The following is a 53,065-nucleotide window of genomic DNA, read 5'->3' as shown; positions in this document are numbered from 1 at the left end:
ACGACGATCGCCAGACCGAGGACGGTGAAGCCGACTCCGTCGCGACGCTGCTCCTTCTCGAGGTCGCCGGCGGAGTGGCCGATGCTGCGCGCGACGGCGCCCACGGCCCCGGCCAGGCCGAGCCAGATGGCTCCGAGCAGGCTGAAGAACCCGATGACGACCGTGGTGATCGGATTGGGTCCGGAACGGGCCTGTCGACGCTTCTGCGCCGATCTGCGCTTCTGGGCAGGTCGTCGTTGGGCAGGACGTTTGCGGGCTGCAGGCTTCTTCTTGCGGGCCTGGCTGCCGGACGGCCGCTTGCGCGGCGGGGAAGACGTTCGGGTCGCCATGGCGAAAGCCTAAAGGAGAACTCGAGGCTTCGACCGCTCCCACGCCGCGATACGAGGTCAGAACGCAGGCGCGACCGCGCCGAGGGCCTGGTGGAAGCGGGTGAGGACCAGCGACACCAGTCGCTGGTCGGGCGCTCCTCCGTCGAGCAACGGTGCCGTTGCGAGGTCAGCGCCGCAGTGTCGCAGCTTGTCGGCGAACCGGCCGTGCGTCAGGAGGTACGACGCGACGACGACGCGGCGGCTGTGGGCGCGAGCGATGTCGACCGCGTCGGTCAACGGCGTGTCGCGACCGCCGACCGAACCGATGTGCACCGGTCCGCCCCAGACGGCGCTGACGAGCCGGGCGGCACGCGAGAAGCCGTCGATGGCGGTCTGGTCGTGCGAACCGGCGACACCCAGCACGATCGTGTCGTCCTTGCGTGCGCCCGCCTCGATCAGTCGTTGGACGCAGATCTCCGCGAGGGCCCAGTCCGGACCGAGCGATCGCGCGATGCGAAGCGCCGGATCGTGACGCCCGGCGACGGCCAGGGCGGCCGACACGTCCGTGCCGTCGGTCAGTGCGAGCGGGACGGCCACGCGGACCGGCGGCCACGAGCTGTCAGGGTGGAGCTGGTCGACAAGGACGTCGTGGACATCGACGCTGGGTGCGTCGCGCCGCACGGCATTGACGAGTGCACCCATCGCGGCACGTTCGGCCGGGTCGGCATGTCCGGACGAGCAGACCAGCAGCGTCTCGTCCGCGCGCCTTCTGGTCACCGGTCATCCTCTCCGGACGGGCGGCGCGGCCGGCCTGGGACGTGCGTGACGTCCCGCCAGCCGGCCGCACCTCTGTTCCGTGTGCTCCGACCCCGTCGTCGGACGTCTCCGACGCTAGGTGTGACGTGTTTCACCCCGGCAGACTCCAGGTTTCGGGCAGGTAACCATCACGAGGCCCGCCTCAGCTGCCACTTGGCGGCCGCTTCCGAGTAGCGGTCGACCACGAGCTGGACGAGCCGATCGTCAGGCGACCCGCCTCCGAGCACCGGACGTGTGACCGCGTCGGCGCCGCATCTGTTCATCAGGTCGGTGAAATGCCCGGGGGCCAGGAGGTAGGTCGCGGCGACGACGCGCCGACCGGCCGCCGCGGCCTCGGCGGCCACGGAACCGATGGGCCGCCCGATTCCGCCGAGGTGACCGACGCGCACCTCGCGGCCGAGTGCCATCGCGAGGCGCGTGGCCGCACGGTCGGTGCTGTGACGCGCCCGTACGTCACTCGACCCGGCCACGCCGAGCACCACGGCATCGTCGTCGCGGAGGCCGACGGCGTCGAGCCGGTCGAGAAGGATCGCGGTGATGGCCGCATCAGGTCCGAGGACCGGCGCGGCCGTCGCCTGCCGGGTCGCGATGGCCCGGGCGACATCGACGCGCACATGAAAGCCCGGTGTCAGCAGCAGAGGTATGACGACGCTCGGACCGGGCGACCCCTCGAGAACCGACGCGAGCGCCGGCTCCTGGACGTCGACGAACGCGTCGAGCACGTCGACGTCAACGAGGCGGCGTCGCACTGCCCCGACGAGCTCGGCCACGGCGACCTGGCCGTCCGACGAGGCGGTGCCGTGACTGACGGCGACCAGCGCCGGCCTCATGCGAGCGCGAGCGCGTAGCCACGCTTGACCACGGTGCGCACGACGTCGCGTCCGACGACGTCGCGCAGGCGAGCCACGGCGACCTCGGCGGCATGAGGATCGTCGGACTCCCCCGGCATCACGGTGAGCAGCTGCTCGCGTGACCGCACCCGGCCAGGCTCACGCGTCAGCTCACGCAGGATCGCCAGGCTGCCCCGCGAGAGAGCCAGCTCCTGGTGATCGAGGGTCGCGGCGGTGGCCCGCACACGGAGCCCCCCGACCGGGGTCGGGACGCTCGCCGCGTCGTCGCCGAGGTGCACGACGATCAGACGTACCAGTGCCCCGAGGCGCGCCCGCTCCGGCACCAACGGCTCGAACCCGGCGACGCGGAGCGGCTCGGCCGTCACCGGGCCGACCGACAGCAAGGACAGGCGGCCGTTCTTGGTCAGCCGGAGGATCTCGTCCTCGACGCCGGCCGCCCGCATCGCGGTGATCCAAGCGGCGGCGCCGGGTGCAGACGTGAACGTGACCGCGTCGAAGCCGCCGTCGGCGGTGTCCTGGATCGAGTTGACGAGGTCGTCCGGATCGGGCGGTGGGCCCCAGCGGCACACGACGAGGCCGACCGTCCGCGCCCCGGCACCGGAGAGTCGCGATTCGAGGCCGTCGTCACCGGCGCCGTGGTGCTGGACCGCGATGGTCTGTCCCCGGACACCCTCGGCCACGAGGAAGTCGGCGATCTCGGCCGACGTCTCGGACTCCGCGACCCAGTCGGGCACCAGGCCGGCGGCCTGCAAGGCACCGCGTGCCTTGGGCCCGCGGGCGATGAGCCTCGTGTCCTCGAGCGTGGCCAGGAGCTCGTGACTGAGGCCCGCGACCTCGGCCGTCTCGAGCCAGCCGCGGAACCCGATGCCAGTGGTGATCACGACGACGTCGGCGTGCAGGTCGATGATGCGCCGAGTCTGCGCGAGCAGCGTCTCCTCGTCGATGTGCGACTCCATGCCGAGCGAGGGGGCGACGACGACATCACATCCGCGCCGCTCGAGGGCGACCGAGAAGTCGCCCGCGCGGCGCTGGGCCGTGACCAGCACGCGCGCGCCGGACAGCACAGGCCCCAGGGTGGTCACGGTTGTCGGACCTCCACGACGCCGCCGACCACCCGGGTCTCCCAGACACCGAGCGATGCCGACTCGTCGTCGAGGCACGCGCCGGTGCGAAGGTCGAAGGTCTGCTTGTACACCGGTGAAGCGACGGTCACCGCGTCACCGCGGGACCCCACCAATCCACGCGCGATGACGTTGGCGCCGCTGAACGGGTCGCGATGGTCGACGGCGAGCACCTCGTCGGTCCCGAGCAGCCGGAACAGGGCGACCTGATGTCCGTCGACGAGCGCCGCGGCTCCACGGTCGGGATCCAAGGACGCGAGCCTGCACACGGACGACCAACTCATGCCGGCGCTCCTTCCCGTCTGATCGGCAACGTTCCACCGGCGATGAGCACGGCGGACTCCTCCTCGGACGCGGGCCGTCGCTGGCCGCGTTCCTCCACATACACAAGATCGGGGTCGGCTGTTTCCGGGGCGTTAACGAAGGAGGCGAACTTGCGTAACTTCTCGTCGTCGGCGAGTGTCGCGGCCCACTCGTCCTCGTAGGCGTCGGCATGGGCAGCCATCGCGACGTCCAGATCGGCGCCGATGCCGAGGCCGTCCTCGAGCACCACACGTCGCACCTCCTCGATGCCACCCTCGACGGACTCGAGCCAGGGCGCGGTGCGCTGCAGCCGGTCCGCGGTGCGGACGTAGTACATGAGGAACCGGTCGATGGCGCGGACGAGCTCGTCGGTGGACAGGTCCTCGGCGAACAGCTGCGCGTGCCGCGGGGTGAAACCGCCGTTGCCGCCGACGTAGAGGTTCCAGCCCTCTTCAGTGGCGATGATGCCGACGTCCTTGCTCCTCGCCTCGGCGCACTCCCGCGCACATCCGGAGACGCCGAGCTTGATCTTGTGCGGCGAGCGCAGTCCGCGGTAGCGCAGCTCCAGGGCGACCGCGAGGCCGACGGAATCCTGCACGCCGTAGCGGCACCACGTCTGACCCACGCACGACTTCACGGTCCGTACCGCCTTGCCGTAGGCATGGCCGGACTCGAAGCCGGCGTCGACCAGCCGGGCCCAGATGGACGGAAGCTGCTCGATGCGGGCGCCGAACAGGTCGATGCGCTGGCCGCCGGTGATCTTCGTGTAGAGCCCGAAGTCGGACGCCACCTGACCGATCGCGATGAGGCCGTCGGGGGTCACCTCGCCACCCGGGATGCGCGGCACGACCGAGTAGGTGCCGTCCTTCTGCAGGTTCGCCATCACGTGGTCGTTGGTGTCCTGGAGGGCCGAGTTCTCGCCGTCGAGCACGTGCCCCTGACCGAGCGAGGCCAGGATCGACGCCACCACCGGTCGGCAGATGTCGCATCCGCGCCCCGATCCGTGCTTGTCGATCAGCTCGGTGAACGTGGTGATGCCACTGACGCGCACGATGTCGAACAGCTGGGCGCGGCTGTGCTCGAAGTGCTCGCACAGGGCGCTGCTGACCTCGATGCCCGCCTCGACGAGCTGTGTCTCGACCAGGCGCTTGACCAGCGGGACGCACGAGCCGCAGCCCGTGCCGGCCTTCGTGCACGTCTTCACCGCGCCCACGTCGGTGCAACCCTCCTCGTCGACGGCGCAGCGGATCCCGCCGGCGGTGACGTTGTGGCAGGAGCACACGTTGGCCTCGTCGGGCAGGCTGCTCCCGCTCGGCGGCTCGACACCCTCGGGCAGCAGCCACGCGGTGGGGTCGGCTCCGAGTGGTCTCCCAACCAGAGGTCGCAGGCTCGCGTACGACGAGGCGTCACCGACGAGCATCCCGCCGAGCAGGGTGGACGCGTCATCGCTCATGACGAGCTTCTTGTAGACGCCGGCGACCGGGTCGGCGTAGACGACTTCGAGGCTGCCCTGGGTGGCTGCGAACGCGTCGCCGAAACTGGAGACGTCGACGCCCAGCAGCTTGAGCTTGGTGCTCCGGTCGGTGCCCTCGAAGGTGGCCTCGCCGCCGAGCAGGCGGTCGACGACCACCTCGGCCATGTCGTAGCCGGGTCCGACGAGACCCCATACCCGGCCGGCGACATGGGCCACTTCTCCGATGGCGTACACGTCGGGATCGCTCGTCCGGCAGGCCTCGTCGGCGAAGACGCCGCCGCGTTCGTGGACGTCGAGACCGGCCTCGCGGGCCAGCTCGTCGCGCGGCCGGACGCCGGTGGCGAACACCACGACGTCGACCGGCATCTTCTCGCCGTCGGCGAACTGCATGCGCGTGACACGTCCGTCCCGGCCCGGTCTGAGCCCGGATGTCGCGGTGGACGTACGGACGGTCACATCGAGCTGTTCGATGAGCCGTCGCAGCGACTCCCCTCCGGCCCGGTCGACCTGCAGCGGCATCAGCCAGTCGGCGAACTCGACGACGGTCGTCTGGGCACCGAGTGCGGTGAGCGCGCCGGCGGCCTCCAAGCCGAGCAGCCCACCCCCGATCACGGCACCGCGAACAGTGCGGCCGAGGCGACGACGACGCTCCTCGACCCAGGCCCGCAGCTCGGCGACGTCATCGACCGTGCGGTAGACGAACGCGCCGGGAACGTCGGCACCGTCGACAGGAGGCACGGTGGCGTACGAGCCCGTCGCGAGCACGAGCGCGTCGTACCCGAACGTGCGGCCCTTCGCCTCGACCGTGCGTGCCCCGCGATCGATGGCCGTGACCGGTACGTGGCGGTGCAGGCGGATGCCCGGTCGGTGCCACAGACCGGGGTCGCCGAGGAGCAGGTCGTCCGGGTCGCGGTCGCTGAAGAACGACGTCAGCGCGACACGGTCGTAGGGCGGCCGGGACTCTTCGCCGAACACATCGATGTCCCACCCGTCCGTAGCCCCGCGGGCGTCCAGCGCCTCCACCAGACGCTGCGCAACCATGCCGGCGCCGATGACGACGAGCCTCTTCTTCTCAGCCATGGACCGACGGTAAGGAGGCGACGTTTCCTGCCCACCAGCCACGTGTTTCGGCGCTGGAACGGTTCGCTCACGGGCCTCGGAACCCCGGCGTGAGCACCGCTGCATGTAGCCTTCGGCCGTGTGACCCGCACCGCGGTGACCCCGATCTAGTGGCTCAGTGGCGCGGACGACAGCCGGAGAGGAAACTACGGGCATGGCAGACGTCGAAGCAGCACTGGACGAAGCAGGTCTGAAGAACCCCCACGTGCGCGAGTACGTCCGCCACTGGGCCGAGCACACCGGAGCAGAACGCGTCGAGGTCGTGAGCGCGAGCGACGACGCCCGGCTGATCGAGGAGTCGCTCGCGGCCGGCGAGATCTTCCCCGCCGGCGAGGGCCGCTACTACTCGCGCAGCTACCACAAGGACACGGCGCGCTCGGAGGAACGCACCATCGTCGCCACCAGCAACCCCGACGACGCCGGCGTCTACAACAACTGGCGCCACTCCGACGAGATGAAGCCCCTGCTCACCGAGCGCATGCGCGGCAAGTCGGCCGGCAAGACGATGTACGTCATTCCCTACCTCATGGCTCCCCCCGGCTCCCCGTTGGAGAAGTACGCGGCCGGCGTCGAGCTCACCGACCACCGCACAGTGGTGCTGCACATGATCCGCATGGCCCGGGTCGGCGTCGAACACATCGACAACCTGGCCGAGCCGGAAAGCTTCGTGCGCGCCGTGCACGTCACCGGCGACCTCGAGCACCTCGGCCAGGGCACCCCCGACGACCAGCGCTACTTCGTCACGGTCGCCGACGAGCGGTTGATCCTGCACTTCGGCTCGTCCTACGGCGGCAACGCGCTGCTCGGCAAGATCGCGCACGGCCTGCGCCAGGCCTGTTACGACGGGTGGGCGTCGGGCGAGTTCCTCGCCGAACAGTTCATGCTCATCGGCATCGAGGACCGCGAGACCGGCAAGACCCACCACATCTGCGGAGGCTTCCCGAGCGCGTCCGGCAAGACCAACCTGGCGATGATGCTGGCCCCCGACGTGCTCGGCGAGCGGTACCACGTCACGTTCTACGGCGACGACATCGCGTGGCTGTGGGTCGACCCCGACGACGGCAGGCTCTACGGGCTGAACCCCGAGTACGGTGTGTTCGGCGTCGCCAAGGACACCAATGCGTCCACCAATCCGGTCGCCCTCGATTCGATCGAGGAGGGCACCGGCACGCTGTTCACGAACGTCGCCTACAACACCGAGACGCAGGAGGTCTGGTGGGAGGGCAAGACACCCCACCCGCCGGCCGACGTCACCGGGTGGCACGACTGGATGGGCAACGAGATCGCCGATCGCTCCTCACGCGACGACTCGCCGTGGGCGCACCCGAACAGCCGCTTCACCACCACGCTCGCCAACGTCCCGAACGTCGCCGGCGACTTCGAGGACCCCAAGGGTGTGCCGATCGACGCCGTCATCTTCGGCGGACGCACGCGCGACCGTGAGCCGCTGATCCGCGCCATCCACGACGTCGCCGAAGGCGTCTACGACGGCCTCACCCTGGGCGCCGAGGCGACGTTCGCCACCGAGGGCATCGAAGGCCAGCTGCGCTACGACCCGATGTCGATGCGTCCCTTCATGGCCTACCCGGAAGGCGCCTACGCGGCCCACTGGCTCAAGATCATCGGCCAGGCCACCGAGCAGCCGATCTTCGCGCACGTCAACTGGTTCCAGCGTGACCCCGATGACGGGCACTTCCTGTGGCCGGGCTACCGCGACAACCTGCGCCCGCTGCTGTGGCTGCTGCAGCTCAAGAACGGCGAGGTCGAGGGGCGTGAGACGTCCGTCGGCATCCTGCCCACCGAGGACGAGCTCAACCTCGACGACGTCCAGGTCAGCGCCGGCGACCTCGAGAAGATCCTGAGCATCGACGCGGACCGCTGGCGCCAGGAGATCGCCAATCGCGAGGAGCACCTCGACCTGTTCGACGGCATGCCCGAGGAGATCCGCGAGGCTCACCGACGGGTGGCCACCGCAGTCGAGGACGAGTAGGGCCCGGGCACGACGACGTCCGCTGGCTTCTCCTCAGGCGGGTCGACCTCGGTCAGCCAGTCGGCGAGGCCGCACACGAGGCTGCTGCATCCGCCGCACCCGGTCGTCACGAGCGTCGCCCGGGCGAGCTCCTCCACACTCGTGGCCCCGGTCTCCCACGCGTCGACGAGGTCACCCTTCGACACGCCGTTGCAGCGGCACACCGTGGTGCTCGACGGCATCGTGGTCGGTGACGGCGCTTCGGCCACCGCACCGGCCGCGGCTCCCATCAACAGGTGCAGCGGGTCGGTCGGGATCATGCCGGGACGGTCGAACTGGGTGCTGAGGTGAGCGGCGACGTCCGGGTCGCCGACACAGGTGAGGCCGACGAGGGTGTCGTCGCGCACGACGACCTCGAGATGCCGTCGGGCCTGCCGGTCGTGGAGGGCGACGACACGGTCGTGGGAGTCGGACGTCGACCCGCGACGGCCCATCGTCACGACGTCGAGCCCGACCGCCTTGAGCCGCATGGCCGAGCCGGTGATCTCGACGGGCTCGACGAGCGATCCGGTCACCAGGTTCCGGGCCAGCTCGCGCGCCTGGGTCCAGCCGGGAGCGACGAGACCGCTCGTACCGGCGGGCGTCTGGGCGCAGTCGCCGATGGCCGACACGGCCGGGTCGAGTGTCGTGCGCAGGTCGTGCCCGACGACGACGCCGACGTCGGTCTCGAGTCCGGCCTCGGCCGCAAGGGTCGTGTTCGGGACGGTGCCGCAGGCGAGCAGCACGAGATCGGCGTCGACGGTCGTGCCGTCGGCGAGATGAACCCCGGCCACGTGTCCCTCCCGCACGACCACCGACTCAATCCGGGCGTTGCCGACGAAATCGACGCCGAGGTCGCCCGCTGCCGCCTCGAGGACGTCGGCCACGGTCCCGTCGAGGTCACGCGCCAGGAGCGTCGGGGCGGCGTCGACGACCGTCACGCGGACGCCGCGGTGGCGCAGCCCGCAGGCAACCTCGAGGCCGAGCGGCCCACCACCGATCACGACGGCGTGGCGTGCGTTGAGGCTGGCCGCCTTCACGTCCCGCGCATCGTCGAGGCTGCGCAGCAGGTGCGCTCCGCGCGGCAGCCCGTCTCTAAGGCCAGGCACGGGGATGACCATCGCCCGCGCCCCGGTCGCGAGCACGAGGTGGTCGTAGTGGACGTCGCCCTCGACGGTGCGAACCACACGCGCTGCGCGGTCGATCTCCAGCGCAGGCCGTCCAGTGTGCACCCGGGCACCCGCCGGGGTCGACAGCGTGAGGCCGGCGAGGTCGGCTCGTCCGGCGAGCAGCTCGGTGAGCAGCACCCGGTTGTACGGCTCGTACGGCTCGTCGCCCAGGACATCGATCTCGACGGACGGGTCGAGCCGATGCAGCTCCTCGGCGATACGGTTGCCGACCATGCCGGCTCCGACGACGGCCACCCTCATGACTCGCCCCGCCGGATCGAGACGGCGCACACCTTGAACTCGGGCATGCCGGAGACGGGGTCGGTCGCGGCGTTCGTCACCGCGTTGACCATGCCCTCGTCGGCGAAGTGGAACGGCACGAACACCGTGTCCGGCCGGATGTCCTTGCTGATCCGCGCCTGCGCACGCATCGTCCCGCGACGCGAGGTGACGCTGATGTCGTCGAGTCCCTCGACGCCGATGCGCTGGGCGAGCGAGGGATGGATCTCGACGTAGGCGCGCGACTGGTACGCGTTGAGCGCAGGGACGCGGCGCGTCTGGGCGCCGGACTGGTAGTGCTCGAGCACCCGGCCGGTGACGAGCCACACCGGTGCATCGCGACGCAGGGTGTCGTCAGGACCGGTGGGGCTGACGGCGATCATGCGGGCGCGCCCGTCCGGCGTGGGGAAGTCGTCGGCGAAGAGCCGTGGCGTGCCGGGATGGCCCTCGCCGGGGCACGGCCAGTACAGAACCTCGTCAGCGTCGAGCCGGTCGTAGGTGATGCCGGAGTAGTCGGCGCGACCGCCGGCGCTCGCGCGCGCCAGCTCGTCGAAGACCTCGCTGGGGTCGACCGGCCAGACGCTCGGCGCGTCCAACCGGGACGCCAGCGCTGCCATGATCTGGAGCTCACTCCAGACGCCGTCAGGCGCCTCGAGCGCGCGACGACGACGCAGCACGCGCCCTTCGAGGCCGGTCATCGTGCCCTCCTCCTCGGCCCACTGCGTGACCGGGAGGACATAGTCGGCGAGCAGCGCGGTCTCCGACGGCACGAAGTCGCAGACGACCACGAGGTCGAGCTCGCGGATGCGACGCCGCACGTCGTCGGCGTCGGGTGCGCTGACGACCACGTTGCTGCCGTGGACGAAGAGAGCCCGCGGGCCGTCGGCCGTCCCGAGGCTGCGCAGCAGCGGCACGGCCGGGACGCCGGCGCCAGGGATGTCGGTCGGGTCGACGCCCCACACCGCTGCCACGTGCTCGCGCGCTGCCGGGTCGTCGATCATCCGGTAGCCGGGCAGCTGGTCGGCCTTCTGGCCGTGCTCGCGACCGCCTTGCCCGTTGCCCTGTCCGGTGATCGCGCCGTATCCGCCACGTTCGGCACCGACGAGGCCGAGGGCCAGGGCGAGGTTGATGGCGGCGGTCACCGTGTCGGTGCCGTCGACGTGCTGCTCGGCGCCGCGGCCGGTGAGCACGAAGGCGCCGCGTCCGCCGCGGTTCGGAGATGCGTCGGCGAGCAGGTACGCAATGCGGCGCAGCTGCGTCTCGGACACCCCGGTCGTCGCGGCAACCCGCTGGGGCCACCACTCGGCCACGCTGCGCCGGACGTCGTCCAGCCCGGTGACTCTCGACTCGAGGTACGCCACGTCGGCGAGCCCGTCGGCGAGCACCACGTGCAGCAGGCCGAGCAGGAGGATGAGATCAGTGCCCGGGACCGGCTGCGCGTGCTCACCCGCTCCGTCGTCGGTGAGACGCGCCGTGGCGCTGCGGCGTGGGTCGACCACGACGAGTCCGCCGCGCTCGCGCACCGGACCGAGATGCTGGACGCTCGGCGGCATCGTGTCGGCCAGGTTGCTCCCGAGCAGCAGCACCGCGTCACCGTCCTGCAGGTCGGCGAGGGGGAACGGGAGCCCGCGGTCGATGCCCAGGCCGCGGTTCGCCGCCGCCGCTGCCGACGACATGCAGAACCGACCGTTGTAGTCGATGAGTCGGGTGCGAAGGGCCAGCCGCGCGAACTTGCCGAGCTGGTACGCCTTCTCGTTTGTCAGGCCGCCGCCGCCGAACACGGCCACAGCATCGCTGCCGCACTCCGCTCCGATCGCCCTCACTCGGGCCGCGATGTCGTCGAGCGCCTCGTCCCACGACACCTCCTCGAAGGTCCCCACGCCGGTTGAGCTTGTCGAAACCCGGCGCAACGGGGACGTGATGCGATCGGCCACGCCCAGCAGCTCGGTGCTCGTCCACCCCTTGCGGCACATGCCGCCGAGGTTGGTCGGGAACTGCCGCGGCTCGGCGGCGTGTGGCTCGCCGCCGAGCTTCTGGGCGCACTGCAGGGCGCAGTACGGGCAGTGGGTGTCTGTCACACGCCCGCCTTCGCCATCTCAGCTGCCGGTCGGCGGTACACGTACCAGGTGACGGCGAGGCACGCGACGTAGAACGCGGTGAACACGACGAACGCGCTCTTCACCGCCTCCACCGGGTCGTCGACCCACGGCGAACCGAAGGTGATGGGGATGAGGAAGCCACCGAGGGCACCGATGGCTCCGGCGATGCCGATGACCGCCGACGACTCCTTCGTTGCCTTGGCGTCGGCGGCCGCACGCTCGCGCGAGCCCGTGGCGCCGACCGTCATCGCCTGGCTCTTCCAGATCATCGGGATCATCCGGTACGTCGAGCCGTTGCCGATGCCGGTCGCGGCGAAGACGAAGAGGAACGCCAGCAGGAACCACGGGAAGATGTCGGAGTTGTGGTCGACCGCGGCGCGCACGGCGTCCGAGTACTCGAAGGTCGCCGGGTCGGGCACGGGTGACCCCGGCGCGGGCCTCGGGACCGGCGTGAGCCGCGTCAGCGTGAAGAGCACCGTCAGCGTGCCGACGATCATTGTCACGAAGGTCCACACGGTGACCCGGGCGCCGCCGTACTTGTCGGCCAGCCAGCCACCGAACGGCCGAGCGACGGAGCCGACCAGGGCACCGAGGAACGCGTAGTAGGCGAAGTTGACGCCGATGCCCGGGATGGTCGCCAGCGGCTGGTTCCAGAAGTTGATCTTGATCAGGAGCGGCATGGCTGCCGAGTAGCCGATGAACGAGCCGAAGGTCCCGATGTAGAGGAACGACATCACCCAGGTGTGCTTGTACTTCAGGACCGCGAGCTGCTGACGTGGCCTCGAGTACGCCGACGTCAGGTTGTTCATGAAGATGTAGGCGAGAACCGCGGCCACGATCGCGAGGAGGGCGTAGAGGTAGCCCGCACGCTGCAGCGACAGCCCGCTCTCGCTGGCCTTGACCAACCCGAAGATCCCGGCGCCGCCGACGACGACTGGCAGGAAGAACTGGATCAGGGCCACACCGAGGTTTCCACCGGCGGCGTTCAGGCCGAGCGCGGCACCCTTCTTCCGTGCCGGGTAGAAGAAGTTGATGTTGGCCATCGACGAGGCGAAGTTGCCGCCGCCGAAACCGGCGGTTGCGGCGACCAGCACGAACACCCAGAACGGCGTCTCCGGACGTTGCACGAAAAAGGCGAACATCAGCGTCGGGATGAGCAGCAGCAGCGCGCTGACGATCGTCCAGTTGCGTCCGCCGAACTTCGGTACCGCGAACGTGTAGGGCAGCCGGATCAGTGAGCCGACCAGGTTGGGCACGGCGACCAGGAGGAACAGCTGCTGAGGTGTGAAGTTGAAGCCGGCCTTCATCAGCAGGGCGGCGCTGACGCTCCACAGCAGCCAGACGGAGAACCCGAGGTGCTCGGCGAAGATCGAGAAGATCAGGTTGCGTCGAGCCACTCTCTTGCCCGTCGACTCCCAGAACCCGGGGTCCTCCGGGTCCCACTGGTCGATCCAGCGACCGGTTCGTCGGGGGGCGAGGCGGGGTGCGGTCTGAACTGTCGTCATGCGGCGACGCTAGGGACGCCGTGTTTCAGGACGAGCGGAGCCAGCGTCGACTTGGGTAACACTTCCCGCACACGCTCGGCACCCGCGCTGTGAATTCCGCCCGCGAGAGAGAAACCACCCCGCCGCGAGAGAGAAACTACCCTGTCGCGAGAGAGGAACTACCCGGCCGCGAGAGAAAGCTCCTCGCTGACGATGACAGCAACCTCACGGCAGGAGCGTCTCTCGCCGCGGGGAAACTTTCTCTCTCGCGGCCGGGTAGCTTCTCTCTCGCGAGCGGGGAACTTCTCTCTCGCGAGCGGTTAGGCCTCGAGGACGATCGGGACGATCATCGGGCGACGTCTCAGCGTTCGGCCCACGAACGAGCCGAGGGTGCGTCGCATGATCTGCTCCAGCTGGCGGGAGTCGTGTGCGCCCTCGCTGAGGGCTTCCTCGAGCGCCGACACCAGGCGGGGCTGGATCTCGTCAAAGACGGAGTCCTCCTCGGCGAGCCCGCGGGCGTGGATCTCTGGTCCGGTCACGATCTTGCCCGTGGTGGAGTCGATGACGACCACGACGGAGATGAAGCCCTCGTCGCCGAGGATGCGGCGGTCCTTGAGCTCGGTCTCGCTGAGGTCGCCCACCGACGAGCCGTCGACGTACACGTAGCCGCAGTCGAGTGCGCCGGTGATGGCGGCGTGCCCGTCGATGAGGTCGATGACGAACCCGTCCTCGGCCAGCAGCACGTTCGGCACACCGGTCTTGCGCGCCAGCGCACCGTTGGCGTGCAGGTGCCGGATCTCGCCGTGCACGGGCAACACGTTGCTGGGCTTGACGATGTTGTAGCAGTAGAGCAGCTCTCCGGCCGAGGCGTGACCCGAGACGTGCACGAGCGCGTTGCCCTTGTGCACCACGCTGGCGCCGAGCTTGGTGAGCCCGTCGATGACGCGGTAGATGGCGTTCTCGTTGCCGGGGATGAGTGACGACGCCATCAGCACGGTGTCGCCCGGCTCGATCTGCACCTGCGGGTGGCTGCTGTTGGCCATGCGCGACAGAGCCGCCATCGGCTCGCCCTGGGACCCGGTCGACATCAGCACCATCTTGTGGGGAGGCGCGGCGTCGATCTTGTCGACGACCACACCGTCCGGCACCTTCAGGTAGCCGAGCTCACGGGCGATCTGCATGTTTCGCACCATCGAACGGCCGACGTAGGCGACCTTGCGCTTGTGGCGGGCGGCGGCGTCGAGCACCTGCTGGACGCGATGGATGTGCGAGGCGAACGAAGCGACGACGATGCGCTTCTCGCTACGGGCGAACACCGCGTCGATGGCCGGGGTGATGTTGCGCTCGGGCGTGGTGAAGCCCGGGACCTCGGCATTGGTGGAGTCGGTGAGAAAGAGATCCACGCCCGCCTCGCCCAGACGAGCGAAGGCCCGCAGGTCGGTGATGCGACCGTCGAGAGGCAGCTGATCCATCTTGAAGTCGCCAGTGTGGAGCACGACCCCGGCGGGGGTCTTGATCGCGACCGCGAGGGCATCCGGGATGGAGTGGTTGACGGCGACGAACTCGCACTTGAAGGGACCGAGGTCAAGCGTCTCCCCCTCGGAGACGACGTGTCGCGGCACCTCCTTGAGCCGGTGCTCCTTCAGCTTGGGGTCGACCAGCGCCAAGGTCAGCTTGGAGCCGATGATCGGGATGTTGTCGCGCTCGCGAAGGAGATACGGCACGCCGCCGATGTGGTCCTCGTGGCCGTGCGTCAGCACGATGCCCACAATGTCCTCGAGCCGGTGCCGGATGGGGCCGAAGTCGGGGAGGATCAGGTCGACACCCGGATGGTGCTCCTCAGGGAACAGCACCCCGCAGTCGACGATCAACAGCTTGCCGTCGAACTCGAACACGGTCATGTTGCGCCCGACCTCGCCAAGGCCACCCAGGGGCATGACGCGCAGGCCTCCGGGACGGAGCTTCGGCGGTGGGTCGAGCTCCAGGTGCATGTGGCTCATGTAGAAGTACTCAGCTCTCGAGAAGGCCCGACGCCACCAGACCGGCGCGCACGATGGCGACCTCGTCGTCGGTGGCTTCGGGGAGGGGGCCACGCACGGTGCGGTGCTCGAGCACTCCGAGCAGCTGCAACACCACCTTGGCGGTGATCGCACCTTGCGTGTGGGTCATGATGGCCCGCACTGCGGGCAGGAGACGGTCGTTGATCGCCCGTGCGGTGGGGAGGTCGCCGGCGTCGACCGCCGCGACCATCTCGGCGTACTCGCGGGCCGCGGCATGCGCCACGACACTCACGACGCCGCTGGCGCCCACGGCCAGCCAGCCGAGGTTGAGCGTGTCGTCGCCGGAGTAGATGCGGATGCCGGTCTCGCGCATGAGCCACGCGCCGCGCTCGAGGTCGCCGACGGCGTCCTTGACGGCCACGACGAGGGGATTGCGCACCAGCTCGGGGTAGGTGGCCTCGGCGATCTGCACGCCGGTGCGGCCCGGGATGTCGTACAGGATGACCGGGACGTCGTCGCCGGCGTTCGCGACCGCGTTGACGTGCTGGACGATGCCCGACTGGGGCGGCTTGCTGTAGTACGGCGTGACGAGGAGGAGTCCGTGGGCGCCGGCCTTGCGGGCCTGCTCGGCGAGCTCGACGCTGTGGCGAGTGTCGTTGGTGCCGACCCCGGCGACCACCGTGGCGCGGTCGCCGACCGCCTCGATGACCGCCGTGAGCAACCGACCGTCCTCATCGACCGTGGTCGTCGGTGACTCACCGGTGGTACCGCTGACGACGAGCCCGTCGTTGCCGCGGTCGACGAGGTACGTGGCCACCCGCTGTGCGGCGTCGACGTCGAGCGCACCGTCGGGCGTGAACGGCGTGACCATGGCGGTCAGCACCCGGCCGAACGGCGCAGCCTCGGTGGCGAGCGGGGACGTCATGCTCCGAGGCTACCGCGACCGACAGGTCGGGACCCCAGCGCCGGTGTGTCGTGATGACCGGGCACGATGACGTCATGGCTGACTCCGACCCGTCCGCTTTCGAGCTCGACCGGGCTGTCGCGGCATCGCGCAGCGCCGACGGAGAGCACAGCGTGACCGTGACGGACGAGTGGAACACTCCGAACGGCACTGCCAACGGCGGCTACGTACTTGCCCTCGTGCTGCAGGCGGTCACGACGGAGTCGCCGCTGCCCGACCCGCTGGCGGCGTCCATCTCCTACTTCCGGCCACCCGCGGTCGGCGAGGCGACCATCGAGGTCGCACCGTTGCGCGTCGGCAAGCGCGTCGCCACGTTCGTCGCCACGATGACCCAGGACGACAAGCAGGTGGTGCACGCGGTCGTCAGCATGCACGACGCCGACGCCACCGGCACCGCCCAGCACACACCGCGCGACAGTCCACCCATCCCCGGGCCCGACGAGTGCATCGACGTGATGGCGGCCGTGCCGTCCGGAGCCGTGCCCATCATCGACCGCTTCGACTACCGGCACGAGGCCGTCCCGGGCTGGATGACGGGCGAGCCGACCGGTGAGTTGGAGGCGACATTCTGGGTGCGGCCCAAGGACGGCCGGCCGATCGACGCCCTGGCGGCGGCGGTGCTGGTGGACGCCTATCCGCCGGTGACTGCCGAGATCGGGGAGATCAAGTCGGCGACGGTGCAGCTGACCGTCCACTTCCGGCGTCGTCCGTCGACCGGTTGGGCCCTCGCCCACGTGGTCGCCCGGCACGTCATCGACGGCTACCACGACGAGGACGTCGAGCTCTGGGACGAGGCGGGTCGACTCATCGCGCAGAGCCGTCAGCTGGCGATCCTCTCCTGACGCACCTGGGGCAGCGAACGGGCGAGTCCCACGACCACGATCGTCGTGAGGAGGACGGATGCGGCCGCGGCCGAGGCCTGGAGTGGTTCGCTGACGACGAACGTCGGAATGTGGCGGTCCGGGATCGCGACGGCGAACACGAAGGCGAACAGCAGGCCGATCCAGCTTCCGGTCATGTTCCCGCGGTGGCTCTGGATGTTCCCGCGCACCGCGCCGACCACACCGAGCGTCACCGTGACGATCGTGACCACCGAGAGCACGTGCAGGAAGCTGAACGCCCCGTCCCGCAGATCACGAATCCAGAAGGACGTGATCGACACGTAGAGCATGAGCGCCACCCAGGTCCGTCCGGCGAGCCGGTGCTGTCGGTTGCCCTTGGTGGAGAAGAACAGCTGCCAGGCGCCGAGGGTCAGGGCAACCGCCGCAGCGAACGCGTGCGTGGCGATGAGCAGGGTCCAGGTCATGAGTCGTCTCCTTCGTCGTCGGAGTTGCCGTGGAGTACGCCAAGCATCGGGCCGGCGACGCCGAGAACCTGCTTCGACGACACACCCGCCTCCCGCATGACCTGCGCGAAGGCGTCCTCCAGGAGGTCGGCGGCCTTGTCGACGAGCTTCTCGCCGCCGGGGGTGAGCTCGACCCGCCGCCGATTGCCCCCGCCGGCCACGGACGTGGAGGTCAGGTATCCCTCCTCGGTGAGGAGCGGCACCGACCGGCTCACCGACGGTTCGCTCACCCCGAGCTCAGCCGCAAGCTCGCGCTGGGTGGCCGATCCGAGGCGCTGCAGGGTCAACAGCGTCAGGTAGCGGTTGAACGTGATGTCGAACTTCTCCCGGAGGATCTGGTCCGCCCCGCGGTCGAGCACCGCCACCAAGGCGTGCAGTGCGTACGCGGGCTGGTGCAGTCGCTCGGTCATGGATGTAACTTAGCATCAGTAAGTTACTGTCTGCAAGTTACCGTTCGTACGTGACGATGTCGAACGACGGGTCGCCACCGTAGGGGACGTGGCCGACCTCTCGCCATTGCTCCCATTCGATCTTCGGGAAGTGAGTGTCGCCCTCGGGGGCGGCTGCCACACGGGTGACGCACATGAGGTCGACGAGCCCGGCTTCGAGCGCCCGAGCGTAGACCTGCGCTCCCCCGACGATGAAAACCTCGTCGTCGAGCTGCTGCGCACGCTCGAGCGCGGCTTCGATCGTCCCTGCCACCTCGACGCCAGGAGCGGACCAGTGCGGGTCGCGGGTGAGCACGATCGTGGTGCGTCCGGGCAGCGGCCGTCCGATGGACTCGAACGTCGTGCGGCCCATGACCATGGGGTGCCCCATCGTCAGCTTCTTGAAGTGGGCGAGGTCCTCGGGCAGGCGCCACGGCAGTCCGCCGTCGACACCGATGACCCCGTTCGCGCCGACGGCGACGACGAGCGTGACCGTCATATGGCGATGGGAGCCTTGATGAGCGGGTGCGGGTCGTAGGCGGTGACCTTGATCGACTCCAGCGAGAAGCCGTCGATGGAGGTGATGGACGGGTCGAGCCACAGCTCCGGGAGAGGACGGGGCTCGCGGGTGAGCTGCTCGTGCGCCTGGTTGAGGTGGTTGAGGTAGAGGTGCGCGTCGCCGAGGGTGTGCACGAAGTCGCCGACCTCGAGACCGGTCACCTGGGCGACCATGTGGGTGAGCAGGGCATACGACGCGATGTTGAACGGGACGCCGAGGAAGACGTCGGCCGACCGCTGGTACAGCTGGCACGACAACCGGCCGTCCGCCACGTAGAACTGGAAGAACGCGTGGCAGGGGGCCAGGGCCATGTCGTCGAGGTCGGCGACGTTCCAGGCGCTGACGATGTGACGCCGCGAGTCGGGGTCGGCCCGGAGCGACTCGATGACGCGGGTCAGCTGGTCGATGGTCTCGCCGTTCGGCGCCGGCCACGACCGCCACTGGTGCCCGTAGACGGGACCGAGCTCGCCGGCGTCGTCGGCCCACTCGTCCCAGATGGAGATGCCGTTTTCGCGCAGCCACTTCACGTTGGTGTCGCCGGAGATGAACCAGAGCAGCTCTCCGACGACGGACTTCAGGTGGATCTTCTTGGTGGTGACCAACGGGAATCCGTCGGCCAGCCGGAACCTCATCTGGTGGCCGAACAGGCTGCGGGTGCCGGTGCCGGTGCGGTCGCTCTTTTCGACACCGTCGTCGATGATTCGTTGCATCAGATCGAGGTACACCTGCATGTCGGCAGAGTACCAACGGAAACCGACAGGACGGTGTGCGAAACTCTGGTCATGCCGACCCAGGAATACGAGACCTCGCCGGCCGAGGTCCGCACGTTCGCCTTCCTCCAGATGGGCCTCACTGCGGTGTTCCTCGTCCTGTTGTTCTGGGCCTTCGGCGGCACCGACGCGCGTTTCCCACCGTGGTGGATCGTCCTCCTTCTGCTCCTCGCGGTCGCGATCTCCGCGTTCTTCGCCGAGCGGGTCTGGTTGTCGGCGCGGCCCCTGAGTCCTGCGGTTGACCCCGATGAGCTGCGATCACGGGCCGTGGGCGTCTTCGCTGGTCAGATCGTCCGCAAGCTCGCGTATTGCGAGGCGAGCGTCATCTTCGCCGTGATCGTCGGCTTCGTGGCTCCCTACGGCGGTTGGCCGATGTTGATCGGTGGTGTACCCGGTCTCGCGCTCATCGTCTTCGAGACCTGGCCGTCGCTGCGCAACACCTCTATGACCGAGGTGATGCTCGACGCCGATGGTGCCGAATCCGGGCTCGTGGAGTCCTTCCGGTCGTGGTGACCGCTGACGTCAGCGCGCGTCTGGCGTGGCCGGACGACGCCTCGTCCATGGCGCGGGTCCAGCTCGCCGCCTGGCGCGACATGTACGCCGACCTCCTCTCCCCCGACGTTCTCGACTCGCTCGACGCCGACGACTTCGCAGAGCGGTGGACGGCCGCCCTCACCAAGCCACAGGACGCCCGCATGCGGGTGCTCGTGGCGCTCGAGCGCGCCGACGTCCGCGGGTTCGCCATGGTGCACCCGTCGTTCGACCCCGATGCCGATCAAGTGGCCGACGGAGAGGTCGGCGAGTTCGTCGTCGACCCCGCCCACCGCCGAGAGGGACACGGTTCACGTCTCCTCCAGGCCGCCATGGACACCCTGGCAGCCGACCGCTTCACTCGCGTGCGCTGGTGGATCGCGAGCACCGACGACGCCCTGCGTGAGTTCGTGACCAGCTCCGGCTGGGCGGCCGACGGAGCGCACCGTGAGCTCCAGGACGAGGCCGGCAACACGGTCAAGCAGGTGCGCCTGCACACCACTCTGCCTTCATGACCTCGGACCGGTCGGTCATCACCGACTCGCTCGGCGTGGGCCTGGCGACCGGCGCCTACGGTGTGTCGTTCGGGGCGCTCGGGGTCACCGCCGGCCTCGATGTCTGGCAGACCTGTGTGCTCTCCCTGGCCGTGTTCACCGGTGCCTCGCAGTTCGCCTTCATCGGTGTGCTTGCGTCGGGCGGCACGTCCCTGGCGGCGACAGTGACCGGGATCCTGCTCGGCAGCCGCAACATGTTCTACGGCGTGGCCCTGGCGCCGCTGCTCCAGCTGCGTGGATCGGCCCGACTCGCCTCCGCGCATCTCGTCATCGACGAGTCGACGGCCATGGCCGTCACCAGGGAATCGACGCGTCAGGCGCGCCTCGGTTTCTACTGGACCGGCGTCTGCATCTTCGTGCTGTGGAACCTCTCGACGTTCCTCGGCGCCCTGGGAGGCACCGCGATCGGCGACCCCCGCGCCTTCGGTCTCGACGCCGCCGTCGGGGCGGCGTTCCTCGGGCTGCTCTGGCCGCGTCTGAGCTCGCGGGGAGCTCGGGCGATCGCCGCGCTCGCGGCGGCAGTGGCCCTCGCGCTGGTGCCGTTCACCGCGGCCGGAGTGCCGATCATCGTCGGCGGCGCCGTTGCGGTGCTGGTCGGACTCCTGCGCCACATCCGACCCCCGGAGGACCTGCCATGACCGCGACGTGGGTGGGCATCGCCTTGATGGCGGCCGGGTGCTTCGCGTTCAAGCTGGCCGGTCTGTCGGTGCCCGACCGGGTGCTCGAGCATCACGTCACCGAGCACGCAGCCCACCTCATCCCGGTGGCCTTGCTCGGCGCGCTCATCGCCGTCCAGGTGCTCGGCGGCGACCACGAGCTGGTGGTCGATGCACGGTTGGCGGGACTGCTCGTGGCGGCCGTGCTGCTGATGCTGCGGGTGCCGTTCCTGCCGATGGTGATCGCCGCGGCAGCGACTGCAGCGTTACTGCGGCTGTTGTGACGATCAGTCGATGCCGAGGACGCCCTCGAGGCCGACGGTCACGCCGGGCCGGTTCGCCACGGCGCGCAGGGCGGCCAGCACGCCGGGCATGAACGACTCCCGATCATGCGAGTCGTGCCGGATGGAGAACGTCTCCCCCACGCCGCCCATGACGACCTCCTGGCTGGCCACGAATCCGCGGGCGCGAACGGAGTGCACCGGCACACCGGAGATGCGTGCACCGCGGGCACCGTCGGGATCGGAGGTGGTGGCGTCGGGCAGCGGTGGAGATCCGGCATCGCGACGGGCGTCCGCGACGACCTCCGCCGTGCGGGTGGCCGTGCCGGACGGTGCGTCGACCTTGTCCGGGTGATGCATCTCGATGACCTCGACCGATTGGAAGAAGGGAGCGGCGACGGCCGCGAAGCGCATCATCAGCACAGCGCCGACCGAGAAGTTCGGCACCACCAGGACGCCGACCGACGGATCGTCGCCCAGCAGCTCGCGCACGACGGCGACCTTGGTGTCGTCGAAACCCGACGTTCCGACGACGATGTGCACGCCGTTCTCGACGCACCATCGCACGTGGTCGAGCGCAACGTCGGGCTGGGTGAAGTCGAGTGCCACGTCGGCCTCGGCATCGGTGATCGCGGAGAGGTCGTCGTCGATGTCGACCTGGGCAACGACCTCGAGACCGTCGGCTGCATCGATCGCCTGCACCGACGTCGATCCCATCCGTCCCTTGGCTCCCAGCACTGCCACGCGCGTCATGCCGGTGAGCCTAGTGGGGAGGCCCGAGGATGTCGGCGAGCACCGCCCAACCTTCGTGCACCTCGGTGAACGATGTGGACAGCGGTGAGAGCCCGAGACGCAGGAGATCGGGGTGGCGGACATCCGGGATGACGCCGGCCGCACCAAGCCGCCCGGCAACGCCGGCGGCGTCCGGCACCTGGATCGTGACGTGGCTGCCGCGACGCTCCGAGCTGCGGGGCGACAGCATCGCGACATCAAGACGGTCGACCTGCTCGAGGAGGAACTCCGTGAGCAGGATCGACTTGGCGCGGATGGCCTCCAGGCCTGCCTCGGCGACCATCTTCGCCCCCTCGCGGACGGCGAGGATGCCCATGAGGTTGGGCGTGCCGCTGAGCATGCGACGGATGTCCGGTGCCGCTGTGTAGGTGCCGGACATCGCGAAAAGGTCTGCCGCGCTGAACCAGCCCGGCACCGGCTGTGCGGCCTCGGACAGGTGTCGCGCGGCGACGTAGAGGAACGCCGGCGCACCTGGACCCGCGTTGAGGTACTTGTACGTGCAGCCGACGGCGAAGTCGACGTCGGCCGCGTCGAGTGCGATCGGCAGCACGCCTGCGGAGTGGCACAGGTCCCAGACGATCAGGCCACCGGAGGCGTGCACCTGCTGGGTGAGGCCCGCGACGTCGAGGATCGTTCCAGACCGGTAGTCGACGTGGCTGAGCACCACGGCGGCCGTGCGCTCACCCAGGACCTCGGCGAGGGCGGCGGCCGTGACGTTCTCGACCAGATCGGGCTCGATCCAGCGAACGGTCATACCGCGTTGTTCGGCCACACCCTCGACGAGGTAGCGGTCCGTGGGGAAGTTGGTGGTGTCGATGACGATCTCGTAGCGGTCCGGACGCAGGCGGCACGCCGCGTGCAGCACCTTGAACAGGTTGACCGAGGTGGAGTCCGCGACAACCGTCTGACCCGGCGCCGCGCCGAGGACTGCGGCGGCCAGCTCGTCGCCCACCGTGACCGGTAGCTCGACCCAGCCCTCGTCCCAGCCGCGGATGAGCCGGCCGCCCCACTCCCCGGTGACGAAGGACGCCAGACGCTCGGCTGTCGCCCGAGGCGGGCGACCGAGCGAGTTCCCGTCGAAGTACGCGACGAGGCCGTCCGCGGGGAGGAACCGCTCGCGAAACCCGGCAAGCGAGTCCTCGGCGTCGAGAGATGCTGCTCGGGTTCGAAGCTCGGCGTCGCTCATGGCCCGGAGATCGTCTCATGCCCACCGGTCACGTCGAGTGGACGCGACGAACCCCCGACGCCGTGCGGTGCCGGGGCTCGTCGTGCCGAGGATCAGGCGTCGGCGCCGACCTCGGCGGACTCGTCGGCGGTCTCCTCGACAGGAGTCTCGATGGCGTGGCCGGACTCGTCGATCACCGGGATGAGGGACAGCTTGCCGCGGTCGCCGAGCTCGGCGATCTCGACCTGGATCTTCTGTCCGACGGACACGACGTCCTCGACCCGCTCGACCCGGTTGCCGTCGTTGAGCTCGCGCAGCTTGCTGATGTGCAGCAGGCCGTCCTTGCCCGGCAGCAGCGAGATGAACGCGCCGAAGTCGACCGTCTTGACGACGGTGCCGAGGTAGCGCTCGCCGACCTCGGGCATCGTCGGGTTGGCGATCGCGTTGATCGCGGCCCGCGCGGCCTCGGCGGCATCGCCGTTGTCGGCTCCGACATAGACGGTGCCGTCGTCCTCGAGCGAGATCTGGGCGCCGGTGTCGTCCTGGATCTGGTTGATGACCTTGCCCTTGGGGCCGATGACCTCGCCGATCTTGTCGACCGGGATCCTGATAGTGAGGATGCGTGGCGCGTAGGGGCTCATCTCGTCGGGCTCGGAGATCGCCTCGGACATGACGTCGAGGATCGTGAAGCGCGCCTCACGGGCCTGCGTAAGGGCACCGGCGAGCACGTCGGCGGGGATGCCGTCGAGCTTGGTGTCGAGCTGCAGGGCGGTGACGAACTCACGCGTGCCGGCGACCTTGAAGTCCATGTCGCCGTAGGCGTCCTCGGCTCCGAGGATGTCGGTCAGCGTGACGAACTGCTGCTGGCCGTCGACCTCGCCGGAGATGAGGCCCATCGCGATGCCCGCGACGGGGGCACGCAGCGGAACACCGGCGTTGAGCAGTCCGAGCGTCGAGGCGCAGACCGAACCCATCGAGGTGGAGCCGTTGGAGCTGAGCGCCTCGGAGACCTGACGGATCGCGTACGGGAACTCCTCGCGCGTCGGCAGCACCGGCTGCAGCGCGCGGCCGGCGAGTGCGCCGTGACCGATCTCGCGACGCTTGGGCGAGCCCACGCGACCGGTCTCTCCGGTCGAGAACGGCGGGAAGTTGTAGTTGTGCATGTAGCGCTTCGTGGTCTCGGGTGACAGCGTGTCGAGCTTCTGCTCCAGGCCGAGCATGTTCAGCGTGGTGACGCCCAGGATCTGGGTCTCGCCGCGCTGGAACAGCGCCGAGCCGTGCACGCGTGGGATGACGCCGACCTCGGCGGACAGCTCACGGATGTCGGCCAGACCGCGGCCATCGATGCGCACGTTGTCGCGCAGCACGCGATCACGCACGAGCGTCTTGGTGACGGCCCGCATAGCGGCGCCGATCTCCTTCTCGCGACCTTCGAACTGCTCGCCGAGCTGCTCGATGACGTCGGCCTTGATCTCGCTCTGGCGAGCCTCGCGGTCGGCCTTGCTGACGATGGTCATCGACTCGCCGAGCGGGCCGGATGCCGTGGTGGCGACGGCGTCGTAGACGTCGTCCTGGTAGTCGGGGAAGACCGGGAACTCCTGGATCGGTTTGGCGGAGTTCTCGGCGAGGTCGGCCTGCGCCTCACAGAGCTGCTTGATGACGCCCTTCGCAGCGTCGAGTCCCTGGGCGACGATCTCCTCCGTGGGCGCCTGGACGCCGCTCTGGACGAGCTCCCAGGTCGCCTGGGTGGACTCCGCCTCGACCATCATGATGGCGACATCGTCGCCCGCGACGCGGCCGGCGACGACCATGTCGAAGACGGCGTTCTCGAGCTGCTCGTGCGTCGGGAAGGCGACCCACTCACCCTCGATGAGGGCCACGCGGGTGGCGCCGACCGGACCGGAGAATGGCAGGCCGGAGATTTGCGTGGAAGCGGAGGCGGCGTTGATGGCCAGCACGTCGTACGGGGTGTCGGGGTTGAGGGCGAGCACCGTGATGACGACCTGGACCTCGTTGCGCAAACCCTTCTTGAAGGTCGGGCGCAGCGGGCGGTCGATCAGTCGGCAGGTGAGGATGGCGTCCTCACTCGGACGGCCCTCGCGACGGAAGAACGAGCCGGGGATGCGTCCCGCGGCGTACATGCGCTCCTCGACGTCGACGGTGAGCGGGAAGAAGTCGAACTGCTCCTTCGGGTGCTTGCCGGCCGTGGTGGCAGAGAGCAGCATGGTGTCGTCGTCGAGGAAGGCGGCCACGCTTCCGGCGGCCTGTCGGGCGAGGAGCCCGGTCTCGAACCGGACCTTTCGGGTGCCGAACCGTCCGTTGTCGATGACGGCTTCGGACGTATGCAGTGTGGAGTCGCTCATGCGAGTCCCTTCCGCAGGCGAAATGCCTGCTGTGAGGGACGAGACGCAGGCGGGCGGTGAGAAGTTCGGTCTTCGATCGAGGCCTGCGGGGCCGTTCCTGTGGAGGCTGTCCCGAGGGCCACTACCGAGGACCGAGCGTCGTGCCTGGAGTGTCTCGTCCTGGTGAGGCGGTATGAAGTTGTGGAGTGAGGTCGCCCGTGTGGCGACCACCTCATGGTCTAACGGCGCAGGCCGAGTCGCTCGATGAGCGCGCGGTAGCGCTCGATGTCGGTGTTCTGCAGGTAGTTCAGCAGGCGACGACGCTGACCCACGAGCAGCAGCAGCCCACGACGGCTGTGGTGGTCGTGCTGGTGCTCCTTGAGGTGCTCGGTCAGGTGCGCGATGCGGCCACTCAGGAGGGCCACCTGGACCTCAGGGGATCCGGTGTCGCCGTCGCTGACGGCGTACTGCTTGATGATTTCGGCCTTGGGAAGCTCGGCCACGGTGGGCACGGCAGTCTTCTTCGCCACGTTTCTCCTCTGAGGTTTCGTTGCACGGCGCGCCCGGGCCGGTTCACCGGGGCACTGGAATCCGTGGCCGTTGCACGGCAACTGCCAGCGTATCAGCGCACCATCACGAGGCGCGAATCGCAACCGTCCCATCGCTACGCTCGACGCATGACCAGGAGCGCGCGGGCATGCGGCGTGCTCGCGATCTCGGTCGCCCTCGTCCTCACCGCGTGCAGCAGCGCCGGCCCCGAGCCGGCACCGACGCGGACGCCCGCACCCGTGCCGAGCAGCCCGCGCCCCGAGCCCGGACCGTCGTACGTCGCCATCGGCGACTCCTACACGGCCGGCGGCCTGATCGGTTCGTTCCAGCCCGACGGACTCCTGTGCCAGCGGTCGACGGAGAACTATCCCAGTCTCGTGGCTGAGGCGCTCGACCTGACCCTCACCGACGTCAGCTGCGGAGGCGCCTCGAGCGCGGACGTGCTGCAGGCAGGGCGCGGACTACCGGCCCAGATCGACGCCGTCACGGAGCAGTCGAAGGTGGTGACGGTCAGCGTCGGCGGCAACGACTTCGGCCTCTACGGGAATCTGATCGGCACCTGTCCGAACGTCTCGAAACCCGGCGCCCCAGGCGCGCCGTGCCGTGATCTGATCGCGACCGACGTCGGATCGGCCATACCCGCGATCGGGAAGAAGATCGGCACCGTCCTCGACGCGGTACGCACGAAGGCTCCCCGAGCCGAGATCCTGGTCGTCGGCTATCCGCGGCTCATGCCCCGGAGCGGCACGTGCAAGAACGCCCCTTACGCGAAGGGCGACCTCGCCTGGCTCTCCTCGGTGGAGTCGGACCTGTCGGCGGCGATGGCGTCGGCCGCCGCCTCGGCCGGCGTGGCCTTCGTGCCGATGCACGCCCGTTCGAAGGGGCACGACCTGTGCTCCGGCGATGCGGCGTGGGTCAACGGCCTCGAGCCCCCGACCGGCGACGGCGCCTTCCTGCACCCGAACGCAGCCGGCGAGAAGGCGATGGCCGATGCAGTGGCGAAGGAGCTCGAGAAAGCCGGGAACTGAACCGGCTCATCCGAGCTCGGCGAGCACCGTCCGCGTGTCCGCGACGTCCTCGTGCATCTGCGCCACCAGGGCGTCGACGGTGTCGAAGACGTCCATGCCGCGCAGCCAGCGCACGAGCTCGACGCGGATCTGCTTCCCGTAGAGGTCGAGACCTCCCTCCGCCGGCCGGTCGATGATGTACGACTCCACCCGGCGGTCGCGTCCGCCGAACGTCGGATTGGTGCCCACCGAGATCGCGGCCGCGAGCACCTCGGCGCCGATGTCGACGCGGCCGGCGTACACCCCATCGGGTGGCACGGCATACACGTCGTCCACCGGGATGTTCGCGGTCGGGAACCCGAGTGAGCGTCCGCGACGATCACCCTCGACGACCTCTCCGCTCACCTCATGTGGACGGCCGAGGATGACCGCCGCCTCGGGCAGGTGCCCGGTGGCGACGTGCGCACGCACGAGCGTCGAAGAGAACGGCTCCGCTCCCCCGTCGAGAGCAAGTCCCTCCACCGTGAAGCCCGACTCTGCACCGGCGCGGCGCAGCAGATCGACATCGCCGGCCGCGCGCGAGCCGAACCTGAAGTTCTCACCCACCACCACCGCCGACGACCGCAGCTCATCGGCCAGCACCCGCTGGATGAACTCTTCTGGAGTCCAGGCGGACATGTGCTGGTCGAAGGCCAGGACCCGCACCTCGTCGGCGCCGTGGGCGTGCAGGAGATCGATCCGCCGCTCGACCGTGGTGAGTCGCTTCGGTGTCCGGTCAGGAGTGAGCACCTCGAGCGGGTGTGGCTCGAACGTGACGGCCACGACCGATGCCCCGTCGGCGGCTGCTGCGCGGGTGGCGGCAAGGACGTGCTGGTGACCCCGGTGGACACCGTCGAAGACACCCACCGTCACCGCGGCCCGTTCGCTCCGTGGCGTGGTCTCGGCACCGTCGAGGTCTCGCCAGATCGTCACATCGGAACTCTATGGCGTGGGGTCGACGAAGAATAAGAGACCTCTCATGTACTCCTCATCGACGTCATGACCCAGGTACGGCACTCTTGACGGATGAGACGTCCGGTCGTGATCTCCGTCGCGCTGGGCGCGGTGGGGCTTGCGCTTGCCGCCGCGGCGGTGGGACGTGCCACGGCCGGGAACGACGAGCCGCCCGCCGAGTACCCCCCGATCGTCGTGGAATCGACCGAGCCGCCATCTCCGGCACCATCACCATCACCAACTCCGTCGCCCAGTCGAACGGCTGACGACGATGACGACGACGACTTCTCCCAGGTGAACCCCACACCCCGATCCATCGACGACGACGACGATGACGACGACTGAGCGATGCAGACGACGGCCGTTTCGGGCTTCTCCGTCCGGCAGCGGCTCACCGCCGCTGTCGCTCTCCTGACGGCCACGGCACTCGTGGCGGTGGGGATCGCGCTCTACGCCGTGGAGTCGCGGCGCCTCGCCGCCGACGTCGACCAGACCCTGGCGCAGGAGGTCGGCGAGCTCCGAAGACTGCAGAGGGACGGTATCGACCCCGACACCCAGCAACCGTTCACCTCGGCCGACCGGCTCGTCGAGGCGTTTCTGCAGCGCAATCTTCCCGACCCCAACGAGGTCCTGTGGAACTTCCCGGCCACCGGAAAGCCCACGTACGTCGGCGAGAGTGACTCACGACTTCAGGATTCTCCAGCGTTCCCGGCACTCGTCGAACGAATGCGCACCGAAGGGGGGACGCATGACCTCGTGATCGGCGGGACCCGCTATCGGATCGCCGTCCAGCCGGTCCTCCAGAGCGACGAGCGTGCGGTCTTCGTGGTCAGTCACAACGTGAACGCATCCCGAGACTCACTGAACGGTCTCATTCTCACGTACGCGCTGCTCGGAGCCTTGTCGGTCGTGCTGATCGCCGCGATTGCCTCGTGGCTGGCTGGTCGTCTTCTCCGCCCGGTCACCCGGCTTCGCGACACCGCGCAGGGCATCACCGAGGGGGACCTCGGAGGAAGGCTCGAAGTCACCGGCAACGACGATCTCACCGACCTGCAGCGCACGTTCAACGCGATGCTCGACCGGCTAGAGGACGCATTCGCCAGCCAACGACGGCTGCTCGACGATGCAGCGCACGAGCTCCGAACGCCGCTGACTGTGCTGCGCGGCCACCTGGAGGTCGTCGACGCGGCCGACGCCGAGGACGTGGAGGCCACCCGGGCGCTCTTGCTCGACGAGGTGGACCGCATGGCGCGGCTCGTCTCCGACCTCCTCCTGCTCGCCAAGGCGCAGCGGCCTGACTTCGTCCGGCTCGAACCCACCGATGTCGAGGCCCTGACCAACGGCGCGCTCGATCGGGCCCGAGCCCTGGGCGACCGTTCGTGGACGCTCGACTCGACCACGTCAGTGCTCGTGCAGCTGGATGCGCAGCGCATCACGCAAGCCCTTCTCCAGCTCGCCCAGAACGCCGTGCAGCACACGACGCCAGGTGACGAGATCGGCATTGGTTCAGATCTGCACGGGGACCAGCTCGAGCTCTGGATCCGCGACACCGGAGACGGTGTGCCGGCCTCGATGCGTGCCGACGTCTTCGAGCGGTTCTCACAGGGCGAGTCCACCCACGAGGGGTTCGGCCTCGGGTTGTCGATCGTCTCGGCGATCGCGGAGGCTCACGACGGTCGAGCCGAGCTCGTCGAACAGGGACCCGAGGGTTCCGGCGCGACGTTCCGACTGTCCATCCCGGTCCGGGCCGTCCCGTGAACCGCGTGCTCATCGTCGAGGACGAGGTTCGGATCTCCTCGTTCATCGCCAAGGGTCTCAAAGCCGAGGGCTTCACTCCCACCGTCGTCGCCGACGGCGTCATCGGACTCGACTACGCCCTCACCGGCGAGTTCGACCTGGTCGTTCTCGACATCGGGCTGCCCCGACTCGACGGGTTCGCGATCCTCGAGCGGGTGAGTGTGGAGCGCCCGGAGATGCCGATCGTCGTGCTCACCGCCCGCGACTCCTTGACCGACACGGTGGCGGCGCTCGAGGGAGGCGCTGCTGACTTCATGAGCAAGCCGTTCCGCTTCGCCGAGCTGCTCGCCCGCATCAGGCTGCGCCTTCGCCCGCTGGGCGATGTCGCGCCCGAGGAGATCGTGGTCGGTGACGTCAAGCTCGACGTTCGCAGCCGGCGGGCCTACGTCGGGTCCAAGGAGGTCGAGCTGTCGGCTCGCGAGCTGGCCCTCGCGGAGGTGCTTCTGAGGCACCAGGGTCAGGTCCTCTCGCGCGAACAGCTGCTGTCGCTCGTCTGGGGCTACGACTTCGACCCGGGTTCCAACATCGTCGACGTCTACGTCGGCTACCTGCGCAAGAAGCTCGGCTCCGACGTCATCAAGACGGTTCGCGGTCTCGGCTACCGGGTCGAGTGACGCTCACGAGCTCCGGTTGAGGCTGAAGCCCGACAGCCACGCGGTCGGCAAAGCGTCCATCACCGGCTCGATACGAGCGACGACCTCGGCCGGCGTGGGACGGTCCGCAGGGTCGGGGGCCAGGCAGTCGAGGATGATCGACCCGACCATCGGCGGCACGGTGTCGGGCAGTGCGTACGGTGCATCGTGCAGCTGGGCCCACTGCGGTTGCCGATCGAAGGCGCGGTACCCGGCGGCGGCACGGAACAGCGTCGCTCCCATGCCCCAGACGTCACTGGCCGGACCCACCTGACCCCGGATACCGGGTTCAATCTGCTCGGGAGCCATGTACTCGTCGCTGCCGAGCGGATGATCCAGCTCGGCCGCGACCTTGGACTCCATCGCGAGCGAGAGGTCGATGAGCTTCGCCGGCGCACCCATGATGACGTTGCTCGGCTTGATGTCGAGGTGACTCACACCCTCGGCGTCCAGGTAGTGCAGTGCCGCGCTGAGCTCGAGAGCCAACGGCATGAGCTGGTGGATGGGCAGGGCGCCGTGCTTGCTGATCAGCGACGACAGTGTGGGGCCGTCGACGTACTCCATCACGATGTAGGGGCGCATTGCGCTGTCGTCGTACGAGAACATCCGCACGACGCTCGGGTGCTGGAGACGCTTGAGCATCTCGACCTCGCGGCGGACCACGTGACGTGACGATGCGGAGTCGACGTGCGAGGGACGCAGCATCTTGATGACGACGAGCGTGTGGAGGCGCTCGTCGAACGCCATCCACACCTCGTACATGTCGCCGCCGCCGAGGCGGGAGACGGCGGACAGACCGGGGGCGATCGCGTCGCCCTCGACCAGCCGCCAGGTGTCGCTCATCAGCTCGGTCCTGTGTTCGCCGACGGACCCGAGTTCCGGGTGTTGTTCGTGTTGTTCGTGTTCTTGCTGTCTCTCGTGTTCTTCGTGTTCTTCGTGTTGTTGGTGTTGTCGGTGTTGTTGGTGTTGGAGTCGCTGGCCGCATCGTCCTCGCGGTTGTCGTCGTCCGATTCCACAACCCAGGACGAGGACGTGTCCTCACGCTTGGCGGCCTGATCGGCGTCATCCGCTGAGGCCACGCCGCTGACGACCACCGCTGCGGTCCCGAGTACGAGGGTGGAGGCGACGGCGGCAATGCCGGCGCGGGTGATTCCATTCATTGAACTGCTCCGTTCCTGGTGAGGTTTCGTTGAGACAAACCTCGCGGGGCGCGGTGAAGTGGACGTGAGATCGCGATGAGAGCGTTCTCATCTGCCAGCTCGGTGTCCGTCAGAGCAGCGGGCGCAACGGAGCGAGGAGCAGCTCGCAGGCGCGCACGACGATGTCACGGCTCTCCCACTCGTCGAGGGTCAGCTCGGTCGCGTTGTCGAGGTCGCTCGCGAACACCGTCTCGAGGTGCTTGGTCAGGTCGTCGTCGTGAATCTCGAGGTTGATCTCGTAGTTGCCGGTGAGGCTGAGTCGGTCGATGTTCGCCGTGCCCACGGTCGACCAGCGGCCGTCGATGGTCGCCGTCTTGGCGTGCACCATGGCGTCGCGGTAGCGGAAGATCCGGACGCCGTGGCGCAGCATCTCCCCGTAGAACCCGCGTGACAACCAGTCGGCGACCACGTGGTTGCTCACCCATGGCACCAGGATCTGCACGTCGACACCGCGATCACGAGCGTCCTTGATGGCTTGCAGGATGTCGCGGTCGGGGATGAAGTAGGCGGCCGTCAGGTAGATGTGGTCGGTGGCCCGGTCCATCGCCTCGAGGTACATGCCCCGCACCGGGAACACCAGCTGACGCGGCAGGTTGCGGTGGGCGCGAACCCGCGGATCCCAGCTGGGCGATCCGCGGTCCTTGAGCATCGGCAGTCGGCGGGCGTTCAGGTTCCAGAAGTCGACGAACGCGTTGTCGAGGTCCCAGACCGAACCACCCTCGACTTTCAGGTGGGTGTCACGCCATTCGGTGGCGTACTCCGAGCCGACGTTGTACCCGCCCACGAACGCGGCGGTGTCGTCGACGACGAGGATCTTGCGGTGATCGCGGCCCCAGCGGCGAGGGTTGAAGACGAACCAGCCGGAGATGAGCGGGTACCGCAGCACCTGTACCGGCGCCGGGAACCTCAGGAAGCTGGGCGACACGACGAGGTTCGCGAACCCGTCATAGACGATCCTGACGTCGACGCCACGCTCAGCCGCCCGGACGAGTGCGCGCTTGAAGCGCTGGCCCATCGCATCACCCTTGAAAATGAACGACTCGAACAGGATTCGCTCCTGCGCTCCGGCGATGGCGGTCAGCATGTCGTCGTAGAGGTCGTCGCCGTACGTGTACGTGGTGATCGTGGTGGCCTCGCCGACCGGCACCGCGACCGGCGGGACCCTCGGGAAGCCGTCGCCGCGGTTGGCGCGGTTGCGAACGCGGATCCTCGTCGTGATCATGAGCGCCGCGATGACGACCACCACGGCCGCGAACCAGCCCTGGACGACGGCCCACACCAGCCTGCGCGGGGACGGACGACGCGGGCTCATGGATCGACCCTAGTGGGGTCTGACGGCGAAAACGGCGATCGCGCGAGCGTCGTCACCGCGCTGCTCGTAGAGCGCAAGAAAGTGTCCGTCCGGGTCGAACACGGCCACGGGATCCGCCGTCCCGAGGTCGATACCGAGGATCGGACGTCCGGAGCGGACGTCGGCGGCCTGCGACGCGTCGAGGTCGCGGACCGGGAAGGTCACCCGTGCGGCGGTGTCGAGGTCCGTCATGACGAACCTCGACTCCAGCTCGTCGAGCGTGTGCGCGGAGTCGACGCCGAAGCCACCGACCCGGGTGCGACGCAGCATCGTCAGGTGACCGCCCACTCCGAGCGCCGCACCGAGATCTCGGGCAAGAGCTCGCACATACGTTCCGCTCGAGCAGACCACGCGCACGTCGACGTCCACCACGTCGTCATGTCGGCGCACCTCGCCGAGCTCGAACGTCTCCACTGTGACGGGCCGCGCTGGAAGGTCGACGTCTTCGCCGGCACGGACGCGAGCGTAGGACCGCTTGCCATCGACCTTGATCGCGGAGACTGCCGACGGCACCTGCTCGATCGACCCGGTCAACGGGGCCATTTCCGCCACGATCGCCGCGTCGTCGAGATGACCAGCGGACGCGGAACCGATGATGTCCCCCTCTGCGTCGTCGGTGACCGTCGACTGGCCCAGCCGGATGGTGGCGAGGTACTCCTTGTCGGTGAGCTGCAGGTGCCCGAGCAGCCGGGTGGCCCGGCCGACGCCCAGCACGAGCACACCGGTGGCCATCGGGTCGAGCGTGCCGGCATGGCCGACCTTGCGTGTGGCGGCGATCCGGCGTATCCGTGCGACGACGTCGTGGGACGTCCAGCCGGACGGCTTGTCGACGATCACGAGGCCCGCCGCACCCTCTTCGCTCACGCGGTCGGGTCGTCCTCGTCCTCGTCGTGCTTCTTGTACGGGTCGGCGTCGCCGGCGTACTCGGCGCCGGCTGCCCTGGCCGCCACCGCCTCGTCGGACTCCCGCGCCTTCGCGAGCAGATCCTCGATCTCGCGCGCAGTCTCGGGCACCGCGTCGAGGTAGAACTCCAGCGACGGGGTGTGCCGCAACCCGAGCTGCTTGCCGACCTCGGAGCGGAGCAGGCCGTTGGCACTGCGCAACGCCGCGGCTGTGTCGTCGATCGCCTCCTGCCCGCCCATGACGGTGTAGAACACGGAGGCGTGCTGGTTGTCACCGCTCAACCGGACGTCGGTGAGCGTGATGAACCCGAGCCGGGGGTCCTTGACGCGTCGCTCCAGCATCGAGGCGACGATCACCTTGATCCGGTCTGCGAGCTGTTGAGTTCGCTGACCTGCCATGATTCCCTTCCCACGTCCCGGCCATGGTCACGCCGCCGAAGGCGGCTCACTCCCCGCGCCGTCAGGCGCGGGCCTTCTCGCGCAGCTCGAAGGTCTCGATGACGTCGCCGGTCTTGATGTCGTTGAAGCCCTTGAGCACGATGCCGCACTCGAAGCCTTCGCGAACCTCGGAGACGTCGTCCTTCTCGCGACGCAGGCTGCCCAGGTCGAGATTGTCGGAGACAACCGCACTGTCGCGCAGCAGTCGTGCCTTGGCGTTGCGCTTGATGGTGCCGCTCGTGACCATGCAACCGGCGATGTTGCCGATCTTGCTGGAGCGGAAGATGTCGCGGATCTCGGCAGTACCGAGCTGGACCTCCTCGAATTCCGGCTTGAGCATGCCCTTGAGCGCGGCCTCGATCTCGTCGATCGCCTGGTAGATCACCGAGTAGTACTTGATCTCGACGCCCTCGCGGTCGGCGAGTTCGGTGGCCTTGCCCTGGGGCCGCACGTTGAAGCCGATGATGACGGCGTTCGACGCAGCGGCGAGGTCGACGTTGGTCTCGGTGATGGCACCGACCCCTCGGTCGATGACCCGCAGGTTGACCTCCTCGCCCACATCGATCTGGGAGAGCGCGTCCTCGAGAGCCTCCACCGAACCGGAGCCGTCACCCTTGAGGATCAGCAGCAGCTCGTCGGTCTCGCCCTTCTCGAGGGACGACATGAAGTCCTCGAGCGTGCGGCGGCCGCTGCGCTTGGCCAGTGCGGCGTTGCGCTCACGAGCCTCACGCTTCTCGGCGATCTGACGCGCGGTGCGATCGTCGTCGACGACCATGAAGTTGTCGCCGGCGCCGGGGACGGCCGTGAGGCCGAGCACCAGGGCAGGACGCGACGGGGTCGCCTTCTCGATATTGTCGCCGTGCTCGTCGAGCATGGCGCGCACGCGGCCGAACGCCGATCCGGCCACGAGCGTGTCGCCGACGCGCAGCGTACCGCGTCGGACCAGCACCGTGGCAACGGGACCGCGACCGCGGTCGAGGTGCGCCTCGATGGCGAGACCCTCGGCGTTCTGGTCGGGGTTGGCGCGCAGGTCGAGCGACGCGTCCGCGGTGAGGACGATCGACTCGAGCAGCTGCTCCAGACCGGTTCCGGCCTTGGCAGAGACGTCGACGAACATCGATTCGCCGCCGTACTCCTCCGGCACCAGGCCGTACTCGGTGAGCTGACCACGAGCCTTGCTCGGATCGGCGTCGGGCTTGTCGATCTTGTTCACGGCGACCACGATCGGCACACCGGCGGCCTTGGCATGGTTGAGCGCCTCGACCGTCTGGGGCATGACGCCGTCGTCGGCCGCGACCACCAGCACCGCGATGTCGGTGGCCTGCGCACCACGTGCACGCATGGCGGTGAACGCCTCGTGGCCCGGGGTGTCGATGAAGGTGATGCGTCGCTCCGTGCCGTCGACGTCGGTGGTCACCTGATAGGCACCGATGGTCTGCGTGATGCCACCGGCCTCCTTGTCGACGACGTTGCTGTCGCGCAGGGCGTCGAGCAGCTTGGTCTTGCCGTGGTCGACGTGGCCCATGACGGTGACGACCGGCGGACGCGGCGCGAGGTCCTTCTCGACGCCTTCGTCCTCGCCGAACTCAAGGTTGAACGAATCGAGCAGCTCGCGGTCCTCTTCCTCCGGCGAGACCACCTGGACGTCGTAGTTGAGCTCCTCACCGAGGATCTGCAGGACGTCGTCGTTGACCGACTGCGTGGCCGTGACCATCTCGCCGAGGTGGAACAGCACCTCGACCAGCGAGGCCGCGTCGGCACCGATCTTGTCGGCGAAGTCGCCCAGCGAGGCGCCACGGGCGAGACGGATCGTCTCACCGTCGCCCTTGCGGACACGCACGCCACCGATGGCCGGTGCCTGCATCTGGTCGAATTCCTGACGCTTGGCGCGCTTGCTCTTGCGCCCACGACGGACTGGTCCGCCGGCGCGGCCGAAGGCGCCCTGGGTGCCACCACGACCGCCACGGCCGGGTCCGCCGGGACGTCCGCCGGGGCCACCACCGGGACGACCGCCGCCGGGGCCGCCGAAGCCACCACCGCCACCGCCGCCGGGACGACGATCACCGGTCGGGGCACCACGGCCACCGCCGGATCCGCCGGGTCCGCCGGGTCCGCCGGGTCCGCCGGGACGACCACCGGGGCCGCCCTGACGGGCAGCCGGTCGGCCGGACAGGCCGGACTGCTTGGGCATCATCGCCGGGTTGGGGCGCGGCATGCCCGGACGTGCGGGCGCGCCACCCTCGCGGGCGGCGGGAGGGCGCGGCGCGCGCTCCTGCTGCATGCCCTGGCGTGACGAGAACGGGTTGTTGCCAGGCCGGGCTCCACCTGGTCGCGGGCCGGGACGAGGCCCAGGGGCCGCCTTCGCGGCCGGCTCTGCGGTTTCGTCGGTTGGCGGCTCCGGTGCAGCCGGCGCAGCCGGTGCCTCGGGCTCCTCGGCCATGACCTCGGGGACCGCCTCAGGGACGATCTCCGGGACAGTCTCGAGGACGGGAGGCTCGGGAATCTCCGCCGCGGGTGCCTCCACCGGTTCGGCCGCCGTTTCTGCGGCTTTTTTGGCGGGCGCCTTCTTGGCCGCCTTCTTCTCACCCTGTTGGCGCAAGATGTCGCCGTGCTCCTCGTTGAGGCGGCGCACGACGGGGGCCTCGACAGTGGACGAGGCGGACTTCACGTACTCGCCCATGTCCTGCAGGGTGGACAGGATGATCTTGCTGGGGACTCCGAACTCTTTGGCGAGCTCGTGGACTCTGACAGCCACTCTTCTCCTTCGGGGGTCCGACCCGGAGGAGGATCAGACCACTAGTTGACGTGCAGGCTCATTGGAGGGTGTTCATCGGGTGCTCATGAGCATGTGCTCCGATTCCGGTCGTTGGACGGGCGTTCTGTGCATTTCTCGTGGTCATTCAGTGGGCCGCGGGTCCGACGATGGCGTCGAGCAGGTCCGTGTCGATCGGTCCCTCCACACGGAGGGCCCGGCCGAAGGCCCGGCGACGTCGCGCCAGCTCCAGGCACCGGGGATCGGGATGCAGGTGCGCACCCCGGCCCGGCAACGATCCGCGTTCGTCCGGCGTCATGACCGTGGTCGTTGACGTTCGAACGGCGACGATTCGCACCAGAGTGGTCTTGTCGGCACGTGATCGACATCCGATGCACGTGCGCAACACCGTGGGCAAGTCTACCCCTTCGCTGATGACGCGTCGCCCGCCCCCGGTTCGGTGTCCGACCGGATGTCGATGCGCCAGCCGGTGAGCTTGGCCGCGAGGCGTGCGTTCTGCCCCTCCTTGCCGATGGCCAACGACAGCTGAAAGTCGGGTACGACGACCCGAGCCGCCCGAGCTGTGGTGTCAACCAGCGTGACGCCCTTGACCTGCGAGGGCGAGAGTGCGTGTGCGATGAACTCGGCGGGATCCTCGCTGTGGTCGATGATGTCGATCTTCTCGCCGTGCAGCTCATGGATGACGTTGCGGACGCGTTGGCCCATCGGACCGATGCAGGCGCCTTTGGCGTTCACACCCGGCACGGTCGCACGAACCGCGATCTTGCTGCGGTGACCGGCCTCCCGGGCGATGGCGACGATCTCGACCGAGCCGTCGGCGATCTCGGGTGCCTCGAGCGCGAAGAGCAGCCGGACCAGATTGGGATGGGTGCGCGAGACCTTGACCCGCGGGCCGCGCATCCCCTTCTCGACCTCGTACACGTATGCCTTGATGCGCTCGCCGTGCGCGTACTTCTCCTCGGCGACCCGCTCGGCGGCCGGGAGCAGCGCCTCGACCTTGCCGAGGTCGATCATGACGTCGCCGGGCCGACTCCCCTGCTGGATGATGCCGGACACGATGTCGCCGACCTTGCCGGAGAACTCGCCGTACTTCTGCTCGTCCTCGGCGTCGCGCAGGCGCTGCATGATGAGCTGGCGTGCGATTGCGGCGGCGAAGCGTCCGAAGTCCTGTGGGGTGTGGTCGAACTCCTCGCTGAATCGTGGGGCCGGCTGCTCATCGGGGTCCTGCGTCTCGACTTCGACTCCGTCGTCGGTCTCGTCCTCGAGCCGCTCGCGGGCCCACACCGTGACGTGGCCGCTCTTGCGGTTCAGCTCGACCCTCGCCTGCACGTGCGCACCCGGAGTCTTGTGGTACGCCGAGAGCAACGCGGTCTCGATGGCCTCGACGACGACGCCGAAGGAGATGTCCTTCTCGTGCTCGAGGGCACGGAGTGCGTTCATGTCGATGTCCATGTCAGGCGTCCTTGCGGTGGGGGGATCTGGGCGCACCGGACTTGGGCGCATGGGATTTGGGACGAGTGAGCTCAGGCTCGATGCGCGCGGTCGCAACATCCGAGAGCACGAGCCGTCGCTGCCGGCCGTCGACGGTGACCTCGACGGAGCCATCGGATGTCTCGTCGTCGTTCACGGCGGCGATACGGCCCTTGAGACGCGAACCATCGGCGAGGTCGGCGATGACGAGTCGGCCGAGGTTGCGCCGCCAGTGGCGCGGCATCGTCAGTGGTCGGTCGACGCCGCGCGAGGTGACCTCGAGCGTGTACGGCTGCTCACCCATCACGTCGGACGCATCGAGAGCCTTCGACAGCTCGCGGGTGGCCTGGGTGATGGAGTCGATGGGCACACCGCCATCGGCATCGACGGCGATGCGCAACAGTCGGTTCGAACCGGACCGGGAGAGCTCAACTGCCTCGAGATCGAGGCCGAGGGCGGTGACGCACCGCTCGGCCAGCTGCTCGAGTCGGTCCGTCATGGCGGGCCTCCCTCTTCTGTTGTCGGCACCACGCACAGTGTCGGGACCAGCCTAGGGCACGTCCCCATGGGCTCGCTGTCGTAGCCTTCCCCTGTGATGAGCCGCCGCACGCTTCTGGGCACCGGCCTGACGGCGGCCACGGTCGCGGTCGCCGTCGTCGCAGCGAGGGAGGGCGGTGTCCTCGACGACGCCCTCCAACGTGTGGGCGTGGAACCGCACCCCGAGCCCGATCCGGGCGACACCCGCCGCCTCCGGCGGGCGGCTGAGGCGCAGGGCACGCTCATCGCGGCGATCGACGCCACCATCGCGCGTCATCCACGGCTCGGGCGCGACCTGAAGCCGCTCCGCATGGTGGCCGACGAACAGCTTGTCGCCGTGGGTGGTCGCAGGTCGTCGGCCGAGGCCACCGACGTGCCGACGAACCGGCGGGACGCGGCGGTGGCACTTTCGCGCCTCGCCGGCGACTCCGCGGCGGCCCGTGCGGACGACGCGGTGTCGTCCGGCTCACCCGACGTCGCTCGCGTGCTGGCGTCGATGTCGGCAGGCCTGTCCCAGCTCGCCACCAAGATGGCCGAGGCCTCATGAGTACACGTGAGGACCTTCAAGCGTGGCTAGCGCTCGAGCACGAGGCCGTGTGGCTGTACGGGCTGATCGGTGCCCGGGTGGACAGTCTCGCCGAGCCGGCACTGACGTCGTTCGAGGCTCATCGCGCGGCACGGGACCGCCTCCGCGCGGTGGTGCGCAACGGCGGCGGTCAACCGGTCGGGCCCGCGCTCACGTACGGGGACGAGCTCTTCGACTCGCGCAGGACGGCCCGCGCGGCCGCACGCGACGTGGAGAATCGCGTCGCCGCAGCCTGCCTGACCCTGCTCGGCACCGGCGACGAAGGAATCGGACGGTTCGCCATGGCCGGGTTGCGCCGCGCCGCCCTCGCCTCGCTCGACTGGGGCGCCGATCCGATCGCCTTCCCGGGCCTCGACTGAGCGCCGACGCCGTCAGCGGCAGACGCTGCGGAGGTGCTCAACCGCCTCGGCCAGCGGGACGTCCGTGCGTTCGCCGGCCGCGCGATCCCGGACCTCCACGACACCGTCGACGAGCCCCCTGCCGACCACGACGATCGTGGGCATCCCGAGCAGCTCGGCGTCCTTGAACTTCACCCCGGGTGACACCTTGCGACGGTCGTCGTACAGCACCTCGACACCGACCGACTCCAGCTCGGCCACGAGCGCATCCGCGGTCTCGAACACAGCTTCGTCCTTGCCGGTGGCGACGAGGTGGACGTCGTAGGGCGCGATCTCGCGCGGCCAGATGATGCCGAGGTCGTCGAAGGAGTTCTCGACCACGGCGGCCACCGCCCGGGAGACGCCGACGCCGTACGAGCCCATGGTGACGGTGACCAGCTTGCCGTTCTCGTCGAGCACCTGGAGCCCGAGTGCATCGGCGTACTTGCGGCCGAGCTGGAAGATGTGGCCCATCTCGATGCCGCGCGCCACCTCCAGCGGACCGGATCCGTCCGGCGCCTCGTCACCCGCTCGCACCTCGGCCGCCTCGATCGTGCCGTCCGGCGTGAAGTCGCGGCCTGCGACGAGGTCGATCACGTGTGAACCGTCGGCATCGGCACCGGTGACCCAGCGCGTGCCCGTGACCACCCGGGGGTCGACCAGGAACCGGATGCCGCTCGCGCCGCCCTCCCCCAGCGCGCCGGGCCCGATGTAGCCCTTGGCCAGGTCGGGATGCGCCTCGAAGTCGTCGTCGGTGAACACCTCGACCTCGGCGGGCGCGACCTGGGCCTCCAGCCGTTTCGTGTCGACCTCGCGGTCACCGGGGACGCCGATCGCCAGCGGCTCGCGGGTACCGTCCGGGTGCCGCAGCACGACCAGGACGTTCTTGAGCGTGTCGGCCGCCTCCCACGCGCGGTCGCCCCGCGGGAACGCCACGTTCAGGTGATTCACCAGGGTCTCGATGGTCGGCGTCTCGGGGGTCTGCTCCGCGTGGGCGGCCGGCACGTCGTCGTACGGCAGCGGGTCGGGTGCGACGGTCGTGACGGCCTCGACGTTCGCCGCATAACCGCCGGGCGAGCGGACGAAGGCGTCCTCCCCGGTCTCGGCCACCGCGAGGAACTCCTCGCTGGCCGAGCCACCCATCGCACCCGACGTGGCCTGCACGATGACGTAGTCGAAGCCGAGCCGGTCGAAGATACGAACGTACGCCTCGCGGTGCGCCTGGTAGGCCGCTTCGAGACCCGCGTCGTCGACGTCGAACGAGTAGGAGTCCTTCATGACGAACTCACGTCCGCGCAGGATGCCGGCCCGAGGCCGCGCCTCGTCGCGGTACTTCGTCTGGATCTGGTAGAGGTTTAGCGGCAGGTCCTTGTACGAGGAAAACAGGTCCTTGACGAGCAGCGTGAAGAACTCCTCATGGGTCGGTCCGAGCAGGTAGTCGCCGCCCCTGCGGTCATGGAGACGGAACAGGTTGGGGCCGTAGTCGTCCCAGCGCCCGGTGGTCTCGTAGGGCTCCCGCGGCAGGAGGGCCGGGAACCGCACCTCCTGCGAGCCGATCGCGTCCATCTCCTCACGGACGATCTGCTCGACGCGACAGAGCACCTTGAGTCCGAGCGGCAGCCAGGAGTAGATGCCGGGCGCCACGCGGCGCACATACCCGGCCCGGACGAGCAGGCGGTGGCTCGGGACCTCGGCGTCGGCCGGATCGTCTCGCAGGGTTCGCAGGAAGAGCCGGGACATACGCATGGCCGAAACCCTATCCAGCGGTAGCCGTCATGACTTACGGCAGTACAGGGGCATCCCCGCGCGCAGCGCTGGCAGCCCACCGCAAGGGCGGGATCTGCAGCGGCAGCCGGAGCAGGAGGCCGATCTTGTACCAGGCGGGGGCCTTGCTGCTCCGCCAGCCGTCCAAGGCCATCTGCACGTTGGCGGGGAACACCGCGAGCAGCAGGCCGAAGGAGAGGAGCCCCCCGAGGCGGCGCGTGCCGGGCCGCGTCAACAGGGCCGCGCAGCCGATCTCGGCGACGCCGGAGACGTAGACGAGCTCACGCTTGTACGGCAGCGGCTTGGGCACGATGGCCGTGTAGGGCTTCGGGATCACGAAGTGCAGCACACCGCTCACCGCGAGTATGCCGACGAGATTCCTGATGCCGCTGCTCATGAGGCGATGCTAGCGGCCAAGCTCAGAGCAGGATCGAGGAGAACATCTCGGTCTCGACGAACCCGACCCGCTCGTACGCGCGCCGAGCCGACCGGTTGTGATCGTTCACATACAGCGTGACGACAGGCGCGACCGTCGCCCGCACCTGCTCCACGACGGCCGCCAGCGCACGGACGGAGATGTCCTCGCCGCGCCGGTCCGGCCGCACCCAGACGCCCTGCAGCTGGCAGCCGTCGGGCGTCGCGGCGCCCACCTCGGTCTTGAACAGCACCTCGCCGTCCTCGATGATCGCGAACGCCCAGCCCTGCGAGATGAGCTGCGCCACTCGTGCGCGGTAGCCGCTCGCGCCGCCGACCTCGGGGTCGACACCCACCTCCTCGGTGAACATCGCGACACACGACGGGTAGAGCGTGTTGAACTCGTCGATCGCCACTCGTCGCACGCGGGGGTCGGGCTCCACGATCGGATCCTGGTCGAGCACGAGGAAGGGCTGGAACGGGCGGACCGAGCGCGCCGGCCCCCAGGCCGACTCGACCCGCTCCCACAGCGGCATCACCGCCGACCGCAGGCCGACGAGCGACGACGGCCGTATCCCTCCGGCCAGTACACGATCGGCGAACGCCTCGATGGCGGGCGGTGTGGCCTCGACCGGGACGACGTTGGCTCCTGCGTGACAGGCGGCGACGAGCTCGTCCTCCTCGTAGTATCCCCAGATCCGTCCGCCCATCAGGCGCTCCTGCAGACCGGTGAGGTCCAGTCGATGACGGACGAACAGGTTGACGAGCGGGTCGCGATCGAGCAGGTCACGCAGCGCCGGGATGTCCGGAGCGGTGAGGGCGCGGACGTTCGTCGTGCTGAGCACGGTCACCTCCCCGCGGCTTGGATTGGGGACAGAGTAGACCCGTCAGCTGACGCTGACCTCCGCATTGGAACCTTCGACCGGATCCATGCTCTCGGCGATCCGCATGGCCTCCTCGATGAGGGTCTCGACGATCTTGCTCTCGGGGACGGTCTTGATGACCTCGCCCTTGACGAAGATCTGTCCCTTGCCGTTGCCGCTCGCCACACCGAGGTCGGCTTCGCGGGCCTCCCCCGGGCCGTTGACGACGCATCCCATGACGGCGACGCGCAGCGGGACCTCCATGCCCTCCAGCCCGGCCGTGACCTCGTCGGCCAGCGTGTAGACATCGACCTGCGCCCGTCCGCACGACGGACACGAGACAATCTCCAGCTTGCGTTCGCGCAGGTTGAGGGACTGCAGGATCTGCAGACCGACCTTGACCTCCTCGACCGGAGGTGCGGACAGCGAGACCCGGATGGTGTCGCCGATGCCTTTCGCCAACAGGTGGCCGAACGCCACCGAGCTCTTGATCGTGCCCTGGAAGGCGGGCCCGGCCTCGGTGACCCCGAGGTGCAGCGGCCAGTCGCCGCGCTCGGCGAGCATCTCGTAGGCCTGCACCATGATGACCGGGTCGTTGTGCTTGACCGAGATCTTGAAGTCGTGGAAGTCGTGCTCCTCGAAGAGCGACGCCTCCCACACGGCCGACTCGACGAGAGCCTCCGGCGTCGCCTTGCCATACTTCTCGAGCAGCCGCTTGTCGAGCGACCCGGCGTTGACGCCGATGCGCAGCGAGACTCCGGCGTCGGCGGCGGCCTTCGCGATGTCGCCGACCTGGTCGTCGAACTTGCGGATGTTGCCCGGGTTGACGCGCACGGCGGCGCAGCCGGCGTCGATCGCGGCGAAGACGTACTTCGGCTGGAAGTGGATGTCGGCGATGACCGGGATCTGCGAGTGCTGGGCGATCTGCGGCAGCGCGTCGGCGTCATCGGTGCTGGGGCAGGCGACGCGGACGATGTCGCAGCCGGCGGCCGTGAGCTCGGCGATCTGCTGCAGCGTGGAGTCGACGTCGCTGGTGAGGGTGGTGGTCATGGACTGCACCGAAACCGGCGCGTCGCCGCCGACGTCGACCGTGCCCACCTTGATCTTGCGGGACTGCCGCCGCGGCGCGAGCACCGGCGGAGGCATGGCGGGTAGTCCGAGGTTGGTCAGGTCAGTCATGAGAGCCTCACGGGGTTGACGATGTCGGCGTAGATCAGGATCACGCTCATGACCAGCAGGAGCGCGCCCACGCCGTAGGCGACGGGGAGCATGCGGGCGACGTCGACGTAGCCCGGGTCTGGCGAGCCGCGCATCTTGGCCCAGCCCCGCCGGACGGCCTCCCAGAGGGCGCCGGCGATGTGACCGCCGTCGAGCGGCAGCAGCGGGATGAAGTTGAACAGGGCGAGGAACAGGTTCAGGGAGGCCAGCAGCACCAGCAGTCGCGACGCCCTCTCGCCCCAGGTCGGCTCGTCGAAGGTGACGAGCTCGCCGGCCACCCGGCTCGCGCCGACGACGCTGATCGGGCCGTCCGCCTCACGCTCGGCGCCGAAGGCGGCCTGGGTGACGGCGACCATGCGCTGCGGAAGGTGGAGGATCACGTCGGCGGTGGCCGTCGTGTAGTCGCCCATGACGCTGGCCACCGTGCCGGGACCGTGGCGCACGTAGTCGCGCACCGGCTCGACGCCGAGGAAGCCGACGTTCACGGTGCGTTCCGGATCGTCAAGGGAGGCGCGGGCGATGACGGACGTGGTGATCTGCCTGGAGACCTCGCGTCCGTCGCGCTCGACGACGATGGTGGCCTCACGTTCGCCGTTGCCCCGGATCAGCTTGGTGAGCTGCTCCCACGACGTGATCGCGGTGCCGTTGAAGGACACGAACTCGTCGCCAGGCTGCAGTCCGGCCAGTCGCGCGGGGGTGACGGGGTCGTCGTTGGTGCAGGCTCGGCCGGCCTCGGCATCGCTGATCGCGCAGTCGGACACGGCGTTGACCCTGGTGGTGGGCTCCTGGATGCCGAATCCCATGATGACGATCGAGAACAGCACCACCGAGATGAGCACGTTGACGATCGGGCCGCCGGACATCACGATCAGCTTCTGCCACCACGGCTTGCGGTAGAACAGGCGGTCCTGGTCGGCGTCGGTGACGTGTTCGTACTCGGCGTGGCGAGCGTCGGCGACGAGCTGCGTGAACAGACCGGTATTGGTGGCGCGGACCTTGTGCGGGTCGTCGGTCTTGGCCGGCGGCAGCATGCCGACGAGCTTCACGTAGCCGCCGAGCGGGATCCACTTGATGCCGTACTCGGTCTCGCCGCGCTTGGTCGACCAGAGGGTGTTGCCGAAACCCACGAAGTACTGCGTGACCTTGATGCCGAACTTCTTGGCCGGGTACATGTGCCCGACCTCGTGCAGGGCGATGGAGATGATGACGCCGAGGATGAACAGCACCACGCCAAGCGTGTAGATCAGTGCGTTCATTGCTCTCTCCCGCCCACCCTGGACTCCACCAGGGCTCGGGCCCGCTCACGTGCCCGGACGTCGGCCTCGAGCACGCTAGCGAGCGTCAGATCGGCATGGGTGACGTCGGCGCCCGCGACATGCTCCTCGAGCACCGCGCCCACCGTGTCCACGATGCCAAGGAAGTCCAAATCCCCGGCCACGAACGCGTCGACACAGACCTCGTTGGCGGCGTTGAGCACCGCCGGCGCCGTGCGTCCGAACTCGCCGGCCTGACGGGCCAGGCGCACAGCGGGGAAGGCCGTCTCGTCGAGCGGCGCGAACTCCCAGGTCGTGGCATGAGTCCAGTCACAAGGGCTGGCCACGTCCGGCACTCGCTCGGGCCAGGCGAGACCTAGCGCGATCGGCAGCTTCATGTCCGGCGGCGACGCCTGCACCATGGTGGACCCGTCGACGAACTCGACCATCGAGTGCACGACCGAGGACGGATGCACCACCACGTCGATGCGCTCGAACCCGATGCCGAAGAGCAGGTGCGCTTCGATGACCTCGAGACCCTTGTTCACAAGGGTCGCCGAGTTGATGGTGATGACCGGGCCCATGTCCCAGGTGGGATGGGCCATCGCCTCGTCGGGGGTGACGTCCGCGAGCTCCGCCCTGGTGCGGCCGCGGAAGGGACCACCGCTGGCGGTGACGATCAGGCGACGCACGTCATCGATGCTCTCGCCCCGCAGCGCCTGAGCGAGCGCGGAGTGCTCACTGTCGACCGGGACGATCTGGCCGGGCTTGGCCGCACCGGTGACGAGCTCGCCACCCACGATGAGGGACTCCTTGTTCGCGAGGGCGAGGGTGGCACCGGTGTCGAGAGCCGCGAGCGTGGGCTCCAGCCCGACCGACCCGGTCAGGCCATTGAGAACGACGTCGCAGGGGGTGCGAGCAGCCTCGATGGCGGCGTGTGGACCGGCCACCAGACGGGGTACGCGGTGGTCGCCCTCGGAGAAGCTCCGACGCTTCGCCTCGGCGTAGAGCGCGAGCTGCACGTCCTGTGCTGCGCTCGCCTTGGCGACCCCCACGAGTGAGACCTCATGCTCGAGCGCCTGGCGGGCGAGCAGCGCCGGGTCGTTGCCGCCGGCTGCGACCGCGACGATCTCGAACCGTTCCGGGTTCGCGGCGACGACCTCGAGGGCCTGGGTGCCGATCGAGCCCGTGGAGCCGAGAATGGCGACGCGCTTTCGCATGCCGCCATTCTCCCCCATCGGGTTCTACTTCACCTCGGCCCGTAGCAGTCGCCAGATGCCGAGCGTGAGCGGAATGACCAGCCAGATCAGACCTGTCACGGCGAGCTGAGCCCATTCCTGGCCGTCCAGCTTGAAGTCACCCGTGAACAACGGCTCCTGGGCGGTGTTGAAGTCGACCCACGGAACGATGTCCGCGAATCCGTCGATGACGGCGCTCAGGATCCCGAGGACGGTCGGCAGAACCAACGAGTACAGGATGTAGACGACGATCGCGGCCGCGGTGTTCATCAGCAGCATCGCGATGGCGAAGCCGACGAGCACTCCGAAGATGTTGGCGAGAACGAAGTTCAGGATCACGTTGGAATCCATGGACCACGACACGTCGCCGTCTCGGATCACACCGGCGAACGCGGTCGCGAGCGTGGCGATGCCGAATGCGAGAGCGAGCACCGCGAGTGAGATCAGCGTTCCCGCCGCAAGCTTCGCGACGACGACGCGCGAGCGTCGCGGCTCGAGCGTGAACGTCACCAGACCCGTGCGTTGGCCCCATTCGGCCGTGACCAGCATGATCAGGATGATCGGCAGGAAGAAGCCCAGGATGCCGCCGGCGATGCTGGCCATCTCCTGGTAGTCGTAGAAACCGGGCTCGGCGAAGATCGCGAAGAGTGCGAGGGCGAGGGCGCAGATGATCAGGATCGATGCGCTGAACCAGCGTCCGGCCCGGGTGTCGAACGACTTGCGGATCTCCACCTTGATCAAGCGGGGCAGGGGAACGCCGTGGCGGCCCGTGTCGATCGTCGTCATGGTCGTGCTCATGCCTGGTCTCCTTCGGTGATGACGTCGCGCTGGCTCTGGGTCGTGAGCTGGAGGAACATCTCCTCGAGACCCGCGCCGTCGGCGGGCCGCAGCTCGATGAGTGCGACACCGGCAGCCGCGGCTGCCTTGCCGACCTGCTCCGGTGACGCCTCGGTGGTCAGACCGTCGCGTGACGGCGTGGAAGCGATGCCCGCCGACGTCAGCGCGTTGGCCAGCGCCGATGCGTCGGCCGCCTGGACGAAGGTGTCGGCCGACTGCAACAGCTCGGCCTTCGTGCCCTGGGCGACGATGCGTCCGTTGCCGATGACGATGATCTCGTCGGCGATGATCTGCACCTCGTGCAGCAGGTGGGAGGAGAGCAGGATCGTGCCACCGCGGTCGGCGTAGGTGCGCAGGAGGCTGCGCATCCAGTGGATCCCGGCCGGGTCGAGGCCGTTGGCGGGCTCGTCCAGAATCAGGATCTTCGGGTCGCCGAGCAGCGCGTGGGCGATGCCGAGCCGTTGCCGCATGCCGAGCGAGTAGTCGCCCACTCGACGTTTGGCCTCGCTCGGCGTCAGGCTGACCAGCTCGAGCATCTCCTCGACGCGGGACATGGGCAGCCCCATCGTCGTGGCGCCGAGGGCGAGGATCTCGCGTCCCGTGCGGCCCACGTGCTGCGCGGACGCGTCGAGGAGCACGCCGACCTGGGTGCCCGGGTTGGGGATGTCGTGGTATCTGACACCGGCCACAGCCGTGGAGCCTGCGGTCGCAGGTGTGAGTCCGGCGATGACGCGCATCGTCGTGGACTTGCCCGCACCGTTGGGCCCCAGGAATCCGGTGACGGCCCCGGGCCGACAGGAGAAGGTGATGTCGTCGACGGCACGGACGTCGCCGTACGTCTTGGAGAGGTGTTCGACAGTGATCATGGGTACAGCCTTGCCGACCCGGGGTCACGCGTACATCGGTCGGCGGTACAAAGATCGTCAGTCAAAAGTATGAGGTGTCGTCGACCGGAGGCCGTAGTGGCGGCGACTCCCGGACCCTAGCCTTGAACCGTGCAGGCCATCGACTACCAGCCCCGGCTGACCACGTGGAGCCACGTGTGGCGCTTCGTGGTGATGGTCGCCATCTCCGCGGGCGGCTGGTTCGAGCTGGCCGTGTGGCAGTGGGAGAACGATCGTCGATGGTTCGCCATCGACCTGGCGATCGGCCTGCTGTGCTTCGCAGCCGTGACTCAGCGTCGTCGTCACCCAGTCGGGGTGGCGCTGTTCACGAATGTCATCGGCGCCGTGTCCGGCAGCGCCTCGGGGCCGGCCGTCCTGGCGACGGTCTCGGTCGCCACCCGCCGCCGGTGGCGCGAGATCATCCCCGTCGCGCTGGTCTCGCTCGCCTCCGCCGTGGTGCTGTACTCGATCAACCCGGCGACTGAGGACCCGTTGCTGCTCACCCTGACGATCGTGGTCGCCGCCATCGCCGTCGCCGTCGGCTGGGGCATGTACATCGGGTCACGACGCGAGCTGCTCGCCACCTTGCGCGAACGCGCCGAGACGGCTGAGTCCGAGCAGGCGGCGCGCGTCGCGCAGGCACGCACCGCGGAACGGAGTCGGATCGCACGGGAGATGCACGACGTCCTCGCGCACCGCATCTCTCTGGTCACGATGCACGCCGGGGCTCTGTCCTACCGCACGGACCTCACGCCCGAGCAGGTCCGCGAGACCGCCGACATCATCCAGGACAGCTCGCACCAGGCGCTGGCCGAGCTGCGTCAGGTGCTCGGCGTGCTGCGTGAGGATCCCGGCGACGCCGACCCCGAGCGTCCGCAACCGTCTGCCGAGGATCTGCCCGGACTGATCGAGGAGGCTCGGGCGACGGGCATGAATGTCGTGATGACACGGGGACGGCCCGTCGCGGACGTGCCTGAGGGCATCGGTCGCGACGCGTACCGCATCGTCCAGGAGGCACTCACGAATGCCCGCAAGCACGCTCCCGACACGCTGGTCACCGTCGACGTGCGGGGCCGGCCGGGCGAGGGGCTGAACGTCGAGGTTCGGAATCCACTGCGGGTGGGTGCTCCCCCCGTCCTGCCGGAGTCCGGCCTGGGTCTGGTGGGTCTCACGGAGAGGACGGCGCTCGCCGGCGGCCACCTGCGACACGAGGTGACGTCCGAGGGCGAGTTCACGTTGACCGCCTGGCTACCGTGGCCGGCATGACGCGCGTCCTCATCACCGACGACGACGCCCTGGTCCGGGCCGGGCTGGCACTCATCCTCGGCGGAGCGCCCGGGCTCGAGGTGGTGGCTGAGGCGGCGAACGGCGCCGAGGCCGTCGAGAAGGCGCGCGGTGATGACATCGACGTCGTGCTCATGGACCTGCGCATGCCGGTCATGGACGGCATCGCCGCGACGTCGGCCATCACGGCGCTCGCCGACCACCCCAAGGTCATCGTCCTGACCACGTTCGACGCCGACGAGTACGTCGTGCGAGCGCTGGCGGCGGGAGCGAACGGCTTCCTGCTGAAGGACACCGCGCCGGAGGAGATAGTCGCGGCCATCGGCAAGGTCGTGGCCGGCGAGCCGATGCTGTCGCCGACCATCACGACGCGGCTGATCCGTCAAGTCACCGACAACGCCCCGGACGACCGCTCCGCTGCGGCGCTCGCACTCGTCGACTCCCTCACCGACCGCGAGCGCGACGTCGCGCTGGCGGTGGGGCGCGGAAGCTCCAACGCCGAGATCGCCCAGCAGCTCCACCTGAGCATCGCCACGGTCAAGGCCCACATCTCGCACCTGTTCCTGAAGCTCGACGCCACCAACCGCGTCCAGGTCGCCATCTGCATGCACGACGCCGGCCTTCTCTGAGCCCGAGTTACCGCGCCCTCGAGTGGCGCACGTTGCTCAGGCGATGGTCGTCCCCGCGAGCAGGACGTCGACGATCGGTGCGAACGACTCACGGACGGCCGCGCGATAGCCCGGTGGGTCGGACGGCAGGGACGGCGCGGGGTCGGATGCGCCGACCTTCTGGAGGAGCGACAGGTCGACGTCGTCGCCGCCCATGTGGATGACGACACCGTCCTCCTCGTCGGCGATCCGAACCTCTCCTGCGTCGCTCGGCACGGCACCGAGGCGAATGCAGGCGCAGACGATGACGACCTGGAGATTGCCGCGAGACACGTCGAGGTCGACCTCGTCGCCAGCCCGCACGCCGACGGCACCCAGGCCGCCGGCCAGCGCCGCGGAGCGCTCGAGCAGGCGCGCGAAGGTGAGCGTTCCGGTGGCGTCCGCGCAGGCGATGCCGTCGCCGCGGCCGTCGACGACATGGCGATCGAGCAGGTCGAAGCCGAGCGACGACACGCTCAACGACCCTCGAACACCGGTGGTCGCTTCTCCTCGCGTGCCTTGGCCGCCTCGCGGACGTCCTCGCTGGCCCACACCGCCTCGAACGATGCGTCGATGGCAGCGTCGTCCTTGGGCGAGCCATTCAGGATCAGTTTGTTGTGAGCCAGTGCGAGCGGTGCGAGGGTGGCGATCTTGTGCGCCCAGGCCATCGCGTCGTCGAGGCTTCCGGCCCGGTCGGCCAGGCCGCAGCGCACGGCCTCGTCACGGTCGAGGGTCTCGGCGACGAGCATGAGTCGCCGCGCGGGCCCGGTGCCGGCGAGCTGGGCCAGCGTGCGGATCGTCCAGGCATCCACGGCCATCCCGTTCTTGGCCGTCGGGACGGCGAACCGCGCGGTCTCGTCGGCCACCCGCAGGTCGCAGGCGATCGCCAGCTGCGTGCCGGCACCGATCGCGGGTCCGTTGACGGCGGCGACGATCGGCACCGGGACGTGCGCGAGGTGGTGGAGCATTCCGTACAGCGCCTCGAGGAATTCCGGTCCGTACACTCCGCCGAGGTCGGCGCCGGAGCAGAACACCGATCCTTGACCGGTGACGACGATCGCCCGCGCGCCGCCGTCGATCGCGTCATCGACGGCCGCGTGGATGGCTCGGCACAGCTCGATGTTGAGAGCGTTGCGACGCTCCTCGCGCTGCAGCTCCAGCACCACGACGTCGCCGTCCCGAGTGACTCCCAACACGCGCACAACCTACCGGTCAGGCGACTTCCATCTGTCCCCAGGGAGATCCGTAGTCGGTCAGCAGCTCGAGGAACGGGACGGCGTCGAACGCCTCCGGACCGAGCACGCCGGCGCCGGACCACGTGCCGTTCGCCAGCAGCTCGAGCGCGGCGACGGGGTTGATCGCCGTCTGCCACACGACGCACTGGTGGCCGTACTCCTTCATCGACCAGTCGTTGTCGACGACGTGGTAGAGGTACGTGGAGCGCGGCTCGCCGTCCTGGCCGGTGCCGGTGACCCACAGCCCGGCGCAGGTCTTGCCGTGCATCTTGTCGCCCAGCGTCGCCGGGTTGGGCAGGCACGCGGCGACGACGTCGCGCGGGCTCACCTCGACGCCTCCGATGCGAACCTTCTCGGTCGAGTCGAGCCCTAGCTTCTGCAAGGTCTTGAGCACTCCGATGAACTCGTCGCCCAACCCGTACTTGAACGTCGCCCGCTTGGCCTCGACCCAGCGCGGCATCAGGAGCACCTCCTCGTGCTCGACGTTCACGCACTCGACCGGTCCGATGCCCTCCGGGAAGTCGAAGACCTCCGGCTCGCTGAACGGCGGCGTGGTGAACCAACGCTCGTCCTGCCATATGACCGGCGGGTTGAGGCACTCCTCGATCGTCGTCCAGATGGAGAACGACGGTGCGAACTCGTAACCGTCGACGGTCAGGTTGGCGCCGTCACGGGTGCCGAGCTCGTCGATGGACGAGAACAGGTGGTCGGCGGCGTAGCGAGCGAACACGTCGGAGAGACCCGGCTCGACCCCGATGCCGACGAGGGCGAGCCGGCCGGCCGACTCCCAGGCGTCCGTAGCGGCGAACTGCTCGTCGCCGAGCTTGACGCCACACTCCTCGTACGGGTGCTCCGGGTGCGGCTTGGACAGGCTCATCGCCATGTCGAGGTAGTCGGCGCCCGCCGCCAGCGCACCCTCGAAGATCGGCATCACGAAACGCGGGTCGACCGCGTTCATGACGTGCGTCGCGCCCGACTCACGGGCCAGACGCTCCACCGAACCTGCGTCCGAGGCGTCGACCTGCGCGGCCGAGAAGCGAGCATCGTCCACCTCGGCGACGGCTCGCTGTGCGCTCTCGCGGGCGCAGTCGGCCACCACGACCGCCTCGAAGAAGTCGCGGCGAGTGGCGATCGAGCAGAACGCGGACCCGACGCCGCCGGCGCCGACCAGCAGGATGCGCAACGGCCTACGCCTCCAGGTTAGTCATCACATGCTTGACGCGCGTGTAGTCCTCGAGGCTGTACATCGACAGGTCCTTGCCGAATCCGGAATGCTTGAACCCGCCGTGCGGCATCTCGGCGACGAGGGGGATGTGGGTGTTGATCCACACACAGCCGAAGTCGAGCCGCCTGGCCATGCGCATCGCGCGGCCGTGGTCCTTGGTCCACACCGACGACG

General features: G+C 69.0%; 54 protein-coding genes and 1 pseudogene. 14 read left to right on the top strand and 41 right to left on the bottom strand.

All coding sequences use genetic code 11. The features are described 5' to 3' along the window. The 6 genes and pseudogenes from ACRDPN_RS03150 to nirB all read right to left on the bottom strand — a co-directional run. A pseudogene (locus ACRDPN_RS03150) lies at positions 1-329 on the bottom strand (DNA translocase FtsK); the annotation flags it as partial. Positions 330-386: 57 nt separating this feature from the next. Next, positions 387-1,085, bottom strand: a complete 699-nt coding sequence (locus ACRDPN_RS03145) for a sirohydrochlorin chelatase (protein ID WP_431445868.1) — start codon at positions 1,083-1,085, stop codon at positions 387-389. A gap of 167 nt (positions 1,086-1,252) precedes the next feature. Beyond that, the gene (locus ACRDPN_RS03140) at positions 1,253-1,954 is read right to left on the bottom strand and encodes a sirohydrochlorin chelatase (RefSeq protein WP_431445867.1); all 702 of its coding nucleotides are present in this window, start codon (positions 1,952-1,954) and stop codon (positions 1,253-1,255) included. Continuing rightward, complete coding sequence (locus ACRDPN_RS03135) at positions 1,951-3,057, bottom strand: uroporphyrinogen-III synthase (protein ID WP_431445866.1); 1,107 nt, start codon at positions 3,055-3,057, stop codon at positions 1,951-1,953. The genes ACRDPN_RS03140 and ACRDPN_RS03135 overlap by 4 nt, the downstream gene beginning before the upstream one ends. Then, on the bottom strand, positions 3,054-3,380 hold the full coding sequence (gene nirD / locus ACRDPN_RS03130) for a nitrite reductase small subunit NirD (protein WP_431445865.1): 327 nt from the start codon (positions 3,378-3,380) through the stop codon (positions 3,054-3,056). Before nirD ends, ACRDPN_RS03135 begins: the two co-directional genes overlap by 4 nt. Further along, positions 3,377-5,953 carry a nitrite reductase large subunit NirB gene (gene nirB / locus ACRDPN_RS03125; RefSeq protein WP_431445864.1) on the bottom strand — a complete coding sequence of 859 codons (2,577 nt, stop codon included), beginning with the start codon at positions 5,951-5,953 and terminating at the stop codon, positions 3,377-3,379. Before nirB ends, nirD begins: the two co-directional genes overlap by 4 nt. Before the next feature lie 193 nt (positions 5,954-6,146). On the opposite strand from nirB, the gene ACRDPN_RS03120 reads away from it, so the two are divergent. Further along, positions 6,147-7,982, top strand: coding sequence for a phosphoenolpyruvate carboxykinase (GTP) (locus ACRDPN_RS03120; protein WP_431445863.1), 1,836 nt, complete (start codon positions 6,147-6,149; stop codon positions 7,980-7,982). Here the strand turns inward: ACRDPN_RS03120 and ACRDPN_RS03115 are convergent. From ACRDPN_RS03115 to dapA, 5 genes are all read right to left on the bottom strand, one after another. Beyond that, positions 7,946-9,430 carry an FAD-dependent oxidoreductase gene (locus tag ACRDPN_RS03115; protein ID WP_431445862.1) on the bottom strand — a complete coding sequence of 495 codons (1,485 nt, stop codon included), beginning with the start codon at positions 9,428-9,430 and terminating at the stop codon, positions 7,946-7,948. The two genes, ACRDPN_RS03120 and ACRDPN_RS03115, sit on opposite strands and share 37 nt — an antisense overlap. Next, positions 9,427-11,526, bottom strand: coding sequence for a molybdopterin oxidoreductase family protein (locus ACRDPN_RS03110; protein WP_431445861.1), 2,100 nt, complete (start codon positions 11,524-11,526; stop codon positions 9,427-9,429). Before ACRDPN_RS03110 ends, ACRDPN_RS03115 begins: the two co-directional genes overlap by 4 nt. Then, on the bottom strand, positions 11,523-13,052 hold the full coding sequence (locus ACRDPN_RS03105) for an MFS transporter (RefSeq protein ID WP_431445860.1): 1,530 nt from the start codon (positions 13,050-13,052) through the stop codon (positions 11,523-11,525). The genes ACRDPN_RS03110 and ACRDPN_RS03105 overlap by 4 nt, the downstream gene beginning before the upstream one ends. A 299-nt stretch (positions 13,053-13,351) precedes the next feature. Continuing rightward, positions 13,352-15,031 (bottom strand): ribonuclease J, encoded by a 1,680-nt coding sequence (locus tag ACRDPN_RS03100; protein WP_431445859.1) that lies wholly within the window; start codon positions 15,029-15,031, stop codon positions 13,352-13,354. A gap of 10 nt (positions 15,032-15,041) precedes the next feature. Then, the gene (gene dapA / locus ACRDPN_RS03095; RefSeq protein WP_431445858.1) at positions 15,042-15,956 is read right to left on the bottom strand and encodes a 4-hydroxy-tetrahydrodipicolinate synthase; all 915 of its coding nucleotides are present in this window, start codon (positions 15,954-15,956) and stop codon (positions 15,042-15,044) included. Between the two features lie 74 nt (positions 15,957-16,030). Between dapA and ACRDPN_RS03090 the strand changes: the two genes are divergently transcribed. Further along, positions 16,031-16,837 (top strand): thioesterase family protein, encoded by an 807-nt coding sequence (locus ACRDPN_RS03090; protein ID WP_431445857.1) that lies wholly within the window; start codon positions 16,031-16,033, stop codon positions 16,835-16,837. On the opposite strand, the gene ACRDPN_RS03085 is transcribed toward ACRDPN_RS03090, so the two are convergent. Genes ACRDPN_RS03085 through ACRDPN_RS03070 form a run of 4 tightly spaced genes read right to left on the bottom strand, consistent with a single transcriptional unit; the run spans position 16,816 to position 19,058 of the window. Beyond that, on the bottom strand, positions 16,816-17,301 hold the full coding sequence (locus tag ACRDPN_RS03085) for a DUF2306 domain-containing protein (RefSeq protein WP_431445856.1): 486 nt from the start codon (positions 17,299-17,301) through the stop codon (positions 16,816-16,818). The genes ACRDPN_RS03090 and ACRDPN_RS03085 overlap by 22 nt on opposite strands. Then, complete coding sequence (locus ACRDPN_RS03080; protein WP_431445855.1) at positions 17,298-17,750, bottom strand: MarR family winged helix-turn-helix transcriptional regulator; 453 nt, start codon at positions 17,748-17,750, stop codon at positions 17,298-17,300. The genes ACRDPN_RS03085 and ACRDPN_RS03080 overlap by 4 nt, the downstream gene beginning before the upstream one ends. Before the next feature lie 37 nt (positions 17,751-17,787). Beyond that, positions 17,788-18,267 carry a dihydrofolate reductase gene (locus tag ACRDPN_RS03075; RefSeq protein WP_431445854.1) on the bottom strand — a complete coding sequence of 160 codons (480 nt, stop codon included), beginning with the start codon at positions 18,265-18,267 and terminating at the stop codon, positions 17,788-17,790. Beyond that, on the bottom strand, positions 18,264-19,058 hold the full coding sequence (locus tag ACRDPN_RS03070) for a thymidylate synthase (RefSeq protein ID WP_431445853.1): 795 nt from the start codon (positions 19,056-19,058) through the stop codon (positions 18,264-18,266). Before ACRDPN_RS03070 ends, ACRDPN_RS03075 begins: the two co-directional genes overlap by 4 nt. Before the next feature lie 51 nt (positions 19,059-19,109). Between ACRDPN_RS03070 and ACRDPN_RS03065 the strand changes: the two genes are divergently transcribed. The 4 genes from ACRDPN_RS03065 to ACRDPN_RS03050 are packed head-to-tail and all read left to right on the top strand — an operon-like array spanning position 19,110 to position 21,122. Beyond that, positions 19,110-19,610, top strand: coding sequence for a hypothetical protein (locus ACRDPN_RS03065; protein ID WP_431445852.1), 501 nt, complete (start codon positions 19,110-19,112; stop codon positions 19,608-19,610). Then, complete coding sequence (locus ACRDPN_RS03060) at positions 19,607-20,143, top strand: N-acetyltransferase family protein (RefSeq protein WP_431445851.1); 537 nt, start codon at positions 19,607-19,609, stop codon at positions 20,141-20,143. Before ACRDPN_RS03065 ends, ACRDPN_RS03060 begins: the two co-directional genes overlap by 4 nt. After that, the gene (locus ACRDPN_RS03055) at positions 20,140-20,820 is read left to right on the top strand and encodes an AzlC family ABC transporter permease (protein WP_431445850.1); all 681 of its coding nucleotides are present in this window, start codon (positions 20,140-20,142) and stop codon (positions 20,818-20,820) included. The genes ACRDPN_RS03060 and ACRDPN_RS03055 overlap by 4 nt, the downstream gene beginning before the upstream one ends. Further along, positions 20,817-21,122, top strand: a complete 306-nt coding sequence (locus tag ACRDPN_RS03050) for an AzlD domain-containing protein (protein ID WP_431445849.1) — start codon at positions 20,817-20,819, stop codon at positions 21,120-21,122. Before ACRDPN_RS03055 ends, ACRDPN_RS03050 begins: the two co-directional genes overlap by 4 nt. 3 nt (positions 21,123-21,125) lie before the next feature. Here the strand turns inward: ACRDPN_RS03050 and dapB are convergent, their stop codons facing one another. The 4 genes from dapB to rpsO all read right to left on the bottom strand — a co-directional run bounded on the left by dapB (position 21,126) and on the right by rpsO (position 25,921). Continuing rightward, a complete protein-coding gene (dapB, locus tag ACRDPN_RS03045; RefSeq protein ID WP_431445848.1) occupies positions 21,126-21,872 on the bottom strand; it encodes a 4-hydroxy-tetrahydrodipicolinate reductase in 747 nt (248 codons plus the stop codon). 10 nt (positions 21,873-21,882) lie between these two features. Continuing rightward, positions 21,883-23,097, bottom strand: coding sequence for a kynureninase (kynU, locus tag ACRDPN_RS03040; protein WP_431445847.1), 1,215 nt, complete (start codon positions 23,095-23,097; stop codon positions 21,883-21,885). Positions 23,098-23,189: 92 nt separating this feature from the next. After that, positions 23,190-25,439 (bottom strand): polyribonucleotide nucleotidyltransferase, encoded by a 2,250-nt coding sequence (locus ACRDPN_RS03035; RefSeq protein WP_431445846.1) that lies wholly within the window; start codon positions 25,437-25,439, stop codon positions 23,190-23,192. 218 nt (positions 25,440-25,657) lie between these two features. Then, entirely contained in the window at positions 25,658-25,921 is a 264-nt protein-coding gene (rpsO, locus tag ACRDPN_RS03030; RefSeq protein WP_431445869.1) for a 30S ribosomal protein S15, read from the bottom strand. A gap of 174 nt (positions 25,922-26,095) precedes the next feature. Between rpsO and ACRDPN_RS03025 the strand changes: the two genes are divergently transcribed. Then, positions 26,096-26,995 (top strand): SGNH/GDSL hydrolase family protein, encoded by a 900-nt coding sequence (locus ACRDPN_RS03025; protein ID WP_431445845.1) that lies wholly within the window; start codon positions 26,096-26,098, stop codon positions 26,993-26,995. A gap of 6 nt (positions 26,996-27,001) precedes the next feature. Here the strand turns inward: ACRDPN_RS03025 and ACRDPN_RS03020 are convergent, their stop codons facing one another. Further along, the gene (locus ACRDPN_RS03020) at positions 27,002-27,946 is read right to left on the bottom strand and encodes a bifunctional riboflavin kinase/FAD synthetase (protein ID WP_431445844.1); all 945 of its coding nucleotides are present in this window, start codon (positions 27,944-27,946) and stop codon (positions 27,002-27,004) included. Between the two features lie 93 nt (positions 27,947-28,039). Between ACRDPN_RS03020 and ACRDPN_RS03015 the strand changes: the two genes are divergently transcribed. Genes ACRDPN_RS03015 through ACRDPN_RS03005 form a run of 3 tightly spaced genes read left to right on the top strand, consistent with a single transcriptional unit; the run spans position 28,040 to position 30,378 of the window. After that, the gene (locus tag ACRDPN_RS03015) at positions 28,040-28,312 is read left to right on the top strand and encodes a hypothetical protein (RefSeq protein WP_431445843.1); all 273 of its coding nucleotides are present in this window, start codon (positions 28,040-28,042) and stop codon (positions 28,310-28,312) included. Between the two features lie 3 nt (positions 28,313-28,315). Beyond that, positions 28,316-29,725 carry a sensor histidine kinase gene (locus ACRDPN_RS03010; protein WP_431445842.1) on the top strand — a complete coding sequence of 470 codons (1,410 nt, stop codon included), beginning with the start codon at positions 28,316-28,318 and terminating at the stop codon, positions 29,723-29,725. Further along, positions 29,722-30,378, top strand: a complete 657-nt coding sequence (locus tag ACRDPN_RS03005) for a response regulator transcription factor (RefSeq protein WP_431445841.1) — start codon at positions 29,722-29,724, stop codon at positions 30,376-30,378. The genes ACRDPN_RS03010 and ACRDPN_RS03005 overlap by 4 nt, the downstream gene beginning before the upstream one ends. Before the next feature lie 3 nt (positions 30,379-30,381). Here ACRDPN_RS03005 and ACRDPN_RS03000 read toward each other — a convergent pair whose 3' ends face one another. The 9 genes from ACRDPN_RS03000 to rimP all read right to left on the bottom strand — a co-directional run bounded on the left by ACRDPN_RS03000 (position 30,382) and on the right by rimP (position 39,028). Then, complete coding sequence (locus tag ACRDPN_RS03000; RefSeq protein WP_431445840.1) at positions 30,382-31,239, bottom strand: serine/threonine-protein kinase; 858 nt, start codon at positions 31,237-31,239, stop codon at positions 30,382-30,384. Next, complete coding sequence (locus tag ACRDPN_RS02995) at positions 31,239-31,556, bottom strand: hypothetical protein (protein WP_431445839.1); 318 nt, start codon at positions 31,554-31,556, stop codon at positions 31,239-31,241. The genes ACRDPN_RS03000 and ACRDPN_RS02995 overlap by 1 nt, the downstream gene beginning before the upstream one ends. Before the next feature lie 109 nt (positions 31,557-31,665). Further along, entirely contained in the window at positions 31,666-32,907 is a 1,242-nt protein-coding gene (locus ACRDPN_RS02990; RefSeq protein WP_431445838.1) for a phospholipase D-like domain-containing protein, read from the bottom strand. A 9-nt stretch (positions 32,908-32,916) separates the two neighbouring features. After that, positions 32,917-33,810 (bottom strand): tRNA pseudouridine(55) synthase TruB, encoded by an 894-nt coding sequence (gene truB, locus ACRDPN_RS02985; protein WP_431445837.1) that lies wholly within the window; start codon positions 33,808-33,810, stop codon positions 32,917-32,919. Continuing rightward, the gene (gene rbfA / locus ACRDPN_RS02980) at positions 33,807-34,247 is read right to left on the bottom strand and encodes a 30S ribosome-binding factor RbfA (protein WP_431445836.1); all 441 of its coding nucleotides are present in this window, start codon (positions 34,245-34,247) and stop codon (positions 33,807-33,809) included. The genes truB and rbfA overlap by 4 nt, the downstream gene beginning before the upstream one ends. 61 nt (positions 34,248-34,308) lie before the next feature. Next, complete coding sequence (infB, locus tag ACRDPN_RS02975) at positions 34,309-37,041, bottom strand: translation initiation factor IF-2 (protein ID WP_431445835.1); 2,733 nt, start codon at positions 37,039-37,041, stop codon at positions 34,309-34,311. Between the two features lie 145 nt (positions 37,042-37,186). Next, entirely contained in the window at positions 37,187-37,447 is a 261-nt protein-coding gene (locus ACRDPN_RS02970; protein WP_431445834.1) for a YlxR family protein, read from the bottom strand. An 11-nt stretch (positions 37,448-37,458) separates the two neighbouring features. After that, positions 37,459-38,511 carry a transcription termination factor NusA gene (gene nusA, locus ACRDPN_RS02965; RefSeq protein ID WP_431445833.1) on the bottom strand — a complete coding sequence of 351 codons (1,053 nt, stop codon included), beginning with the start codon at positions 38,509-38,511 and terminating at the stop codon, positions 37,459-37,461. Position 38,512: 1 nt separating this feature from the next. Continuing rightward, on the bottom strand, positions 38,513-39,028 hold the full coding sequence (rimP, locus tag ACRDPN_RS02960) for a ribosome maturation factor RimP (protein WP_431445832.1): 516 nt from the start codon (positions 39,026-39,028) through the stop codon (positions 38,513-38,515). 96 nt (positions 39,029-39,124) lie between these two features. On the opposite strand from rimP, the gene ACRDPN_RS02955 reads away from it, so the two are divergent. Both ACRDPN_RS02955 and ACRDPN_RS02950 read left to right on the top strand, forming a co-directional pair. Continuing rightward, entirely contained in the window at positions 39,125-39,613 is a 489-nt protein-coding gene (locus ACRDPN_RS02955; protein WP_431445831.1) for a hypothetical protein, read from the top strand. Next, entirely contained in the window at positions 39,610-40,011 is a 402-nt protein-coding gene (locus ACRDPN_RS02950; RefSeq protein WP_431445830.1) for a DUF4439 domain-containing protein, read from the top strand. Before ACRDPN_RS02955 ends, ACRDPN_RS02950 begins: the two co-directional genes overlap by 4 nt. A 12-nt stretch (positions 40,012-40,023) precedes the next feature. Here the strand turns inward: ACRDPN_RS02950 and ACRDPN_RS02945 are convergent, their stop codons facing one another. From ACRDPN_RS02945 to ACRDPN_RS02910, 8 genes are read right to left on the bottom strand one after another with little or no spacing between them, the layout of a single operon-like run. Further along, positions 40,024-41,775 (bottom strand): proline--tRNA ligase, encoded by a 1,752-nt coding sequence (locus tag ACRDPN_RS02945; RefSeq protein WP_431445829.1) that lies wholly within the window; start codon positions 41,773-41,775, stop codon positions 40,024-40,026. A gap of 34 nt (positions 41,776-41,809) precedes the next feature. Next, positions 41,810-42,190, bottom strand: coding sequence for a DoxX family protein (locus ACRDPN_RS02940; RefSeq protein WP_431445828.1), 381 nt, complete (start codon positions 42,188-42,190; stop codon positions 41,810-41,812). Between the two features lie 22 nt (positions 42,191-42,212). Next, positions 42,213-43,052 carry a GNAT family N-acetyltransferase gene (locus tag ACRDPN_RS02935; protein ID WP_431445827.1) on the bottom strand — a complete coding sequence of 280 codons (840 nt, stop codon included), beginning with the start codon at positions 43,050-43,052 and terminating at the stop codon, positions 42,213-42,215. A gap of 42 nt (positions 43,053-43,094) precedes the next feature. Further along, entirely contained in the window at positions 43,095-44,249 is a 1,155-nt protein-coding gene (gene ispG, locus ACRDPN_RS02930) for a flavodoxin-dependent (E)-4-hydroxy-3-methylbut-2-enyl-diphosphate synthase (protein ID WP_431445826.1), read from the bottom strand. Next, the gene (locus tag ACRDPN_RS02925) at positions 44,246-45,544 is read right to left on the bottom strand and encodes a M50 family metallopeptidase (protein ID WP_431445825.1); all 1,299 of its coding nucleotides are present in this window, start codon (positions 45,542-45,544) and stop codon (positions 44,246-44,248) included. The genes ispG and ACRDPN_RS02925 overlap by 4 nt, the downstream gene beginning before the upstream one ends. Next, positions 45,541-46,761 (bottom strand): 1-deoxy-D-xylulose-5-phosphate reductoisomerase, encoded by a 1,221-nt coding sequence (dxr, locus tag ACRDPN_RS02920; protein ID WP_431445824.1) that lies wholly within the window; start codon positions 46,759-46,761, stop codon positions 45,541-45,543. Before dxr ends, ACRDPN_RS02925 begins: the two co-directional genes overlap by 4 nt. A 24-nt stretch (positions 46,762-46,785) precedes the next feature. Further along, entirely contained in the window at positions 46,786-47,577 is a 792-nt protein-coding gene (locus ACRDPN_RS02915) for an ABC transporter permease (protein WP_431445823.1), read from the bottom strand. Next, on the bottom strand, positions 47,574-48,482 hold the full coding sequence (locus ACRDPN_RS02910; RefSeq protein ID WP_431445822.1) for an ABC transporter ATP-binding protein: 909 nt from the start codon (positions 48,480-48,482) through the stop codon (positions 47,574-47,576). Before ACRDPN_RS02910 ends, ACRDPN_RS02915 begins: the two co-directional genes overlap by 4 nt. A gap of 129 nt (positions 48,483-48,611) precedes the next feature. On the opposite strand from ACRDPN_RS02910, the gene ACRDPN_RS02905 reads away from it, so the two are divergent. Beyond that, on the top strand, positions 48,612-49,766 hold the full coding sequence (locus tag ACRDPN_RS02905) for a sensor histidine kinase (RefSeq protein WP_431445821.1): 1,155 nt from the start codon (positions 48,612-48,614) through the stop codon (positions 49,764-49,766). Next, positions 49,763-50,413 (top strand): response regulator, encoded by a 651-nt coding sequence (locus ACRDPN_RS02900; RefSeq protein WP_431445820.1) that lies wholly within the window; start codon positions 49,763-49,765, stop codon positions 50,411-50,413. Before ACRDPN_RS02905 ends, ACRDPN_RS02900 begins: the two co-directional genes overlap by 4 nt. A 36-nt stretch (positions 50,414-50,449) precedes the next feature. Here ACRDPN_RS02900 and ACRDPN_RS02895 read toward each other — a convergent pair whose 3' ends face one another. The 4 genes from ACRDPN_RS02895 to ACRDPN_RS02880 all read right to left on the bottom strand — a co-directional run. Then, positions 50,450-50,905, bottom strand: a complete 456-nt coding sequence (locus tag ACRDPN_RS02895; protein WP_431445819.1) for an AMP-binding protein — start codon at positions 50,903-50,905, stop codon at positions 50,450-50,452. Positions 50,906-50,907: 2 nt separating this feature from the next. After that, positions 50,908-51,627, bottom strand: coding sequence for an enoyl-CoA hydratase (locus ACRDPN_RS02890; RefSeq protein ID WP_431445818.1), 720 nt, complete (start codon positions 51,625-51,627; stop codon positions 50,908-50,910). Positions 51,628-51,643: 16 nt separating this feature from the next. Next, a complete protein-coding gene (locus ACRDPN_RS02885) occupies positions 51,644-52,849 on the bottom strand; it encodes a saccharopine dehydrogenase family protein (RefSeq protein WP_431445817.1) in 1,206 nt (401 codons plus the stop codon). Between the two features lie 4 nt (positions 52,850-52,853). Then, on the bottom strand, positions 52,854-53,065 hold a 212-nt coding region (locus ACRDPN_RS02880), incomplete at its 5' end, for an aldehyde dehydrogenase family protein (RefSeq protein WP_431445816.1).

The organism is Aeromicrobium sp., from assembly GCF_050700635.1.
Classification (GTDB): domain Bacteria; phylum Actinomycetota; class Actinomycetes; order Propionibacteriales; family Nocardioidaceae; genus Aeromicrobium.
The sequence above is the reverse complement of the archived record's forward strand: the minus strand, read 5'-3'. Positions and strand labels throughout refer to the sequence as shown.

Bases quoted from the DNA above. Each gene is read 5' to 3' on its own strand.
- ACRDPN_RS03140 (WP_431445867.1), bottom strand. From the start codon at position 1,954: ATGAGGCCGGCGCTGGTCGCCGTCAGTCACGGCACCGCCTCGTCGGAC.
- nirD (WP_431445865.1), bottom strand. From the start codon at position 3,380: ATGAGTTGGTCGTCCGTGTGCAGGCTCGCGTCCTTGGATCCCGACCGT.
- nirB (WP_431445864.1), bottom strand. From the start codon at position 5,953: ATGGCTGAGAAGAAGAGGCTCGTCGTCATCGGCGCCGGCATGGTTGCG.
- ACRDPN_RS03120 (WP_431445863.1), top strand. From the start codon at position 6,147: ATGGCAGACGTCGAAGCAGCACTGGACGAAGCAGGTCTGAAGAACCCC.
- ACRDPN_RS03115 (WP_431445862.1), bottom strand. From the start codon at position 9,430: ATGAGGGTGGCCGTCGTCGGAGCCGGCATGGTCGGCAACCGTATCGCC.
- ACRDPN_RS03105 (WP_431445860.1), bottom strand. From the start codon at position 13,052: ATGACGACAGTTCAGACCGCACCCCGCCTCGCCCCCCGACGAACCGGT.
- ACRDPN_RS03100 (WP_431445859.1), bottom strand. From the start codon at position 15,031: ATGAGCCACATGCACCTGGAGCTCGACCCACCGCCGAAGCTCCGTCCC.
- dapA (WP_431445858.1), bottom strand. From the start codon at position 15,956: ATGACGTCCCCGCTCGCCACCGAGGCTGCGCCGTTCGGCCGGGTGCTG.
- ACRDPN_RS03090 (WP_431445857.1), top strand. From the start codon at position 16,031: ATGGCTGACTCCGACCCGTCCGCTTTCGAGCTCGACCGGGCTGTCGCG.
- ACRDPN_RS03085 (WP_431445856.1), bottom strand. From the start codon at position 17,301: ATGACCTGGACCCTGCTCATCGCCACGCACGCGTTCGCTGCGGCGGTT.
- ACRDPN_RS03080 (WP_431445855.1), bottom strand. From the start codon at position 17,750: ATGACCGAGCGACTGCACCAGCCCGCGTACGCACTGCACGCCTTGGTG.
- ACRDPN_RS03075 (WP_431445854.1), bottom strand. From the start codon at position 18,267: ATGACGGTCACGCTCGTCGTCGCCGTCGGCGCGAACGGGGTCATCGGT.
- ACRDPN_RS03070 (WP_431445853.1), bottom strand. From the start codon at position 19,058: ATGCAGGTGTACCTCGATCTGATGCAACGAATCATCGACGACGGTGTC.
- ACRDPN_RS03065 (WP_431445852.1), top strand. From the start codon at position 19,110: ATGCCGACCCAGGAATACGAGACCTCGCCGGCCGAGGTCCGCACGTTC.
- ACRDPN_RS03055 (WP_431445850.1), top strand. From the start codon at position 20,140: ATGACCTCGGACCGGTCGGTCATCACCGACTCGCTCGGCGTGGGCCTG.
- ACRDPN_RS03050 (WP_431445849.1), top strand. From the start codon at position 20,817: ATGACCGCGACGTGGGTGGGCATCGCCTTGATGGCGGCCGGGTGCTTC.
- dapB (WP_431445848.1), bottom strand. From the start codon at position 21,872: ATGACGCGCGTGGCAGTGCTGGGAGCCAAGGGACGGATGGGATCGACG.
- kynU (WP_431445847.1), bottom strand. From the start codon at position 23,097: ATGAGCGACGCCGAGCTTCGAACCCGAGCAGCATCTCTCGACGCCGAG.
- ACRDPN_RS03035 (WP_431445846.1), bottom strand. From the start codon at position 25,439: ATGAGCGACTCCACACTGCATACGTCCGAAGCCGTCATCGACAACGGA.
- ACRDPN_RS03025 (WP_431445845.1), top strand. From the start codon at position 26,096: ATGACCAGGAGCGCGCGGGCATGCGGCGTGCTCGCGATCTCGGTCGCC.
- ACRDPN_RS03015 (WP_431445843.1), top strand. From the start codon at position 28,040: ATGAGACGTCCGGTCGTGATCTCCGTCGCGCTGGGCGCGGTGGGGCTT.
- ACRDPN_RS03010 (WP_431445842.1), top strand. From the start codon at position 28,316: ATGCAGACGACGGCCGTTTCGGGCTTCTCCGTCCGGCAGCGGCTCACC.
- ACRDPN_RS03000 (WP_431445840.1), bottom strand. From the start codon at position 31,239: ATGAGCGACACCTGGCGGCTGGTCGAGGGCGACGCGATCGCCCCCGGT.
- ACRDPN_RS02995 (WP_431445839.1), bottom strand. From the start codon at position 31,556: ATGAATGGAATCACCCGCGCCGGCATTGCCGCCGTCGCCTCCACCCTC.
- ACRDPN_RS02990 (WP_431445838.1), bottom strand. From the start codon at position 32,907: ATGAGCCCGCGTCGTCCGTCCCCGCGCAGGCTGGTGTGGGCCGTCGTC.
- rbfA (WP_431445836.1), bottom strand. From the start codon at position 34,247: ATGGCAGGTCAGCGAACTCAACAGCTCGCAGACCGGATCAAGGTGATC.
- nusA (WP_431445833.1), bottom strand. From the start codon at position 38,511: ATGGACATCGACATGAACGCACTCCGTGCCCTCGAGCACGAGAAGGAC.
- rimP (WP_431445832.1), bottom strand. From the start codon at position 39,028: ATGACGGACCGACTCGAGCAGCTGGCCGAGCGGTGCGTCACCGCCCTC.
- ACRDPN_RS02955 (WP_431445831.1), top strand. From the start codon at position 39,125: ATGAGCCGCCGCACGCTTCTGGGCACCGGCCTGACGGCGGCCACGGTC.
- ACRDPN_RS02950 (WP_431445830.1), top strand. From the start codon at position 39,610: ATGAGTACACGTGAGGACCTTCAAGCGTGGCTAGCGCTCGAGCACGAG.
- ACRDPN_RS02945 (WP_431445829.1), bottom strand. From the start codon at position 41,775: ATGCGTATGTCCCGGCTCTTCCTGCGAACCCTGCGAGACGATCCGGCC.
- ACRDPN_RS02940 (WP_431445828.1), bottom strand. From the start codon at position 42,190: ATGAGCAGCGGCATCAGGAATCTCGTCGGCATACTCGCGGTGAGCGGT.
- ispG (WP_431445826.1), bottom strand. From the start codon at position 44,249: ATGACTGACCTGACCAACCTCGGACTACCCGCCATGCCTCCGCCGGTG.
- ACRDPN_RS02925 (WP_431445825.1), bottom strand. From the start codon at position 45,544: ATGAACGCACTGATCTACACGCTTGGCGTGGTGCTGTTCATCCTCGGC.
- dxr (WP_431445824.1), bottom strand. From the start codon at position 46,761: ATGCGAAAGCGCGTCGCCATTCTCGGCTCCACGGGCTCGATCGGCACC.
- ACRDPN_RS02915 (WP_431445823.1), bottom strand. From the start codon at position 47,577: ATGAGCACGACCATGACGACGATCGACACGGGCCGCCACGGCGTTCCC.
- ACRDPN_RS02910 (WP_431445822.1), bottom strand. From the start codon at position 48,482: ATGATCACTGTCGAACACCTCTCCAAGACGTACGGCGACGTCCGTGCC.
- ACRDPN_RS02900 (WP_431445820.1), top strand. From the start codon at position 49,763: ATGACGCGCGTCCTCATCACCGACGACGACGCCCTGGTCCGGGCCGGG.